At 70.2% G+C, this 56,850-nt stretch carries 49 protein-coding genes (2 of these 49 only partly in view); 24 read left to right on the top strand and 25 right to left on the bottom strand.

The features are described from left to right. Positions 1-175: the final stretch of an alpha/beta fold hydrolase gene (locus tag H565_RS14290; RefSeq protein WP_051363409.1), read on the top strand. It extends 530 nt beyond the left edge of the window; the window shows 175 of its 705 coding nt (coding positions 531-705); its start codon lies beyond the left edge, outside the window; the stop codon is at positions 173-175. Positions 176-248: 73 nt separating this feature from the next. Further along, entirely contained in the window at positions 249-3,344 is a 3,096-nt protein-coding gene (gene carB, locus H565_RS0104190; protein ID WP_027459940.1) for a carbamoyl-phosphate synthase large subunit, read from the top strand. Here the strand turns inward: carB and H565_RS0104185 are convergent. From H565_RS0104185 to H565_RS14285, 4 genes are all read right to left on the bottom strand, one after another. Beyond that, a complete protein-coding gene (locus H565_RS0104185; protein ID WP_034408349.1) occupies positions 3,341-4,309 on the bottom strand; it encodes an LptA/OstA family protein in 969 nt (322 codons plus the stop codon). The genes carB and H565_RS0104185 overlap by 4 nt on opposite strands. Positions 4,310-4,323: 14 nt before the next feature. Then, positions 4,324-5,208: an LptA/OstA family protein gene (locus tag H565_RS0104180; RefSeq protein ID WP_027459938.1), complete on the bottom strand. Its 885-nt coding sequence runs from the start codon at positions 5,206-5,208 to the stop codon at positions 4,324-4,326. Next, positions 5,205-5,822 carry a hypothetical protein gene (locus tag H565_RS0104175; RefSeq protein WP_027459937.1) on the bottom strand — a complete coding sequence of 206 codons (618 nt, stop codon included), beginning with the start codon at positions 5,820-5,822 and terminating at the stop codon, positions 5,205-5,207. Before H565_RS0104175 ends, H565_RS0104180 begins: the two co-directional genes overlap by 4 nt. A 100-nt stretch (positions 5,823-5,922) precedes the next feature. Further along, complete coding sequence (locus H565_RS14285; RefSeq protein ID WP_034408346.1) at positions 5,923-6,714, bottom strand: AIM24 family protein; 792 nt, start codon at positions 6,712-6,714, stop codon at positions 5,923-5,925. 158 nt (positions 6,715-6,872) lie between these two features. Here H565_RS14285 and H565_RS0104165 point away from each other — a divergent pair, with 158 nt between their 5' ends. Continuing rightward, entirely contained in the window at positions 6,873-7,637 is a 765-nt protein-coding gene (locus H565_RS0104165; RefSeq protein ID WP_027459936.1) for a TatD family hydrolase, read from the top strand. A gap of 61 nt (positions 7,638-7,698) precedes the next feature. After that, entirely contained in the window at positions 7,699-8,859 is a 1,161-nt protein-coding gene (locus H565_RS0104160) for an acyl-CoA dehydrogenase family protein (RefSeq protein WP_027459935.1), read from the top strand. A 10-nt stretch (positions 8,860-8,869) separates the two neighbouring features. On the opposite strand, the gene H565_RS0104155 is transcribed toward H565_RS0104160, so the two are convergent. Next, entirely contained in the window at positions 8,870-9,784 is a 915-nt protein-coding gene (locus tag H565_RS0104155) for a magnesium transporter CorA family protein (RefSeq protein WP_027459934.1), read from the bottom strand. Positions 9,785-9,856: 72 nt separating this feature from the next. Here H565_RS0104155 and H565_RS0104150 point away from each other — a divergent pair, with 72 nt between their 5' ends. The 3 genes from H565_RS0104150 to mobA are packed head-to-tail and all read left to right on the top strand — an operon-like array spanning position 9,857 to position 12,080. Then, a complete protein-coding gene (locus H565_RS0104150) occupies positions 9,857-10,225 on the top strand; it encodes a fluoride efflux transporter FluC (RefSeq protein ID WP_034408359.1) in 369 nt (122 codons plus the stop codon). After that, entirely contained in the window at positions 10,222-11,472 is a 1,251-nt protein-coding gene (gene xseA / locus H565_RS14280; RefSeq protein ID WP_051363408.1) for an exodeoxyribonuclease VII large subunit, read from the top strand. Before H565_RS0104150 ends, xseA begins: the two co-directional genes overlap by 4 nt. Continuing rightward, a complete protein-coding gene (mobA, locus tag H565_RS0104140) occupies positions 11,469-12,080 on the top strand; it encodes a molybdenum cofactor guanylyltransferase (protein ID WP_027459932.1) in 612 nt (203 codons plus the stop codon). The genes xseA and mobA overlap by 4 nt, the downstream gene beginning before the upstream one ends. Positions 12,081-12,137: 57 nt before the next feature. On the opposite strand, the gene H565_RS0104135 is transcribed toward mobA, so the two are convergent. From H565_RS0104135 to H565_RS14275, 3 genes are all read right to left on the bottom strand, one after another. After that, positions 12,138-12,635, bottom strand: coding sequence for a DUF4385 domain-containing protein (locus tag H565_RS0104135; protein WP_027459931.1), 498 nt, complete (start codon positions 12,633-12,635; stop codon positions 12,138-12,140). 68 nt (positions 12,636-12,703) lie between these two features. Then, positions 12,704-13,345, bottom strand: a complete 642-nt coding sequence (locus H565_RS0104130; RefSeq protein ID WP_027459930.1) for a Dps family protein — start codon at positions 13,343-13,345, stop codon at positions 12,704-12,706. 48 nt (positions 13,346-13,393) lie between these two features. Beyond that, the gene (locus H565_RS14275; RefSeq protein WP_034408342.1) at positions 13,394-14,293 is read right to left on the bottom strand and encodes an MBL fold metallo-hydrolase; all 900 of its coding nucleotides are present in this window, start codon (positions 14,291-14,293) and stop codon (positions 13,394-13,396) included. A gap of 432 nt (positions 14,294-14,725) precedes the next feature. Between H565_RS14275 and H565_RS0104120 the strand changes: the two genes are divergently transcribed. Together H565_RS0104120 and H565_RS0104115 are read left to right on the top strand one after the other, a co-directional pair. Beyond that, on the top strand, positions 14,726-15,937 hold the full coding sequence (locus H565_RS0104120; protein ID WP_051363407.1) for an MFS transporter: 1,212 nt from the start codon (positions 14,726-14,728) through the stop codon (positions 15,935-15,937). 27 nt (positions 15,938-15,964) lie between these two features. Continuing rightward, a complete protein-coding gene (locus tag H565_RS0104115) occupies positions 15,965-16,357 on the top strand; it encodes a hypothetical protein (protein WP_034408339.1) in 393 nt (130 codons plus the stop codon). A gap of 14 nt (positions 16,358-16,371) precedes the next feature. Here H565_RS0104115 and H565_RS0104110 read toward each other — a convergent pair whose 3' ends face one another. From H565_RS0104110 to H565_RS0104100, 3 genes are all read right to left on the bottom strand, one after another. Next, entirely contained in the window at positions 16,372-17,691 is a 1,320-nt protein-coding gene (locus tag H565_RS0104110) for a S41 family peptidase (protein ID WP_027459927.1), read from the bottom strand. A gap of 136 nt (positions 17,692-17,827) precedes the next feature. After that, on the bottom strand, positions 17,828-18,913 hold the full coding sequence (locus H565_RS0104105) for a M20/M25/M40 family metallo-hydrolase (RefSeq protein ID WP_027459926.1): 1,086 nt from the start codon (positions 18,911-18,913) through the stop codon (positions 17,828-17,830). Positions 18,914-19,038: 125 nt separating this feature from the next. Beyond that, on the bottom strand, positions 19,039-19,464 hold the full coding sequence (locus H565_RS0104100) for a hypothetical protein (RefSeq protein ID WP_027459925.1): 426 nt from the start codon (positions 19,462-19,464) through the stop codon (positions 19,039-19,041). Positions 19,465-19,644: 180 nt separating this feature from the next. On the opposite strand from H565_RS0104100, the gene H565_RS0104095 reads away from it, so the two are divergent. Beyond that, a complete protein-coding gene (locus tag H565_RS0104095) occupies positions 19,645-21,060 on the top strand; it encodes a DR2241 family protein (protein ID WP_027459924.1) in 1,416 nt (471 codons plus the stop codon). Positions 21,061-21,174: 114 nt separating this feature from the next. After that, on the top strand, positions 21,175-21,960 hold the full coding sequence (locus H565_RS0104090) for a VC0807 family protein (RefSeq protein WP_157468869.1): 786 nt from the start codon (positions 21,175-21,177) through the stop codon (positions 21,958-21,960). 67 nt (positions 21,961-22,027) lie between these two features. Here H565_RS0104090 and H565_RS0104085 read toward each other — a convergent pair whose 3' ends face one another. From H565_RS0104085 to priA, 5 genes are all read right to left on the bottom strand, one after another. Continuing rightward, on the bottom strand, positions 22,028-22,762 hold the full coding sequence (locus tag H565_RS0104085; RefSeq protein ID WP_027459922.1) for a metallophosphoesterase family protein: 735 nt from the start codon (positions 22,760-22,762) through the stop codon (positions 22,028-22,030). 112 nt (positions 22,763-22,874) lie between these two features. After that, positions 22,875-23,519, bottom strand: coding sequence for a CsgG/HfaB family protein (locus H565_RS0104080; protein ID WP_027459921.1), 645 nt, complete (start codon positions 23,517-23,519; stop codon positions 22,875-22,877). Between the two features lie 58 nt (positions 23,520-23,577). Continuing rightward, positions 23,578-24,276: a hypothetical protein gene (locus H565_RS0104075; RefSeq protein ID WP_235204224.1), complete on the bottom strand. Its 699-nt coding sequence runs from the start codon at positions 24,274-24,276 to the stop codon at positions 23,578-23,580. Between the two features lie 22 nt (positions 24,277-24,298). Further along, on the bottom strand, positions 24,299-25,417 hold the full coding sequence (locus H565_RS0104070) for a flagellar assembly protein T N-terminal domain-containing protein (protein WP_027459919.1): 1,119 nt from the start codon (positions 25,415-25,417) through the stop codon (positions 24,299-24,301). A 118-nt stretch (positions 25,418-25,535) separates the two neighbouring features. Continuing rightward, positions 25,536-28,049, bottom strand: coding sequence for a replication restart helicase PriA (gene priA / locus H565_RS0104065; protein ID WP_027459918.1), 2,514 nt, complete (start codon positions 28,047-28,049; stop codon positions 25,536-25,538). 101 nt (positions 28,050-28,150) lie between these two features. Between priA and H565_RS0104060 the strand changes: the two genes are divergently transcribed. Beyond that, positions 28,151-29,041, top strand: a complete 891-nt coding sequence (locus H565_RS0104060; protein WP_034408334.1) for a DMT family transporter — start codon at positions 28,151-28,153, stop codon at positions 29,039-29,041. A gap of 22 nt (positions 29,042-29,063) precedes the next feature. After that, a complete protein-coding gene (locus H565_RS0104055; protein WP_027459916.1) occupies positions 29,064-31,418 on the top strand; it encodes a penicillin acylase family protein in 2,355 nt (784 codons plus the stop codon). A 30-nt stretch (positions 31,419-31,448) separates the two neighbouring features. Here the strand turns inward: H565_RS0104055 and H565_RS0104050 are convergent, their stop codons facing one another. Both H565_RS0104050 and H565_RS0104045 read right to left on the bottom strand, forming a co-directional pair. After that, positions 31,449-32,609 carry a nitric oxide synthase oxygenase gene (locus tag H565_RS0104050; RefSeq protein ID WP_051363406.1) on the bottom strand — a complete coding sequence of 387 codons (1,161 nt, stop codon included), beginning with the start codon at positions 32,607-32,609 and terminating at the stop codon, positions 31,449-31,451. A 49-nt stretch (positions 32,610-32,658) separates the two neighbouring features. Continuing rightward, positions 32,659-33,084, bottom strand: coding sequence for a secondary thiamine-phosphate synthase enzyme YjbQ (locus H565_RS0104045; protein WP_027459914.1), 426 nt, complete (start codon positions 33,082-33,084; stop codon positions 32,659-32,661). A 90-nt stretch (positions 33,085-33,174) separates the two neighbouring features. On the opposite strand from H565_RS0104045, the gene H565_RS0104040 reads away from it, so the two are divergent. Next, a complete protein-coding gene (locus H565_RS0104040; RefSeq protein ID WP_027459913.1) occupies positions 33,175-34,560 on the top strand; it encodes a DUF4403 family protein in 1,386 nt (461 codons plus the stop codon). A gap of 66 nt (positions 34,561-34,626) precedes the next feature. Here the strand turns inward: H565_RS0104040 and H565_RS0104035 are convergent, their stop codons facing one another. From H565_RS0104035 to pgeF, 4 genes are all read right to left on the bottom strand, one after another. Then, the gene (locus H565_RS0104035) at positions 34,627-35,832 is read right to left on the bottom strand and encodes a type IV pilus twitching motility protein PilT (protein ID WP_027459912.1); all 1,206 of its coding nucleotides are present in this window, start codon (positions 35,830-35,832) and stop codon (positions 34,627-34,629) included. A gap of 100 nt (positions 35,833-35,932) precedes the next feature. Continuing rightward, a complete protein-coding gene (locus H565_RS0104030; RefSeq protein WP_027459911.1) occupies positions 35,933-38,602 on the bottom strand; it encodes a type II/IV secretion system protein in 2,670 nt (889 codons plus the stop codon). 60 nt (positions 38,603-38,662) lie between these two features. After that, a complete protein-coding gene (locus tag H565_RS0104025; RefSeq protein WP_027459910.1) occupies positions 38,663-39,163 on the bottom strand; it encodes a YqeG family HAD IIIA-type phosphatase in 501 nt (166 codons plus the stop codon). Next, complete coding sequence (pgeF, locus tag H565_RS0104020) at positions 39,160-39,909, bottom strand: peptidoglycan editing factor PgeF (RefSeq protein WP_027459909.1); 750 nt, start codon at positions 39,907-39,909, stop codon at positions 39,160-39,162. The genes H565_RS0104025 and pgeF overlap by 4 nt, the downstream gene beginning before the upstream one ends. 394 nt (positions 39,910-40,303) lie before the next feature. Between pgeF and H565_RS0104015 the strand changes: the two genes are divergently transcribed. The 5 genes from H565_RS0104015 (at position 40,304) to H565_RS0103995 (ending at position 44,466) form a co-directional block, all read left to right on the top strand. Further along, the gene (locus tag H565_RS0104015) at positions 40,304-41,089 is read left to right on the top strand and encodes an enoyl-ACP reductase FabI (RefSeq protein ID WP_027459908.1); all 786 of its coding nucleotides are present in this window, start codon (positions 40,304-40,306) and stop codon (positions 41,087-41,089) included. A 168-nt stretch (positions 41,090-41,257) separates the two neighbouring features. Beyond that, positions 41,258-42,136: an acyltransferase gene (locus H565_RS0104010; protein WP_027459907.1), complete on the top strand. Its 879-nt coding sequence runs from the start codon at positions 41,258-41,260 to the stop codon at positions 42,134-42,136. 10 nt (positions 42,137-42,146) lie between these two features. Continuing rightward, complete coding sequence (locus tag H565_RS0104005; RefSeq protein ID WP_027459906.1) at positions 42,147-42,719, top strand: 5-formyltetrahydrofolate cyclo-ligase; 573 nt, start codon at positions 42,147-42,149, stop codon at positions 42,717-42,719. A 4-nt stretch (positions 42,720-42,723) separates the two neighbouring features. Further along, positions 42,724-43,308: a DinB family protein gene (locus H565_RS0104000; protein ID WP_027459905.1), complete on the top strand. Its 585-nt coding sequence runs from the start codon at positions 42,724-42,726 to the stop codon at positions 43,306-43,308. A gap of 78 nt (positions 43,309-43,386) precedes the next feature. Further along, positions 43,387-44,466 (top strand): type IV pilus twitching motility protein PilT, encoded by a 1,080-nt coding sequence (locus H565_RS0103995; protein ID WP_027459904.1) that lies wholly within the window; start codon positions 43,387-43,389, stop codon positions 44,464-44,466. Positions 44,467-44,527: 61 nt separating this feature from the next. Here the strand turns inward: H565_RS0103995 and H565_RS0103990 are convergent, their stop codons facing one another. Together H565_RS0103990 and dnaE are read right to left on the bottom strand one after the other, a co-directional pair. After that, the gene (locus tag H565_RS0103990) at positions 44,528-45,457 is read right to left on the bottom strand and encodes a hypothetical protein (RefSeq protein ID WP_034408331.1); all 930 of its coding nucleotides are present in this window, start codon (positions 45,455-45,457) and stop codon (positions 44,528-44,530) included. A gap of 66 nt (positions 45,458-45,523) precedes the next feature. Next, a complete protein-coding gene (gene dnaE / locus H565_RS0103985; protein ID WP_027459902.1) occupies positions 45,524-49,504 on the bottom strand; it encodes a DNA polymerase III subunit alpha in 3,981 nt (1,326 codons plus the stop codon). 132 nt (positions 49,505-49,636) lie between these two features. Between dnaE and H565_RS0103980 the strand changes: the two genes are divergently transcribed. After that, positions 49,637-51,412 carry an N-acetylmuramoyl-L-alanine amidase gene (locus H565_RS0103980; RefSeq protein ID WP_034408328.1) on the top strand — a complete coding sequence of 592 codons (1,776 nt, stop codon included), beginning with the start codon at positions 49,637-49,639 and terminating at the stop codon, positions 51,410-51,412. A gap of 79 nt (positions 51,413-51,491) precedes the next feature. Here H565_RS0103980 and rpoZ read toward each other — a convergent pair whose 3' ends face one another. Next, complete coding sequence (gene rpoZ, locus H565_RS0103975) at positions 51,492-51,791, bottom strand: DNA-directed RNA polymerase subunit omega (protein ID WP_027459900.1); 300 nt, start codon at positions 51,789-51,791, stop codon at positions 51,492-51,494. Between the two features lie 268 nt (positions 51,792-52,059). Here rpoZ and H565_RS0103970 point away from each other — a divergent pair, with 268 nt between their 5' ends. The 4 genes from H565_RS0103970 to H565_RS0103955 form a co-directional block, all read left to right on the top strand. Then, the gene (locus H565_RS0103970; RefSeq protein WP_027459899.1) at positions 52,060-53,043 is read left to right on the top strand and encodes a LacI family DNA-binding transcriptional regulator; all 984 of its coding nucleotides are present in this window, start codon (positions 52,060-52,062) and stop codon (positions 53,041-53,043) included. Beyond that, positions 53,040-54,278 (top strand): ABC transporter substrate-binding protein, encoded by a 1,239-nt coding sequence (locus H565_RS0103965; protein WP_027459898.1) that lies wholly within the window; start codon positions 53,040-53,042, stop codon positions 54,276-54,278. Before H565_RS0103970 ends, H565_RS0103965 begins: the two co-directional genes overlap by 4 nt. Before the next feature lie 103 nt (positions 54,279-54,381). Next, complete coding sequence (locus H565_RS0103960; protein ID WP_027459897.1) at positions 54,382-55,482, top strand: carbohydrate ABC transporter permease; 1,101 nt, start codon at positions 54,382-54,384, stop codon at positions 55,480-55,482. Next, on the top strand, positions 55,479-56,850 hold the 5' portion of the coding sequence (locus H565_RS0103955; RefSeq protein WP_027459896.1) for a carbohydrate ABC transporter permease. Its footprint extends 161 nt past the window's final position; the window shows 1,372 of its 1,533 coding nt (coding positions 1-1,372); it begins with the start codon at positions 55,479-55,481; its stop codon lies beyond the right edge, outside the window. The genes H565_RS0103960 and H565_RS0103955 overlap by 4 nt, the downstream gene beginning before the upstream one ends.

Genomic DNA, 56,850 nt, shown 5'->3' with positions numbered 1-56,850 from the left:
CCTGCCCTCCGGCACCCAGCTGGTGACGCTGCCGGGGGCGGTCCACAGCTTCTTCGGGCGCTCCGGCCCCCAGCGGGGCGACGGCCAGCCTGCGGTCTCCCGCGCCGAGGCCGAAGCGCAGATTCTGGAGGCCATGCAGACCTTCTTGCAGGCGCTGCCCCCCCGGCACCGCTGAGGGGACGGGCTGCATAGTCATACAGTCCTTCCCCGGCTTGCCCCGGCCATCCGTGCCATACTCAGGACTCGGAATGCCCAAGCGTACCGACCTCCAGACCATCCTGATTCTCGGCAGCGGCCCCATTCAGATTGGGCAAGCCGCCGAGTTCGACTATTCGGGCACCCAGGCCCTCAAGGCGCTGAAAAAGGAGGGGTACCGCGTCGTCCTGGTGAACTCTAACCCGGCGACCATCATGACCGACCCGGACCTCGCGGACGCCACCTACCTGGAAGCCCTCACGCCGGAGTTTGTCCGCAAGGTTATCGAAAAGGAACGCCCCGACGCCCTGCTGCCCACCCTGGGCGGCCAGACGGCCCTCAACCTGGCGATGGAACTCCACGCCAACGGGACGCTCGCCGAGTTCGGCGTCGAACTCATCGGGGCCAATGCCGAGGCCATCCACAAGGGCGAGGACCGCGAAGCGTTTCAGGCGGCGATGCGGAAAATCGGCGTGGAGACGGCGCGGGGCAAGATGGTCCACTCGCTGGAAGAGGCCGTGGAGTACCAAAAAGAACTGGGCCTCCCGGTCGTCATCCGGCCTTCCTTTACCCTGGGTGGTACGGGCGGCGGCATCGCCCACACCTACGAGGACTTCCTGAGGATTACCGAGGGGGGCCTGCGCGACTCGCCGGTGCATTCGGTCCTGCTCGAAGAGTCCATCCTGGGCTGGAAGGAATACGAGCTGGAGGTCATGCGCGACCACGCCGATACGGTCGTCATCATCACGAGCATCGAAAACTTTGACCCCATGGGCGTGCACACCGGGGACTCCATCACAGTGGCTCCCGCGCAGACCCTCAGCGACGTGGAATACCAGCGGCTGCGCGACCAGTCCCTCGCCATCATCCGCGAGATTGGGGTGGACACGGGCGGCTCCAACATCCAGTTCGCGGTGAACCCCGACAACGGGCGCGTCATCGTCATCGAGATGAATCCGCGGGTCAGCCGCTCTAGCGCGCTCGCGAGCAAGGCGACGGGCTTTCCCATCGCCAAGATTGCCGCCCTCCTCGCGGTCGGCTACCACCTCGACGAGCTGCCGAACGACATCACCCGCGTCACCCCCGCCGCCTTCGAGCCGACCATCGACTACGTGGTCACCAAGATTCCGCGCTTCGCCTTCGAGAAGTTCCCCGGCAGCAGTGACGCGCTGGGCACCCAGATGCGCTCGGTGGGCGAGGTCATGGCGATTGGCCGCACCTTCAAAGAAAGCGTGCAAAAGGCGCTGCGGAGCATTGAGGCGGACGTGCGCGGAGCCTTTGCCGAGATGGGCGTAGAGGAGCTGCGGGGCCTGCTCTACGGCAACCCCCGCCGCATCGAGGCCGTGCTGGAGCTGCTGCGGCGGGGCGAGGGCGTGCAGGCCCTCCACGACGCCACCAAGATTGACCGCTGGTTTCTCTCGCAACTTCAGGAAATCGTGGCCGCCGAGCGGGAACTCCTCGACCTCGGCCCCATCCAGAGCTGGAAATACGAGGTCTGGCGCGAGGTCAAGCGGCTGGGCTTCAGTGATGCCCGCATCGGAGAGCTGGTGGGGCTGAGCGAGCTGGAGGTGCGTGCCCTGCGCAAGGCGGCCAAAGCCACCCCGGTCTACAAGACGGTGGACACCTGCGCCGCCGAGTTCGAGGCCTACACGCCCTACCACTACTCCACCTACGAATGGGAAGACGAGGTCAAAGCCACCGACAAGCCCAAGGTGGTCATCTTGGGCAGTGGCCCCAACCGCATCGGGCAGGGGGTGGAGTTCGACTACGCGACCGTGCACGCGGTCTGGGCGCTTCAGGAGGCGGGCTTTGAAACCATCATGGTCAACTCCAACCCCGAAACCGTCTCCACCGACTACGACACCGCCGACCGCCTGTACTTTGAGCCGCTGACCTTCGAGGACGTCATGAATATCGTCGAGCACGAGAAGCCTGTGGGCGTCATCGTGCAGCTCGGCGGGCAGACCCCCCTCAAGCTGGCAAAAAAGCTGGCGGAGGCGGGGGCACCCATCCTCGGCACGAGTCCGGAGACCATCCACCAGGCCGAAGACCGCGCCTCCTTTAACGCCCTGTGCGAGCGCCTGGGCCTGCCGCAGCCGCGGGGCAAGGTTGCCGAGACGCCCGCGCAGGCCCTCGCCCTCGCCGCCGAACTCGGCTTTCCGCTCATGGCCCGGCCCTCCTACGTGCTGGGGGGCCGCGCCATGCGGACGGTGCACAGCCTCGAAGAGCTGTCGGCTTACCTCAGCGAGGTGTACGCCGCCGTTGAGGGGCAGCCCTCTATCCTGCTCGACCAGTTCCTGGAGGGGGCGCTCGAACTTGACGTGGACCTCCTGTGTGACGGGAAGCGAGCGGTCGTCGCAGGGGTCATGGAGCACGTCGAGGCTGCCGGGGTTCACTCCGGCGACAGCGCCTGCGTGCTGCCCCCGGTGAGCCTCTCGCCCGACCTGCTGGAGCGCGTGAAACGGGACACCGAGCGCCTCGCCCTGGAACTTGGCGTCAAGGGCCTGATGAACGTGCAGTGGGCCGTGAAAGACGGCGTGGCCTACATCCTGGAGGCCAACCCGCGGGCCAGCCGCACCGTGCCCTTCGTCTCCAAGGCCGTGCACCACCCCCTCGCCAAGAGTGCCGCCCGGATTGCCGTCGGGCACACCTTGGAGCAGATTGGCTTCACCGAGACGCCCGCGCCAAATCTGTACGCGGTCAAGGAAGTCCACCTGCCCTTCCTCAAGTTTGCGGGGGTCCTGCCCATTCTTGGCCCGGAGATGAAGAGCACGGGAGAGAGCATGGGCCTCGATACGGACCCGTACCTCGCCTTCTACCGGGCGGCGCTGGGGGCCAAGAGCCACCTGCCGCTGTCGGGGACGGCCCTCCTCCTCGGCGAGGGGTTAGACGAGGTGGCTGCCACACTGGAGGGCGCGGGGCTGCGGGTCCTGCGCGAGCAAGAAGGCGACACGCTGCCCGACCTCCTGGTCGACGTGACTGCCTCGCCCCTCCTGCGCGCCGCCCTGGAACGCGGCGTTCCCATCGTCAGCACCCGCGAAGGCGCGGTGTGGACCGCGAAGGCGATTGCGGCGGCCCAGGGACGCGAGCTGGGGGTCAGGAGCTTGCAAGAATGGCAGCGGGGGGCCGGGGCTGACGCCTCAAGCTAGGGCGTGCGGGGAGGGGCCACCTCCCCCTCCTCGCCGTCCTGAAACTCCCCGGTAATCGTGCCGCCCCGTGGGGCGCGGGCCACCACCTCGTTGCGCTGAAGGTCATACAGCAGCTCTCCAGCCCGCAGCACGTCCCCGCGCAGGGTGCTCTCGGCGGGCTGCTCGGCGGTGCCGATGAGCCGGGCGAGGTTGGCCCGGTCGTCGTACTCCACGCGGGCGGCGCGGCTCACGCGGCCATCGGGACTGTTCAGCACCACCGCGCCGATCAGCACGGTCTTCTCGGTGTCCACCTCCACCTCGATGCGTTCGCTCTGGCCGGTCAGCGGGCCGTCATCGCCAGGGCGGGTAAAGGTGACCGGGCCATCGATGCGGGCGACCCCGTCCGTCTCGTCGTAGACGAGTTTCTGGCCCTTTAGCTCGGTGCGGCCCTGGGTGACGAGCACGGTGCCGGGCGCGGGCTGGGACACGACCTCCACCGCGCAGCGGCTGAGGCGGTCGGTCTTGCCCTCCGGCACCTCGTCCAGAAAGCGGGCGGTCCCGGCGCTGGCCTCGATGCGCCCGTCGCTGCCCTCCCCCTCAGCGGCGGGGCGCTGGGTCACGACCGCGAGGGGCACCTGAATGACGTTCTGGTCGATGGTAATCTGCACGCCCCCCGGCCCCGACTCGGAAAAGACGGCCACGTTGGGCGCGTCTTCCGGCTCGCCTTCCTGCGGGCCGCAAATCGTAAAGATGCCCGTCTCGTCGCTGGTGCCCGTCCGCACGATGCGGATGCGCCGTTCCTGGCCGTCGGCCCCCCGGCGCACGAGTTCGAGGCTGGAGGTTTCGGCTTCAGCCGCGGCGGGGGCGGCATCCTCCTGGCTCTCCTGGGCAGGTGGGGCGGCGGGGGGCGACTCCTGCGCGTACGTGACAGCCGGCAGCGCCGCCCCCAGCAGCAGGGTGAGCGTCAGCAGCAGGGGGCGGGACACGGCGGCCCGCTCCCCTATTCGCCGCGCAGCTCGAACTGCTCGGTGGGAATCTTGTAGGCGGTGTTCAGCGCCCGCACCCGGCCCAGGTCAGTGCGCTGCTCCAGAGCGCCGCTCGCCGGGGCGCGGACGGTCACCTTGGTCTTGGAATCGGTGCTGACCGCGTTGCCGACCACGTAGGCGACGTTCTTTTTGTCGTCGTAGTACACGGCGTTCCCGGTGGTCGTCAGGGTGCCCTGCACGAGCTTCACCCCGCCGCGCACGTACAGCGTCTTCTCGGCGGTGCGGGCGCGGACCTCCTGCCCGGTGATGGTGAGTTCCTTTTGGTTGCCCTTTTCGGCGCGGGTCAGAACCGGATTGCCCGTGAGCTGGGCGAGTTCGCGGTCCTCGTCAAAGACGAGGCGTTCGGCGCGGCCACTCTGGATGCCGTTTTTCAGGGTCACGTTGCCCGTCGAGGTCGAGATATTGTTGTCCACGTCGAGGCTCATCTGCCCAGCGGTGATGGTCACGGTGTCGCCATTCGATTTGTCGTCGGGCACAAAGGTGGCCCGCGCGTTGCCGCTCATCACGCCCTGGCCGCTGGCCTCGCTGTAGGCGAGCTTGTCCCCCCTGGCGGTCAGTCGGCCCCGGCTCACGGTGATGTCGCCTTCGAAGTTGGCGGTGCGCTTGCCCTTGGCGTTCGTCAGGGGAGTCCCGGCGGGCGCGGCCAGGGTCGCTTGCTTGGCCTGGATTTGCAGGCTGCTCACGGTCGCCCTCACCGGACTTCCCGTAAAGGTCAGGGGGCCATTGCGCAGGTCGCCGCGCGGCGCTCCCTGGATGTTGATGATGCGCTTTTCGGCGGCGGTCTGCGCGAGCACGGGCGTGACGGCGAAGGCCAGAATCAGGGCAGTGCGTTTCTTCATGTCGGTTCTCCTTGAGCGGGACGGTGGGATGACAGCGGCACGCGCTGGCCGTTTTCACAGGTTTCAGTGGGGTCGAGGTCTCCGCTAAAGTCGGCGACCCCCGCTTCCAGAATCTCAAAGCCGAAGCTCATGCGCAGGTTGGGGATGCGCGCCCTGAGCACCGGGGAATCCACCTCGGCGAAGGGAGCGCTAAAGCCCGACCCCTGCTCGACGCGCACGGGCTGCTCGCGGGTGCCGCGCAGGTCGATGTCGGCACATTGCTGCACCAGGGTGACCCGCGCCTGACGGGTGAGCAGGTTGTCCTGCGCATCGATGGTGAGGTCCGGGGCCTCCAGCGTGGCGTCCAGCACAGCCGGGCCGCCCCCCGCCGGAAGCAGCCAGCGCCCGCCGTCCGCGAGGCCCGTCAGCCGCGTCTCCCCGCGCAGGGGGTCACTGACCACCCGCTCGGCGGAAAAGCGCCAGACCGCCCCCGCGTCGCGGGCGGGGTAGAGGCTGAGCTGCACCCCGCTCAGGCGAGCACCGGTCTGCGGCCCCGCCCCGGCAGAGGGCACCCGTGAAAACACCAGCGCGAAGAGCGCCAGCGCGAGAAGCGCGTAAACCCCGGTTCTCAGCACGCGGGCACTCTAGCGCTCTCCCCTCATGAGAGTGGTGGCATTCCCCTGACGGGGGTGAGGGAAGGGCGAAAAGCGCGGCTTCCCTGGCCCCCCACCCCGCCTAGCCCGGCAGCACGGAGGGCAGCGCCGGGCGGTGCAGCGGCAGCGTGGGCGCAAGCCAGACCCGCCCGCTGCCCCGGTACACCTGCACGAAGCCCTCGCCCGTGCGCCCGCTGCTCAGCAGGCCCCGGCTGCTGCGCTCGACGCTGAAGGCGAGGCCGCCCGTATAGGCGAGCACGAGGTTGCCGTCCACCTTCAGCGTCTCGTTCCGCAGGTCGAGCACCTGGAACTCGGCGCTCGGCACCGGGCTTTGCAGGGCGAACAGACCCCGGCCCGACAGCTTGGGCTGCACCCGGCCCTCGCCGCTGCCCAGCGCCGCCGCGAGGCCACGGTTGACGTGCTGCCCGACCGTGATGTCGCCCGCGCAGGCCACAAAAGCGCCGTCGTCCACAATCAGGTCTTCGCCCTCCAACTCGCCCAGCAGGAAGTGGAGGGGCGTAGGTTCGGTATAGATGGTCCCCGCTCCCCGGTAGGCCGTCTTGTAAAGGCCCTCGCCGCTCGCCGCCGCCGCCACCGCCCCGCGCAGGAACCCCCCCAGGCCGCCGCCCCCGCTGCGGGTTGCCTCCAGCTCAATCTCGCCACGCAGGTATTGCAGCGCCCCCGGCTCCAGGGTGACCACCCCCGCTCCGTCGGTCTGAATGGCCAGCTGCCGGGTGCGGGCGGGGCGGTTGACCGGCTCGAAATACCCCTCCAGCGGCGGATAGGCGGGCCGCGCCTCGTACTCGATGACCTGAAGCTTCAGGCCGGGGGCGCTGCGCTCCTCAGCCACTTCGGGAAAAAGGCGGTAGTCCATGCCCGCGGGTACGGGGCGGCGGCCTGGGAGGTTCCGGGGGGCGGATGGCTCGTCTCCCCCCTCCCAGCCTCCCCCACAAGGGGGGAGGAGTGAAAAGCGTACGTCTCTATCGGCTCCCCCACCTTCCCCACTTCCCACTTCCCACTACCCTCTTCTCCATGTTCGACACCCACTGCCACCTCGACTACCTCGGCGACCCCGCCTCGGCGCGGGGCGAACTCGGCCTCACCGGGATGGTCTGTATCGGCGCGGGGCCTCAGCACGCCCGGAACGCCGTGGCCCTCGCGGAGCAGTTCCCCGACGTGTGGGCGACCGTGGGCCTGCACCCGACGAGTACGGGGGACGACTCGCCGGGCACCCGCGCCGACCTCGAAGCCCTGGCCCCCCATCCCCGCGTGGTGGGCATCGGCGAGAGCGGCCTGGACGACTACTGGGACGACACGCGGCGGGGGCCGCAGCTCGCCGCCTTCGAGTGGCAGCTTGACCTCGCGGCGCGGGTGGGCAAGCCGCTCGTCATCCACGTGCGGGACAGGGCCGGGCAGGACTCGGCCCACCGGGGGGTGATGGACGTGCTCGCGGCGTGGCCAGAGGTGCCCGTCATCCTGCACTGCTTTTCGGGGCATCCCGGCCTCCTGGCCTTTGGGCTGGAGCGCGGGGCGCACTTCGGCTTTGCGGGCAACGTGACCTACAAGAACGCCCGCGAGATTCAGGAGGCCGCCCGCACGGTGCCGCTGGAGCGCCTCCTGCTGGAGACGGACGCCCCCTTCCTCGCCCCGGTCCCGAAGCGCGGGAAGCCCAACCGCCCCGGCTACGTGCGGCACACCCTGGAGTTCGTCGCGGGGCTGCGCGGAATGGACGCGGGCGAACTGGAGCGCGTGACCGACGAGAACGCCCGCCGCATCTACCGCCTGCCGGGCGCGTAAACTCGGCCCATTCCCCTCCTCCACCCGCCACCCGCCACGAGCCACACGCCTGGAGCCTTCCATGATTGACGAGTTCGCCGTCTTCGACCTCCTCTCCCCCGACGAAAAGCTCATTCGCGAAAGCGTGCGGGCCTTTGCCGAGGCCGAGCTGCTGCCGCACGTGGCCGAGTGGTGGGACGCGGGCACCCTGCCCGTGCGCGACGTGATGCGCCGCTTTGGGGCCATGGGCCTGCTGGGGCCGACCACCCCGGAGGCCTACGGCGGTGCGGGTACGTCCTACAGCGCGTACGGCGCGATGATGTACGAGCTAGAACGGGTGGACAGCGGCCTCAGGAGCGCGGCGAGCGTGCAGGGCAGCCTCGTCATGTTTCCCATCCATGAATACGGCTCCGAGGAGCAGAAGCGGCGGTACCTGCCTGGCCTCGCCTCCGGCGAGCTGGTCGGCTGCTTCGGCCTCACCGAACCCGACGGCGGCTCTGATCCCGGCGCGATGCGGACCCGCGCCCGGCGGGACGGGTCCGAGTACGTGCTGAGCGGCAGCAAGATGTGGATCACCAACTCGCCCGCCGCCGACCTCGCGGTCGTGTGGGCCAAGAACGAGGAGGGGGTGATTCGCGGCTTCATCGTGCCCACCGACGCGCCGGGCTTCCGCGCCCCCGAAATCGGGCGGAAGATGAGCCTGCGGGCCTCGGTGACGGGCGAAATCGTGCTGGAGGATTGCCGGATTCCGGCAGGGAACCTGCTGCCCGGCTCCGGGGGACTCAAGTCGCCGCTCTCCTGCCTGACCTCGGCCCGCTTCGGCATCGCGTGGGGGGCGATGGGGGCGCTGGAGGCGGTGCTGCGGGCGGCGCTGGACTATGCGGGGAGCCGCACGACCTTCGGCAAGCCCATCGCGGGGCGTCAGCTCGTGCAGGACAAGCTCGTGCGGATGGCGACCGACCACTCGGCGGGGCTGCTGCTGGCCTGGCGGCTGGGCACCCTCAAGGACGCGGGCCGCATGAACTACGCGCAGGTCAGCCTTGCCAAGCGGAACAACGTGCGGGTGGCATTGACGGGCGCACGGCTGGCCCGCGAGGTGCTGGGCGGCAACGGCATCACGACCGAGTATCCGGTCATCCGCCACATGCTCAACCTCGAAACGGTGGACACCTACGAGGGCACCCACGACATCCACACCCTGATTGTGGGGCGGCACCTGACCGGAGTGGGGGCGCTGGAGTGAGCCGCTGGGGTCACCACCACCCCCGCCGCTTGAAGTAGGCGGCGAGCAGCCCGCCGATGAGGAGGAAACTGCCCCAGGCCAGCGGGTAACCCCAGCGCTGGGGCAGCTCCGGCATGTGCTCGAAGTTCATGCCCCACACCCCCGCCAGGAAGGTCAGTGGCAAGAAGATGACGCTCACGGCGGTCAGGGTCCGCATGACCTCGTTCATGCGCTGGCTCTGGAGGTTGAGGTGCAGGTCGAGCAGGGTGGTGAGCTGCTCGCGCAGGGCGTCGAAGCGGCCCGTCGCCCGCGAGAACGAGTCCTGCGCGTCGCGGAAGCGCACCAGGTCGGCGGGGGGGCCGTCCGTGTGCCGGGCGAGCAGCGCCGCCGCGTCCCTGGCATCCCCGGCGAGGCGGCGGGCCTGCGCGAGCAAGTGCTTGAGGTCAAAGACGTCCTCCACCGGATTCTCGCGCACGTCGCGGAAGACGCGTTCCTCCAGCGCATCGGCCCGCGTCTCCAGCGTCTCGGCCAGCCTGAAGAAAGTGTCGGCGGTGTGGTCGAGGAGTTCGTAGGCGACCTCGGCGGGGGTGTTCACGCTCTCGCGGCCCACGAGCGCCCAGACCTGCTCCAGGGCGCGGGTGGGGCCGTGGCCCATCGTGAGCACCGCCTCCGGGAAGAGAAAGACGCTGACCCGCTCGGTGAACTCGTCGGCTTCCTCCGGGCGGGCGTAGGAACGCACGGTGAGAAAGGCATGTTCGGGGTACACCTCGGCGCGGCTCCAGTGCCCGCGTTCCAGCACGTCCTCGACCGCGAGGGGGTTGAGCGAGAAGGCCGAGCGCAGCCGCGCCAGCTCCTCCGGGGTCACCCCCTGGGCGTCCACCCACACGCCCCGCGTCTGGCCCCGCCAGTCCATCACGTCGCCCCGCAGCGTCTTGGCCCGAATCATTGCCGGTCAGCTTACGCCCCCAGCCTGCGGGGAAAGGCGTACCCTGCGGGCGTGAACGCGTGGCTCTTGGTGATGGCAGGCGGAGCGGTGGGGGCAGCGGCACGCTACGGGGTGACCCTGTGGCTGGCCCCACTCGTGGCGCGGGAGGGGTATCCCTTCGTGGGGGCGCTGCTGCCGCTGCTGCTCATCAACGTGGTGGGGTCTTTGCTGTTGGGCTTGACCCTGGGACTGGTGGGACGGGGAGTCTGGCCGGAAGCGGCGCGGCTGGCTTTTGGAACCGGCGTGTTGGGAGGCTTTACCACCTTTTCCACCTTCAGCGTGGAACTCGACAGCTTGCTCACCCGCGGCAGTGTGGGCGGGGCCATGACCTACGCCGCCCTCAGCGTGGGGCTGGGGGTGGGGGCGGCCATGCTGGGGCGCGTGCTCGCCGGGCGGCTGTGACGGGCGGGCGCAGAAAGGGGAAGGGGACCGCCCGCCCACCCGAACAGTTCCTCGACCTCGCGGACGTGCTGAGCTACGTCGAGCAGGTCATCGCGCGGGGGGTGCCGGGGGCGGTGTGGGTGCGGGCGGAAATCGCCTCGCTCACCGACCGCCGCCACCTCTACCTCGACCTCGTGCAACTGGAGGGCGGCGCGGAGGTCGCCAAGTGCCGGGCAACCGTGTGGGCACGCGAGCGCTTCGCGCTGGAGGGCAAGTTCCGCCGGGCGACGGGGAGCGGGGGCCTCACGGCGGGCCTCAAGGTGCTGCTGTTTTGCACCGCCGAGTTCCACCCGCAGTACGGCTTTTCCCTCAACGTGCTGGACGTGGCCCCCGAATACACCGTGGGGGACGCGGCCCTGCGGCAAGACGCCCTGCGCGAGACGCTGGTGCGCGAGGGCGTCTACGGCCTGAACCGCAGCCTGCCCGCGCCGACCGACTTCGCGCGAGTGGCGGTGGTCAGCCCGCGTGAGGCGGCGGGCCTGGGCGACTTCCGGCGCGAGGTGGACCCCCTGGAGGCGGCGGGCGCGGTGGACTTCGTGTACCTGGAAGCGACCTTTCAGGGGGCGGCGGCCTCGGAGAGCCTGACGGCGGCGATTGCTCAGGCCCGCGCCGCGCACGAGAGGGAGCCGCTGGACGCGCTCGTCGTGATTCGCGGGGGCGGGGCGGTCACCGACCTCGCGTGGCTCAATGACCTCGCGGTGGCCCGCGCCCTGGCGACCTTTCCGGTCCCGGTGGTCACGGGTTTGGGCCACGCCCGCGACGACACCCTCCTCGACGAGGTCGCCCACACCCGCACCGACACCCCCAGCAAGGCCGCCGCCCTCATCGTGCGAACGGTGGCCGCCGCCGCCGCGCAGGCCGCCGAGGACGCCCGCCGCATCCGCACCTGCGCCCGCGACCTGCTGAGGAGCGCCGGGGCCGATACCCGCCACGCCCGCGACCGCCTCCTGGCCGCCGCCCGCCGCCAGGCCGAGGCCGCCCGCCTGGAAACCGACGCCCTGATGCGGCAAGCGCTGGGGCTGACCCCAGAGCGCACCCTGGCCCGCGGCTACGCCCTCGTGCGGGACGAGGCGGGGCGGCCCGTCACGCGGGCGGCGGGGGTGGGGCCGGGGCAGCGGCTGACGCTGGCGTTCGCGGACGGCGAGGTTCGCGTGCGGCGGGCGGAGGAGGGGGCTGGGCCATCCCGCCCCCCCGCCCCAGGGCAATGACGGCAACCGAGCGGCCCGCTGGCGACCTCGTCGCGGCGCTCACCGCCGGGGGCCGCTCGCGCCGCTTCGGGTCAGACAAGGCACTGGCCCGGTTGGAGGGCCGGACCCTGCTTTCGCACGTCGCCGCGAGCCTCGCGGGGTGCCTGCTGCGGCTGCTCGTCGCCCCGCCCGGACGCTACGCCCTCCCCGGCTGGCTCCCGGCGCCCGACACCCGCCCCGGCGAAGGGCCGCTGGGGGCGCTGGAAGCCGCCCTCCTCGCCGCCGAACGGCACGCGGGGCCGGGCTGGGTCGCCTTCACGGGGGTGGACCTCCCCCGCCTGACCCCGGCGTACTGGGCGCTGCTGGCTGGGGCGCGGGCACCGGGGGTGCGGTCGGTCCTCGCGCTCGACGCGGCGGGGCGGGCGCAACCGCTGGGGGCGCTCTATCACACGGCCCTGCGGCCCCACGTCACCGCTCTGCTGGACACGGGCGAACGCCGCTTGCGCCTCGCCGCGCACGACGCCGTGACGGTCCCCTGGGAGGCCGTCGCGCAGGTCAGCCCGCAGGCCCTCTTCAACGTGAACACCCCCGCCGACCTCGCGGCGCTGGAGATGGGAAGCAGTCAATAAAAAAAGCCGCCTCTTCGGGCGGTGATAGAAACAAGATAGCGCGGTATGCGGTATTCGTCAATCGTACCGTTCCCGGTGCTCGCGCTTGAGGCGGGCATACTGCTCGTTGGCCTCGGCTTGGTCCCACTTCGCCTTGAAGATGCGGGCGGACTCAGCCTTGACCGGGTCTTCGGGCTGGCGGGGGAGTTCGCGGCGGCCATGGGCACCGGACTGGCCCTTTTTGTCTGCGGGAACGGGACCGTCGTATTTCTTGCCGCCCTGGTGGTTGGCATAGCGCCGGGCGCGGGTAAAGCCCATCTGGAGGAACTTGCGGGCCATGTCCGCCCCCACGAAGTCCCCGGCCCGCAGGTATTCCAGAAACATCGCGTAGATGGTCTCACTGCTCTTGTGGGCCGCTTCCGGGGTCGCAAAGCGCCAGTGCGGCAGCAGCTCGGACTTGTAGGGCTGCACCAACAGCACTCCCTGCTCGCCCACCCCCACCCGGTACAGCTCTGGGTGCGCCCGCAGGTCGAGGTGAGCGTAATCCAACGAGTAATCGAACTTGGGGCGGGGCATAGGACCTCCGGGGAGCGGACAAGGCCAGGGGCCGCTGGGACGTGCCCGGCAGCCCCCAGACCCCGGCCTCAGTTCATCCGGTCGTCGTCCATCATCGCCTGGAGCATCCAGCGAATCTTGTCGGTGGTGGCGGCGTACCCGTTGTACATGTCGGCGGTGGCGGGGTCGTTGGCGTCGTCAACCGTCTGCGAGTCATCGCGGTAACCCCGCGAGACGCGGGTGAGGTCGTTCACGAGGTCCGCGACCTGGGTGCGGGCGTCGCGCACCGTCTCCTGGGGCACCTGCACCAGGCTGAAGCGGGCGATGTCTTCGGGCGCGGCGAGAGGGCTACCCCCCAGCGCGACGAGGCGCTCGGCCTGCTCGTCGATGGCGGGAAAGATTTCCTCGATGAACTCGTCGTAGGCGAGGTGCAGGTCGCGGAAAAAGCGGCCCCGGATGTCCCAGTGGTACTTCTTGAACTTGAGATAGAGGCTGATGGTGGTGGCGAGGTTGCGCTGCAAGGTCTCGGCGACGGTCGAGAACTCCTCTTCGGAGAGGTAGCTGTGGTCGACGAGCTGGTTGTGCACGGTGTCGAGGTGCGCGGCGTCGGCCTTGGCCTCGCCCTGCGGCATGACCCCGGCGGTCTCTCGCCCCGCCTTGCGGCCCTTGTTGCCCTTGCTGCCCTTGGTGTCTGCCCCGGCGTCCCGGTTGCCCGCGTTCTTCTTGGTCATGGAGTCACGCTACGCCCCCGGAGCCATCAGCGCCTATACAGGCTCTCTTCACGCTTGACGCCCCCGCAGGCCTTCCCGCCCCACCTCCAGCGCCGCCTCCCCGCGTTCCAGCAGTTCGGTGAGGTGGGCGCTCAGCACCGCCCGGTTGAGCGCCCACCCGCTGGGGGTGGTGGCGACCGCCCCCAGGGCCTCCCCCACCCGCACGAGCAGCTCGTCTATGGCGGCTGGCCCCCGCGCCAGGGCCGCCGCCACCGCGTCCGTCGTCCGGGCATAGGCGGCGAGATTGGCCGCCACCAACCCGGCGAGGTCGGGGGTAGGGTCCCCGTGGCCGGGCAGGACCACCCGCACGCCCTTCAGCTCTCCCAACGCCCCCGCCGACGCCTTTTGCTGGGCCGAATCCGCGCAGAAGGTCAGCGGGTGCTTCTCCAGCGCCTCCGGCCCAAAGAGGGCGTCGGCGGCGTAGAGCACCTCCCCCACCCGCAGCGCGTACATCTCGGCGGCGTGGCCGGGCACGGGCAGCAGCTCGACCTCGGTGCCGCCCAGAGTTTGCTTGCCGGGGCCGACCCCCTGCGCGGGGCTGGGGGGGGCCAGCAGGAACTTCGTCCGCAGTTCGGCGGGCGGCGCGGCCCCCCACAGCGAAAGCGGCTCCAGCAGTGGATGCCGGATGACCGCGGCCTCCAGCGGCGGCGCATAGACGGGCAACTCCGGAAAGCGGCTCAGGAGAAAGGCATTGCCCCCGTGGTGGTCGGCGTGGCTGTGGGTGTTCAGAATCGCGCTCGGCGTCAGGCCCGCCCCCGCCAGCGCCCGCAGCAGCCGCCGGGCATGGGATTCGTCCAGCCCCGTATCCACAAGCAGGGCGTTCCCCCCTGGCCCCGCTATGGCGACGCTGTTCACCGCGCCGGGGAGGAAGAAGACGCCGGGGCCGAGGGGCTGAAGCGAGGAGGGCATGGGAGACAGGGTAAGGGGCGGAGAACGCAAAACCCCCACCTCAAGGCGGGGGCGTCCAGAGGGTCGCGGTGACGCGCTGGGCAGGCGCCCAGAGGCTTTTAGGTCAGGGCAGGAGCTTTCCTAGAGACTGGATCAGCTCTGCAAGGGCAGTGACCACGGCCGCTACAGCGAGCAAAAACGCTGTCCATGCCGCCAGGAGTTTCACCCGGCGCTGGAGTTGAATTTGCCCACTTTCGCGGTCAGTGGTATGCTTCTTGTGGCCCAGAACTATCACCACCTTTCGGTAGCCCCCACGTGTTGACGCACGTAGGGGTTGCTCCTTTCTGGAGCGGTGACCTCTGACCTACCCGACTTGTCATGCAACGCGCCCGCCTGGACGCCAGGATTCTACACCCCCTTCCCCGCCCCACCTTCAGGCGTACACTCGCCCGCGTGACTCGGCCCGCCCCTGCCCTTCCCTTTCGGCCCTCCGGGGCGCAGCTCGGCCTCATCGGCGCCAACTTCCTGATGTGGGGCGGCTTTTTCGCGGTGATTCCGCTGGTCACGGTGCATTTCGTGGAGGAGCTGGGGTGGGCGGCGGCGAGCGTGGGGCTGGTGCTGGGGCTGCGGCAGCTCACCCAGCAGGGGCTGACGGTGTTCGGGGGGGCCTGGGCCGACCGGGTGGGGCCAAAGCCGCTGATTCTAGCGGGGTGCCTGATTCGCACACTGGGCTTTACGTGGATGGGCTTCGCGGGGAGCTTGCCCGTGCTGCTGGCGGCCTCGGTGCTCGCGGGGCTGGGCGGCGGGCTGTTCGACGCGCCCAAGAACGCGGCCATCGCCGCCGTCACCCGGCCCGAACACCGCACCCGGATGTTCAGCCTGACAAGCATCGCGGGCAACCTCGGCATGGTAACCGGGCCGCTTATCGGTGCCGCCCTCCTGGGGCTGGGCTTTCGCACGGCAGCGCTCGCGGCGGCCAGCGTGTACCTCGTGGCCGCCGCCGTGCTCGCCGCCACGCTGCCGCACCTGAAGCCGGAGGGGGCTGTGGCCGGGGGCCTCGCGGGGCTGAGGGTGGCCGCACGGGACCGCCGCTTCCGGCGCTTCACGCTGGTGCTCGTGGGGTATTTCTTGCTCAGCACCCAGCTCAATGTGGCGGTCACGCTCAAGGCCGTGGCCCTCGCGGGGCCGGGGGCGACCGGGCCGCTGTATGGCCTCTCGGCGGGGTTGGCGGTGGTGCTGCAGTACCCCCTGCTGCGCTTCGTGGAGCGGCGGGTGCGGACGCGGGTCGCGCTCGTCGCGGCGGTGCTCGCGGTGGCGACCAGCCTGGGGCTGATGGGGTTCGTGACAACTTTTGGACAACTGCTCGCTTGTGTCGCCCTCTACAGCCTGGGCACCATGCTGGTCTACCCCACCCAGCAGACCCTGACCGCGCGGCTGGCCCCCGCCGGGCTGACGGGGAGCTACTTCGGCTTTTCCGCCATCAGCTTGGGATTGGGCGGCGCGGTGGGCAACGTGGTGGGCGGGACGCTGATTGACCTCGGCACCCGCGCCAGCCTGCCGCTGCTGCCCTGGCTCACGCTGATGGGGGTGGGGCTGCTGACTGCGCTGGGATTGCGCTGGGCGCTGCGCGAGGTACCCACCCGCGAGCAGGCGGCGGGGGAATGATGGCCCCCTGCGCAGTACACTGCCCCCATGCTCTGGGTCCACGTGGGGATGCTGCTGCTCGTCGCCGTGCTGCTGGGCTGGATTCCGGTGCTGGGGCCGCTGCTGCTGGGCTTTCTGGCGGGGCGGGCGGTGCCGGGGCCGGGGGCCGTGTTGGTGCTGCTCCCGGCCCTCGCCCTGCAAACGCTGGGGCTGCTGGGCGTGCGGTGGCTGCAAAACGCGGTCGAGGCGCGTGGGCTAGAGGGCACCCTCTGGACCGCCCTGGCCTGGCTGGGCAGCCCGGTCAATGTGGCGCTGGGCCGCCCCTTGGGCAACATGATTGGCAACAGCGACCTGCTGGGCTTCCTGCTGCTGTTTAGCCTCCCCGCCGTGGTCGGCTTGGGGCTGGGCTGGGCGACGGGCCGCCCCAAGCGGCGGCTGTAACGGCCCCCCGCGCCTCAGCGGGCGGGCGGCTGGGCGTCCAGGGTCAGCGGCGGGGCGGTCAGCAGGGCCTGCACCCCGGCGGCGAGCAGGGTGTCTTGGCCGCGCGTGAGCAGGCGCAGGTCTTCTTCGGTCTGCTCGCGGGGGAGGTCGGGGCGCACCCGGTCGGGGTAGGGAGCGCCGCCGGGCTTGGCGTAGTTCAGGACGGTGAGTTGCAGGGCGGCATCTTCGCCCACCGGAAAGATACGGGTGGCGGTGTTGCCCACGCCCGCCGTCGTCTCGCCAATCACTGGGCCACGGGCGGCATACTGAATCTCAAATGCGAAGAACTCGCTGCAAGACGCGCTGCCCCGGTCGACGAGCACCGCGAGCGGCCCGGTCCAGAGCTGGGGGTTGCGGACGCCGCCCGCATTGCGGCCATTTTCCAGGCGGGTGCCCCGGCTGACGACCGTGCGGCTCTCGCCCGCCGCACCCCGCGCCACCCGCGCGAAGGTGGGCACAAAAGCGCTCACGGCGCTGTCGCACTCCGCGAGGCTGCCGCCGGGGTTGCCGCGCAGGTCCACAATCATGCCCATAGCCCCCTGCGCGCGGGCTTCGCCAACCAGGTCATGCACCCGCTGCGCGATGCCGCCCCCCGCCAGGAAAGTGGGAATCCGCAGCACGGCCACGTTGTTGGCAGCCCCCGCGAAGCTCAGCCGGGGCAGGTCGCGGGTGCTGCTCTCGCGAGACTGGAGGGTGAGGGTCAGGGGCCGCCCCGCCCGCTCGACGCCCAGCCGAATCTCGCGGCCCTCGCGCCGGGCCTGCTGGAGGGCCGCGTAGGTGTAGGGCCTGCCGTCGAGCGTCCGCAGCAGGTCGCCGCGCTGCAACCCCGCCTCCTCAGCAGCGCTCTGGGGCACCACCTCCAGCACCACCCGGTTCTCGCCGTCCAGCCGGGCCAGCTTGACCCCGAACTGGAGGCGGTTGCCGCCCGTCGCACTCGCCAGAAAGTCCCGGAAGTCCTCCGGGGTCTGGAAAAAGCTGTGCTCGTCGCCCAGGGCTGTGAGCTGCGCCTCAATCACCGGGTAGGCCTTTTCCACCGGGCAGTTCAGGGGCGTCGGCGCACATACCGCGTCGAGCCGGGCTTGGTACTCGCGGCCCAGCGCTGCCCGGTCGACCTTGGACAGGCCGCCGTACTCTTCGAGAAGCAGGCGGTTGACCTTGTTAAAGACCTCCTGCGCGGGCGACAGGGGCGCCGTCTGCGCGAGGGCGACCGTTCCCGGCAGCGCGGGCGCGGCAACGAGGGCCATCACCAGGGTGAGGGCGCGGAGGGCCGGAGCGCGGCGCGTAGAGGCGTTCATGGGTCCCCCCATTGTGCGCCGGGCAGATGGGAAGTTGGTGGGGGAGAAATGCCGTTTGAGTCACAAAAAAAGCGGTCCGAAGCCGACGGCTAAGAGCTGAATGCTGATGGCTAACAGCTCAAAGCTGCCAGCTTCCTCACGCCACCGGACGCCGCTGATAGAGGGCCACCACCCGCGCGAGGAAGCGCAGGCCCGGTCCCAGGCTGCTGACCTGAACCCACTCGTCCTCGCGGTGGGCGTTGCCGCCACGGTAAACGCCCAGGGCGATGGCCGGGAGGGTGTGGGGGGCGGCAGCGTTGGCGTCGGTGCTGCTCGACGCGAGGCGCAGGTCAGTGCGGCCCTCGCGGGCGGCCTCGCGGGCGAGGTCGAGGAGGGGTGCCGCCCCCAGGTCGCCGCCGGGACGGTCGCCCACCCGCTCCAGCCGCAGCCCGACGCCCACCGCGCGGGCGGCCCCGTGCAAGGCTGCCTGTGCCCGGCGGTCGAGGTCGTCCAGCAACTCCGGGTCGAGCGAGCGCAGGTCGAGGAGCAGCTCGGCGCTGCTGGCGATGGTGTTCACGCTGGTACCGCCCGACGCCAGCCCCACATTGAGGGTAGTGCGCGGCGAGGCGGGGCGGCGCAGGGCGTACAGGTCGTGAATCGCCGTACCCAGGGCGTGCAGGGCGCTGGGGGCCTGGTCGCCCCAGGAATGCCCCCCTGGTCCCAGGAAGGTGGCCCGGTAGCGCCGCACCCCCACCGCGCGGGTGACGGCGACCCCCAAATAGCCATCCACCGCGATGAAGGCCCCCAGCCGCTCGCGGTGCGTGGCGATGAGGTGCTTGGCCCCGCGCAGGTCGCCTAAGCCCTCCTCCGCGACGTTGGCGGCCACCCACAGCGGGCGACGCAGCTCCCCCTCGCGGCCCCGCAGGTCACGCAGCAGGGCCGTCAGCACCGCGAGGCTGGCGCTGTTGTCGCCCACGCCGGGGCCAATGAGCTTGCCGCCCTCCTCACGCACGGTCACGTCCGTGCCGCGGGGAAACACCGTGTCAAGGTGCGCGGCCAGCAGGAGCGCGGGCCGACCCTCGGTGCCGGGAGGCGTCAGCCGGGTGAGGACATTGCCCACCTCGTCGCGTTCGGTGGCGTACCCCAACTCTTCCCACAGCGCGGCCATCAGGTCGGCCCGCTCTGCCTCATCGAAGGTGGGGGCGGGGGTTTGCGCGATGCGCGTGAGGTACGCGAGGGGCATTGCGGGCGATTGTAGCGGGTGGAGCGGGGGGGCTGACCTCCCGGTCACCTTCATGAAGGGCCGCCCAGCCCAGCAAAACGCCCCCGGCACAACGGGGGCCAGGGGCGCAGCGGGCTGGTCCGGAATCAGCGGCGCAGCATCTTGGAGCCAATCATCGCCGCGAGGCCCACCAGCCCCGCCTTGACCATCGGGTTGCTCAGCGCCCCGCCCTGCCCGAAAGCCTGTTCCAGGGGGCTGCGGCCATCTTGCAGGGGAGCCTGCGCGGTGCGGGTGTAGGCATCCGCGAGGTCGTCGGGGTCGTCGTAGCGCACGGTCTGCACCGGGCTATAGGGGCTTTGCACCATCGCGTCGCCAAGCTGCTGGCGCTCCTGCGGACTCATCTGCGAGAAGTACTCGCGCATGATTTGCTGGCGCTCTTCCGGGGAGGCATGTTGCAGGTAGTCCTGGATGTAAGCCGCCGCTTCCTGCGGGCTGACCACGCCGTCCATGTTGGTGTCGCGGGGGTCAAAGCGGGCCATACGCTCGTGCCGGTCACGTTGCTGGAAAAACATCGGGGGACCTCCTGGGGAATGGGGGGCGGGGGAAAATGCGGGCTTCAGCGTCTACCCTAAGCGGCCCAAGAGAGGCGAGCGTGAGGGCAGCTTGCGGAAAAGGTTCATGCGGGGGCCGCCCCGCGAACTTGAGCCAGGGGGACAATCGCGCCGGGGGAGCGCTGCTAGAGTGCCCGCCGTATGCGTTCGCTCGTCCTCATCGGCCACGGGTCGCACCTCAACGGCGAGTCTGCCGGAGCCGTCTACCGCTACGCGGAACTGCTGCGGGAGCGCGGCCTCTATGACGAGGTCGTCGAGGGGTACTGGAAGGAAGAGCCTTCGCTGCGGCAGGTGCTCCGGACCGTCCGCAGCACCGATGTGACCGTGATTCCGATGTTCATCTCGGAGGGTTACTTCACCGAGACGGTGATTCCGCGCGAGCTGGGGCTGGGCCACCAGGGGCCAGTGCCGCCGGAGGGCATCGCCCGCGTGCTGGGCGGCAAGACGGTGCGCTATACGCTGCCCTACGGGGTCCATCCCCGCATGAGCGAGGTGATTCTGGCCCGCGCCCGCGAGGTGCTGCCCGACCTCAGCCCCGCCGATACCGCCCTCATCGTGCTGGGGCACGGCACCACCCGCAACCAGAACTCCAACCGGGTGATTTACGAGAACGCCGACCGCCTGCGCGAGTCCGGGCACTTCGCCGAGGTGCACGCCCTCTTCCTGGACGAGGACCCCAAGGTGGGCACCTGGCCGGAGCTGGTGAAGGCCCCCCGCGTGGTCGTGGTGCCCTTCTTCGCCTCCGAGGGCTGGCACACCCTGGAGACGATTCCGGAGGACATGGGCCTGACCGGGACAGTCACCGAGTTCACGGACACGCCGCACGCCCCGCAGACCGTCTCTTACGCCGCTCCCGTGGGCACCCACCCCGCCGTGGCGGAGGTCGTCTTGCAGCTCGCTCAGGAAGCGCGGGGGGCGTCGGGCGCGGGCGGCGACGAGGACCACGGCCACGCGGAAGCCTGGAACGCTTTCCTCGCGCTCGCCCGCCGGGGCACCCGCATCGGCGAGGCGATGGTGACCCCGCAGGCGGGGATGTACGAGCTGCGGCACGCCCTCGACGAGGGCCGCCCCGCTGCCGACCTTCAGACGCTGGTGACGGTCGAAGGCCTGCGCGACCACATCCGCCGCGACGAGGGCGGGCACCACCGCCCGGTTCACACCCTGCGCAACCTCCCGCGGGGCTGGCGGGCCATCCTGACCGAAGCCGAGCTGCCCCGCGCCGTCCACAACCTCTACCCCGCCGTCGTCGAGGAGAGCTACGCCCACCACACCCACAATCTGCGGGCGACCCCCTGGCCCACGACCGCCCGCCGTCAAACCGGCATCTACACCAAGGTCACCCGCGCCACCCCCGAACAGGTGGAGGAGGTCGCCAAGGACGTGTGCAGCAAATGCCTCAAGACCCGCCTGTGGGCCGGCGAGCGCCTGAGCAGCACCCTCTTTAGCGGCGTTCCCGGCGCGATTCCTTGCCCGGAGGCCTGCACCCTCTTCGTGGCCGAGGTGCGCGAGGAGGTCAGCGGGAAGCGGGGGCAGGGGGAGCATGGGCACGACCACTGAGGGCCTGTGGCTCGTGGCTTGTGGCTTGTGGAGGCGCGGAGAGCCTCAGCTCATGCTCAGGGGTCCAGGGGCCACACGCGACACGCCACAGGCCAGGGTGAGACAATGGCCCCCATGACCGCCTCCTCCCCCGCCGCTCGCCCCCGCAATGGGGTTCCCAAGACCGTCTGGGACCTCGTCTTTACGCTCGTCATCCCCATCCTGATTCTCAGCCCCAACATCCTGGGCAGCGGCATCAGCGTGGCGGACCTGCTCGGCGGGGACACCGCCGGGAATATCCGGGCCTACGTGGTCGCGGCGCTGATTCCGGTCGCCTACGTGCTGTGGGACCTCGTGGCCAACCGCAACGTCAGCCCGGTTGCCCTCATCGGCGGGGCGGGGGCCATTTTCAGCGGGGCGCTCGCCTTCTGGTATGTGGACGGCTTCTGGTACGCCATCAAGGACAGCGCCCGGTCGTACCTCGTCGGCCTCTTTTTTCTGATCAGCGCGGGAACAAAGGTGCCCCTCTTCCGGGTGTTTCTGGATGCCGCGAGCCTCGGCGAAAAGCCGGAGGAGCGGGCGGCCACCCAGCAGGCAATGCGCGACCCCGCAGTCCACCGCGGGCTGGTCGCGGGGACGGTCGCCTTTGCGGTGGTGGACCTCATCGGTGGGGTGGTCAACAGCGCCGTGAACTACGCCCGCGTAACGGCCAAGTTTGGCACCGACGCCTTCAACGCGCAGGTGGCCGAGGTCAACGCCCTCATGCGGGTGCCGGGGCTGGCCATTAGCCTCGTCGGGGTGGCGCTGGCGCTGTGGCTGGTGCAGAGCGCCGTGAAGCACCGCTACGGCGCGGGCGCGAGCCTGCTGGAGCCGACCAAGCTGCGGGAAGCAATGCGGGAGCGGGGAGAGCTGCGGGCCTGAGCTGAACCGGCACATTCAGGCCACCGGAACCCCCGCCGCGTGCGGGGGATATTTTTCTCAGTTCCGCCTACTCCCCCGTCCGCGCCCGCCGCTTCTGGTAGGCCCCCGTCAGCAGCTCCGCGACATATTCACGGGTAAAGGGCATGCCGCTCGCCTCTGCCACCGCTATCTCGGCGTCGCGGTTGTAGGTCAGGCGCACGAAAGTGGCGCTGTGGGCGGGGCCATGCGGGTCAAACTCCAGGATGAGGTAGCTGGGCAGCGTGCTGTCGAGGGGGTTGCCCACCGACCCGGTGTTCAGCAGGGGGCGGCCCTCCACATCGAGCATCAACGTCTCGTGGACATCGGCGTAAACGAGGGCGTCGGCGTGCGCCCGCAGGCCCAACTGCGGGTTGGGCAGGTAGGCGTCGAGCTGCTCGGCGAGGCTGGAGTGCGGGTACAGGCGGTGAAAGAGGCCCTTGCTGGAGGCGTGGACAAAGCGCCACCACGCGCCGCCAAACTGCTCCTCGATGCCGTAGGGCAGCCCGGCGAGATAGGCGAGCTGCCCCGGCGTGAGCCGGGAGCGCGGCCAGAGGTCCTGGGGGCGGTTGGTGGCCCCGGCGACGCGGGCGTCCCAGTTGCCCTGGATGACGCGGGTGGCGTAGGCCTGGGTCCACTCGACGACCTCGCGGGGGCGCGGCCCCTTGCCCACCAGGTCGCCGAGCACCCACAGTTCGCTCAGGCCGCGCCGCTGCACGTCGGCGTGCACGGCCAGCGTCGCCTCCAGGTTGGCGTGCAGGTCCGCGAGCACGGCGAGGCGAATCATGGCGGGCAGTCTAGCCCAGCGGGACAGCGGGGCCGGGAAAAGTTCAAGAAAAGGGTCAGGCCGGGGGGGAGGGGAGGCTGCCGCCCCTCGTCCCGGCCTGACGACCTCCGGCTCAGTTGCGGTAGTAGCTGGCGGGAATCTTGAGCAGAAGCTGCTGCACGGCGTCGTTCAGCATCGCGCTGATGGCGGCTTCAATCTGCGGGCTGGACTTCGCGCCGATGTTCATCGGAAGCAGGCCGCTGAGATTGAAGCTGTTGCCCTGCGCCTCACCTTTCACCTGGGTGCCTCCGATGGTGCGGCGAGTCTTCACGTCCACAATCCGCAGGTCCATGGCGATGGTGCTCTTCTTCTGGCCCAGGGACACTCCCATGAAGCTGATGCCACCCGCAGCAGCTTCGGGTTCATACTGGGTGATGGAGCCGAAAATCAGCAGGTCGGCGCCCTCAAATGCGGTACCCCCGCTCAGGAACGCCTCCTCGGTGAGTTGCCCGGCGTTCTCGCGCTCATAGACGGCAAACTTGCCGGTATTGAGCAGGGCAGTTGTCAGGGCGTCCGAGATACCGTCCCCAAGCTCGGAGGAGCATTTGGACGCTTTGCAGCGCAGCGTTCCCACAGCCACGTTGACCTGTCCCTGCGGCAGGGCGGGGGCAGCAGTGACTGGGGCGGGCGTGGCCGGAGCCGCTGGGGTGGCCGTGGTCTGAGCGGCGGCGGGCGCGGCGAGGGCGAGGGTCAGGGCGAGCAGGCGCAGGTGGGTCATAAAAAGCTCCTTGGAAAAGAGGAAACGAGAACGTGCAAAGAGGCGAGGAAAGGGAGGGTCAGAAGTCACCGCTGGTGCCGGGCGGGGGCAGGGGGAAACCCGACCGTCCGGGCACCGCACCCCCCGGCAGAGCCGCGCCGCGCGGCGCGGGTGCCGGGGCAGCCGCGGAGCGTTGGTCCAGCGGCAGTTCGTAGCGGGCCACCACACACAGCCCCTGATTGCCCAGGCTGACGAGGCGGTGCCCGGTGACTCGCCCGCCGCGCAGCACGGCCTGGGCACCCGTCCGAACGCTCTCACGCACCGTTTCCACGGCGAGGTTAGAGAGCTTCAGGTCGCCGCCGTCCACGACGCTGGCGGTGGTGTCTTGAGTGTCCAGGCTCCGCACGACTGCCGTCCGCAAGCCCCCGAAGAATTCGGCAGCGGCGCCATTGGCCCGCAGCTCTGCTTTTTGCATGGCGGGAGCGAGGGCCGTGACGCCCCGCGCTTGATAGACCTGCGCGGGCACGATGCCGAAGCCGTAAACCCGCAGGGTGTCATTGCGTCCGTCACGGTTGGTGTCGACGAGGGAGGCCCCCGACAGGGTGCACTGCCGCATCAGCGCGAGGGCATCGACCGGGCTGAGCTGGTCACCCCGCACGGTGTAGGCGGCCTGCACGCCCTCGGTGTTGACGAACTGCTGGGCTGTGACGGGCGCGTCGGCAGCCTGGGCCAGCGCAGCCCCCGCGCACAGGGCGGCGGTCATCAGGAACTTTTGCATGGATTCTCCTTGGGGTGGGGGGTCAGCGGTAAGAAACGGTGATTTCGCCTGCGCTGAGGCCGGTGACGGTCAGACCGAGGTCTTCTAGGAGGCCAGCGAGGTCCTCAGGGGAACCGCTGTACTCGACCTCCACTTGGGCACCCGCCGCGTCGAAGTGTCGGCTCAGGGCCGCCGCCACCCCCGCCGCAGCCCGCAACGACGCCAGCGTATCGTTGAGGGCGCGGAAGCTGGGCACCCCCACCAGCCGCACGCTGAAGGTGCGCCCGGCGGCTTTGCCGCTGCCACTGAGCCAGCCCAGCAGGGCACCCGGCAGAGCGGGCACCGCCGTTTTGGCAACGTTTTGCAGCGCGGCCTTGCCCGCTACCGCATCGGTGGGGGCCGTACCCGTTCCCGTAAAGGCGTCGCTGAAGATGATTTGTCCGGTAGCGAGGTCCACGATTTTGAGTTCGAGGCGAGCGGTATAGGCCCGCTGCGAGAGCACGGTGCCGTACTCCTCCGCAAAGGCTTCTCCGGTAATCAGCAGGTCGGCCTTGAACCGGGTTGCGAGGTCGCTGAGCGCTTGACTGCTGAGGCTGCCGCCGCGCAGCACGTCGCGCAGGGCATTTTGCTCGGTCTGCTTGAGGTCGACTACCCGGTACCCGGCGGCGATGAGCGCCCGCTGCACCTCGGTCTCGGCGGCGGGGTCGGGGACGGTGCGGCGCAAAATCACCTCAGGAATCGCCACGATGATGCGGGGGTCGCCCTTTTGCGCGAGAAAGGCCTTGAGTTCCTGTTCGAGGCTGGGGCGGGCCACCACCACCCGCACCGTCACGGTGTAGAAGCTGCCCTGCTGCCCCTCGGACAACACCTGCGTCACGCGCCCGAAGCCGTCCGAGCGCTTCATCAGGCGCTGCTGAAACTGCTCGAACTCGTCGGTGCTGCGCAGGGTGCTTGACGTGCTGATGTAGGCGCCGAGCACCTGCTCGATGGCAGCCCGCACCGCGTCATTGATGGCCGCCTGCCGCGCCGCCGCGACGTTCCCCGCGAATGGAGCCTGCCCCTGCACCTGCACCGTCTGCTCCTGCTGGGTCGCCGCCAGCGCCACCGAACTGAAAGGCAGCGGCGGCAACGCGGAGAGAGCCAGCGCCAGCGTCAGCAACACTGGGTGCCAGGAGCCTCTTTGTAGGCTTTTTAATCTCACATCAGCAGTGTCTCAGGTTCTGCTCAACCTCGCGACGCAAATGAGGACCCCCCCTGATGGGGGGACAGGGCTGGCTGGCCTACAGCCCCCCCCGCGGGTTGACGTCCACCCGCACCCGCGCTCGCCAGGGGCGGTCCAGGACGGCGAGCAGTTCGGAGAGGCGGCGGTCGTTTCGCGCCCGCAGCAGCAGGTGATAGGGGTAGACCCCGCGCAGCCGGGCGACCGGGCTGGGGGCCGGACCCAGGACCTCCCCTTCCGCCGCCCCCGCCCCGTGCAGGGCGTCAAAGACCTCGGCGGCAACCTCGCGGGCGCGGCGGGCTTCGCGGGCGGCCACCTCCACCTGCGCGAGGCGGGCGTGGGGGGGGTAGCCCAAAGCTCTGCGGGCACGCTCCTCGGCGGTGGGGTAGGCCAGGGCGTCTTTGCCCTCGACGAGAACGCGCAGGGCCGGATGCTCGGCCTGAAAGGTCTGCACGACCAGCAGGGGCGGGCGCGAGACGTGCCACTCGCCGAGCTGCCGCAGCAGGCGGTGATAGCGCTCGGAGGCGCGGAAGTCCGAGACGTTCAGCCAGGTATCCGCCAGCGTCACCCCCAACAGGGCGAGGTTCGGCGGGGCTTCCCCGGAGAGCAGCAGTTGGGTGCCCACGACCACCCCGCTCTCCCCGGCGTGCAGGGGAGAAAGGTCGTCCTGACGGTCCTTGTCGCAGCGGTAGACGGGCAGGCCGGGCACCAGCCGGGCGACCTCGGCGGCAATCCACTCGGTGCCGGGGCCACGGGCCTTCCACATCGGCTCGCCGCACTCGTCGCAGCGGTCGGGCACGGGTTCGTGATAGCCGCACTGGTGGCAGGTGAGCTGCCGGGTGCCCTGGTGAAAGCGCAGCGGCACGTCACAGTGGCGGCAGCCCGGCGTGTGGTCACACGAGGGGCAGCGCAGCAGGGCCGAGTACCCCCGCCGGGGGGCGAGCAGCGCGGCCTGCCGGCCCCGCTCCTGCACCTGCCGCAAGAGCCGCACGAGGTCATGGCTGAGGGGATAGCCCAGGTCGCCGGGGGTGAGGTGCACCGAGGAGAGCGGCCCCAGCTCCGGCTGCTGCGGCGGGTGGGCGTAATCCACGACGTGCAGCCGCAGCCGGGGCGGGGGCAAGACTGCGCCGGGCAGGGGCACGCTCTCGGCGGCGGGGACCGCCCCCACGAGCGCGAGGGCCGCGTCGTGGGCGCTCGCCACCCGCGCGGCCACGTCGGGAATAAAGGCCCGCGACCCCGACTGGAGCTTGTAGGCGTCGCTGCCCTCCTCCAGCACGACGATGAGGGCGGGGTCCTCCAGCGGGGTCACGAGGGCGAGGTAACTCCCAATCACCAGCCGGGCGGCCCCCGTGCGGATGAGGTGCCAGGTGTGCTCGCGTTCCTCCGGGCCGAGCGCCCCGCTGACCTGCACCGCCCGCGTGCCCGCCGCCCCCGCCAGCCCGGAGAGGCCCTCCCAGGCGCGGCGCAGGGTGGCGTGGTCGGGCGCGAGGACGAGCACCCCGCGCCCCTGCGCCAGCAGCCGGGCGAGGCGGGGGGCCAGCGCGAGGAAGCGGGACGCCGGACGCCCGCCGTGTAGCCGCCAGGCGGGGGCTTCGGGGAGGCGGTCGGGGTGGGTGGGCACCCCGGCGGGGGCGGGGGCGAGCAGAGCGGGGGGCGGCGCGACCTCCTGCACGGTGTCTGCCCAGCCGCGCAGGGCCAGGGTGCCCGCCGCCGTGGGGGTCAGCCCCACCCCGTCCGCCGAGGCGCGGGCCGCCCACGCACTCAGCGAGTCGGCGGGGCCGTGCTCGTGCAGCCACTGCCAGGCGGGGGGCGGGGGGGCTTCCTCCCGGACCCAGGCCGCCCCGCCCGCGTTCAGCACCCCATTCACCACCCCGCCCCCCACCCCGGCCCCCCGCGCCCAGGCCGACAGGGTGGGCTGGGGGCCGTGCTCCGCGAGCCAAGCCCAGGCTGCGCGGCCCTTCGCGGTCAGGGTGGGGGGCGGCTCGGCGGCGGCCCGCAGCACGGTCCGCGTGCGGGCGGCGGCGGGGACCTCCTCCAGGGGCCGTGCCCGCACCACCCCGCGCCACCGGGGGCGGGGCCGAAAGGCTTCCTCCAGCAGCCCCTGCTCGCGGATGGCGTCGAGGAGGGGGGGCGAGTAGTCGGCGGCGTCGGTCCAGGTCGGCCCCGGCACGTGCGACCCGAAGGCCCCCAGGTCCGCGTCGGGCACCGCCCGCACCCGGTGCTCCAGCCGCACCTCCCACCCCACGCCCAGGAGGTCACTCCAGACCAGCCCGGCGGGCAGCCGCGCCTCCCGCGCCCAGGCGGTGACCGCCTCCACGGTGGCGGGGGGCACCCAGGGACCGTCCTCGTCGTCGAGGAGGTGCACAGCCTCGCGCAGGCGGGAGCTGCCGACCCCGCCCTCGCCCGCGCCCACCACCAGCCCCACCGACAGCCCGCCGCGCCAGGGCACCAGCACCCGGCACCCCAACGGCACCGCACCCCCGAAGCCGTGTGGAGCGGCAAAATCGAGCGTCGGAATGGGAAGGGGAAGCGCCACCCGCCAGGGCACTGGGGGGAGGCTGGGGGCGGGCGGCATCACGGGGCCGACGCTAGCGCACCGGGCCGGATGGGGGAGGTGGGGCGGGTCGCAGACAAGCCGGGGCCGAGGTGCCCCCGCGAGGGCCTACGCTGAGGTCCATGCCCTCCCCCGCCCGCTCTGGCCTCTTTCTCGCCCTGCTCGCCGCCCTGAGTTTCGCCACGCTGGGGGTCTGGGGCAAGCTCGCGGGCGAGGTGGGGCTGGGCACCTCCGAGGTCCTCACCTGGCGCTTTGGGCTGGTCGCCGCCCTGCTCCTCCCGCTCGCGGGCCGGGGGCTGACGCTGCGGGAGCGGGGGCCGCTGCTGGGGGCCGGGGTAGTCTACGTGCTGGCGACCTGCTGTTACTTCGGGGCCTTGGGGCGCATCACGGCGGGGGCGACGGGCTTGTTGCTCTATCTCGCGCCCGCCTTCGTGATTCTGTTCGGGTGGCTGGCGGGGCGGCGGCCCGGCGCAGCCCGGCTGGGGGCAGTGGCGCTCGCCGCGCTGGGGCTGGGCCTCGTCGTGGGGCTGCCGGGGGCGGGCGACCGGGACCCCGTGGGGCTGGCGCTGGGGGCCGGGGCCGGGGCCATGTACGCCGCCTACCTGCTGACCTCCGAGCGCTGGCTGCGGGAGGTTCCGCCGCTCGCGGCCACCGGGCACCTCGCGCTCGTGGGGGCGGTCGCCTTCGGGGGCCTGGCCGGGGCGCGGGGGGAACTGGGCGTGCCAGGCACCGCCGCGCAATGGGGCGTGGTGCTGGGCATCGCCGCGTTGCCCACCCTGGTCGCCGTGCCCGCCCTGTACGGGGCCGTCGCCCGGCTGGGGGCGGCGCGGGCCAGCCTGCTGGGGACGCTGGAGCCGCTGTTCACGGTGGGCCTGGCCTTTCTGGTGCTGGGAGAACCCCTGCGGCCCGCCATGCTGCTGGGCGGGGCGCTGATTCTGGCGGGGGCGACGCTGGCGCAGAAGCCGGAGGGGGCTGCCCCCGTTCCCGCCGCAGCCCCCTCTCCCCTATCCTGAGGGCCTCAACAAAGGAGGCAGGATGCGCGTGATGGGACGGGTGGGCCGGGGCCTGCTGTGGGTGGTGTTGGTCGTGCTGCTGCTCGCGCTGGCAGCGGTGCTGTGGGTGCGGGGCACGTCGCGGCCTCAGGTGTCGGGCGAGGTGCGGCTTTCCGGGCTGTCGGGGCCGGTCACGGTCACCCGCGACGCCTGGGGGGTGCCGCACATCCGCGCCGAGGCTTCGGACGAGGACGCCGTCTTTGCACTGGGCTTCACCCACTGGCAGGACCGGGCCTGGCAGATGGACTTTCAGCGCCGGGTGACCCAGGGGCGGCTCTCGGAGGTGCTGGGCGCGGCGGCCCTCCCCCAAGACCGCTTCCTGCGAACCTGGGGCTTTTACCGGGCGGCAAAGGAGGCCCTCCCCGCCCTCTCGGAGCGTTCGCGGCGGCTGGTGCGGGCGTACACGGCGGGCGTGAACGCGGCGATGCGGCAGGGGAAAGTCGCCCCGGAGTTCCGCATTCTGGGGTATGCGCCCGAACCCTGGACCGAGGTGGATTCCATCGCCTGGAGCAAGCTGATGGCCTACGACCTCGGCGGCAACTGGGAAGAGGAGCTGCTGGGAGCGCGGGTGCGGGAGCGCCTGGGCGCGGGCCGCCTCGGAGAGGTGATGCCGCCCTACCCCCAGGGTGCCCCCACCATCCTGAGCGCGGATGAGGTGGGCGAGGAGAACCCGGCCCCCTCCGCCGGGGCGGGCGTGCCCCTGCCGGACGCCACCCTCGCCGCCCTGCGAACCCACCTGGCGGCGGCCCGCTCGCTGGGGCTGGAGGGGGTGCCCGGCAAGGGGAGCAACAACTGGGTGATTGCAGGGAGCCGCACCGCGACCGGCAAGCCCATCCTGGCCGACGACCCGCACCTCGCCCTCACCAGCCCGATGCTGTGGTACCTCGCGGACCTGCGCGGGCCGACCCTGCGGGTGATTGGGGCGACCATTCCGGGCCTCCCCAGCGTGGTCATCGGGCGCAATGACCGCGTCGCCTGGGGTGTGACGAACGTGAACCCCGACGTGCAGGACCTCTACGTCGAGCCGGACTCCGCCCGCCTGACCGAGCGCACCGAGGTCATCCGGGTCAAGGGCGGGGAGGACGTGCGCCTCGTCGTGCGCGAGAGTGAGCACGGCCCCATCATCTCGGACGTGGGCGCGGGGGCGCTGGGGCCGCGGGTGGCGCTGAAGTGGACCGCCCTGCAACCCGGCGACACCACCCTCGACGCCTTTGTGGGCCTGAACTACGCGCAGAACTGGCAGGACTTCCGGGAGGCGCTGCGCGCCTACGTGGCCCCCAGCCAGAGCTTCGTGTATGCCGATGTAGACGGCAACGTGGGCTATACGGCTCCGGGGCGGGTGCCCGTGCGCCGGGGCTGGGACGGCTCGCTGCCCGTGCCCGGCGACGGCTCGCGCGAGTGGCAGGGCTTCATTCCTTACGAGGAGCTGCCGATGACCCTCAACCCGCAAGACGGCCTCGTCGTGACCGCCAACAACAAGGTGCTGCCGGGCGGGGCGGACAGGCTCGGCAACCTCCGCAACTGGGCCGAGCCGTACCGCGCCGAGCGCATCACGGCGCTGCTGACGCAACAGCCGCGGGGCCTCACGCTGGAGGACGTCAGGGCCGTGCAGCTCGACACCGTCAGTCTGGTGTGGCGCGACCTGCGGCCCCTGCTGCTCGCCACCCAGCCGGAAGGGGACCTCAGCCGGGCGGCGCTGGAGCGGCTGCGGGGCTGGGACGGCAACCAGACCGTGGGCAGCGTGCCCAGCACGATTTATGAGGCGTGGCTGGCCGAGTTGCAGGCGATGGCAGAAGACGAGCTGGGCGACGACACCCGCCTGAACGCGCTCGCGGTGCGCGAGCAACTGCGCGGGGGCGGCGAGCTGTGCCGCTCGCTCGCCGAGCAGGTGCAGACGTGCGCCGACCTGCTGCGGGTCAGCCTGAAGCGGGCGGTGAATGGCCTCGCCGCCCGGCTGGGGAACGACGTGGGCGGCTGGAGCTATGGCCGGGTCCACACGGTTGCCAGCGACCACCGGGCCTTTGGCCAGGTGGGGGCGCTCGCCTGGCTCTTTAACCACTCGGCCCCCACCCCCGGCGGCACGAACACGGTCAATGTGGCCCGCCCCGACCCCGACACCCTGCGCCAGACGCACGGGCCGAGCTACCGCCACATCATCGACCTCGCGGAGATGAACCGCAGCCTCTACATCGGCAGCCTGGGGCAGGGGGGCAATCCGCTGGGCGAACACGTCAGCGACCAGCAGGGCAAGTGGGCGGCGGGCGAGTACCTCCCCATGAGCACCGACGAGCGCGACTGGGGCCGCACGAGGACGCTGACGCTGACGCCGGGCGAGTAACACACCCACGAGGGGCGACGGACTGGAGCGTCAGTCCGCTGCCGCCCCGGATTGCCGCCCCGTGAAGGGACAGGCCGCCTCCCCCCGCCCCGCCTCCCAGGGGGGCGGCTGGTGCACGAAGCGTGGGGGCAGCTCGCCGCCCCGGTAGCGGCGGTGCCATACCGGGGTGGTCGCGGGCGAGACGGGCGGAATCAGCCACGACCAGCGGCCCCGGACCTCCCGCCCGGCGCGGGCTTCGGCTTCCTCGAAGCGCACGAACTGCCGGGTGACGGCGTGATGGTCGGTGATGCGGACCCCCGCCCGGTCAAAGGAGTGCAGCACCGCCACATTCAGCTCGACGAGCGCCCGGTCGCGCCACAGGGTCCGCTCGCGGGACGTGTCCAGCCCCAGGGCGCGGGCCACCCCCGGCAGGGCGTCGTAGCGGTCCTCGTCCGCGAGGTTGCGGGCGGCGATTTCGGTCTGGACGTACCAGCCGTTAAAGGGCGCGGCGGGAAAGCTCAGCCCCCCCACCTCCAGGGTCATGCGGCCCAGGACCGGGAGGGCAAACCAGCGCAGGCCCAGCTCGCCCAGCGCCGGAATGTCCGGGTGGGTGATGGGCACCTGACAGGTCGCGTCCTCCGGCAGGGGGTAAAGCCGCACCCCACCCCGGCCCTCCACGGCGAGCGGGAGCACGTCCCAGGGGGTGCCGGGACCGCCCGCCCACCCCAGGCGGCGCAGGTGCCGGGTCAGGGCCACGTTCTGCGGGTCGCCCACGACCGTGCCGCCGGGCTGGCGGTAGCCCGCATAGCGCAGGAGCTGGTCATTGTGCAGGCGGACGCCGGGGCCAAAGACGCTCAGCAGGGGCCGGATGCGCCCGCCGTTCAGGGCGTCATGCAGGTGCGAGACGAGATAGGCGAACACGTCGTCGGGGTGGGTGACGTGCCGCAGGTCGCGCACCTCCAGCGAGCGCCAGGGCAGGCGGCCCACGCAGCGGGTGCTGCCCCGCCACGCCACCCGCGCCCCGTGCGCGAGTTCCTCGGTGCGCAGGGTATATGACCCCGTGCGGGCCACTTCCGCCCGCACCTCGGCCAGCCGCGCCTCCCGCTCGCGGGGGCTGTGGCCGTGTTCGTCGGCGTACAGGCGCAAGAAGCGCTCGGCCTCAGCCAGCAGCGCGTCAGGCGCGGGGAGGGGCAGGGCGGTCGCGACAGACACGCCCCATGCTGCGGCCCTCCGCCCCCGCCGAATGTCCCTGGCCAGCCCGTTAGCCTTCCTCCCCGTGCAAGGTCAGCACCAGCCGCCGCGCCCCGCCCCGGTCACGGTGCTCGCACAGGTAAATCCCCTGCCAGGTCCCCAGCGCGAGCCGCCCCCCGCGCACGGGGAGGGTCAGCGACGGCCCCAGCAGGCTGGCCTTGATGTGGGCGGGCATGTCGTCGGCCCCCTCCAGGGTGTGCTCAAAGCCCGGCCACCCGTCGGGCACGAGGTGGGAGAAGTACCGCTCGAAGTCCCGCCGCACGTCGGGGCTGGCGTTCTCGTTCAGGGCGAGGCTGGCCGAGGTGTGCGCGAGAAAGACATGCAAGAGGCCCACCCGCACCCGCGCGAGTTCGGGGACCCCCGCGACGACCTCGCGGGTGACCAGGTGAAAGCCGCGGGGCAAGGGGCGCAGGCGCAGGTCGTGTTGGGTCCACATGGAAAAGAGGGTAGTGGGAAGTGGGAGTGGGAAGAAGGAGGGGGGCGGGAAGGGCGACTCATCTGGGCCGCGTAGCCTGGGGGCCAGCCCATGCGACGTCTTCTCATCCCGCTGCTGTCCACTGCCCTGATGACCGCTCCCGCCGAAGCCCAGAGCGTGCCCCCCCGCTCTTCCTCGCCGTCCTCGCTGACCCTGCCCGTCACCGTGCCGCTCGCCGGGGTGCAGCAGGCCGCGAACGCCCGCGTGCCCACCGAGCTGGCGCGGCTCGATGAGACCCAGACCCTCGCGGGGGGGCTGCTCACGGTGCGGCTGACGGGGACGGTGGCCCGCACCGGGCACGTGCGGGTCGGGGCCGCGCCGGAGGGGGACGCCCTGCTCGTGCGGGTGCCGCTGCGGGCCGCCTTCCGCGCCGAGGGCCAGGGGCTGGGGCGCGACTTCGGCGGCGAGGCGACCGTGAGCCTGCGCCTGACGCCTACCCTGGGAGCCGACTGGCAGGCTGGGGTGAGGGTCGCGGGAACGGTGGAGTGGACTGACCCCCTGCGGGTCGAGCTGCTGCCCGGCGTGCGGGTGAGCGTGCAGGCGCTGGCCGAGCGGCAGGTTCGCGCCGCCCTGGACCGCGTGACCGCCGACATCGAGCGGGCGGTGCGCGAGGGGGCCGACCTGCGGGACCGCGCGTCGGCGCTGTGGGCGCGGGCGGCCCAGCCCTGGACCCTGCCCGCGCCGGAACCCGCCTATGCCCGCGTGACCCCGCGCACCCTGACGGTCAGCCCCTTTCGCTTTGCGGGAGACGCCCTGAAGCTCACCCTGGGCGCGACCTTTGACCTCGCGGCGGGGCTGGGCCGCGCTCCGGCGCAGGCGGCCCCGCCCCTGCCCCCGCTGCGGGTGGCCGAGCCGCCCTCGCCGGGGGTGGCCCTCACTCTGCCCGTGCGCCTGCCCTACCCGGAGCTGTCGCAGGCCGCGACCCGCGCCGCCGCCGCCCGCCCGGTCACCCTGCCGCTGCCCCTCTCGCCCACCCTGCGGGTCGAGCGGGTCGTGGTGACGGGCCGGGGGCCGCGCCTGAATGCCGCTGTCACCGTGCGCGTCTCCGGGCCGCTGGGCCTCAGCGTGCGGGCCACCGCCGACGTGTCGGGGGTGCCCACGCTGGACGCCTCCGGGCGGGTCGTGACCCTCCGTGACCCTGCCGTCGTCACCCGCCGCGAGGGGCTGACCGGGCGGGTACTGGGCTGGCTGGCGGACGCCCGCGCCCAGGCCTACCTGCGGGGGGCGGCCCGCTTCGACCTCGGCCCACAGCTCACGCGGGTGCGGGGGCAGGTGCAATCGCGGCTCCCCTTCACGCCCGCCCCCGGCGTCACCCTGACCGGGCGGGTGGGCGAGCTGCGCCTGACTGGACTCAGCGTGACCCCGGACGCCCTCCTTGTGACGGCCTCCGCCGGGGGGCAACTCGCGGCGACGGTGGATGCGGCCAAAGTGCGCTAGGGGAGCGGCCAGCGACCAGCCGCCAGCATCCAGCGGGAGGCCGCAGCTTCTCCGCTGGCCGCTCCCCTAGCGCCGCCCAAACTGCGTGCCCCCCGTCCCCGTTCCCGTGCGGCCCAGCCCGGTGCCGGTCGCCGAGGCCGGGGCGGGGGCGGCGGGCGCGGCGGGGGGCGTATAGGTCGCGCCGCCCACCCCCGCATTGGGGTCGTTGGCGAGGCGGGCGAACTCCTTGGGGTCTACGGCCCGTGAGACGCCCGTCTCGTAGGAAATCACCCGGCGGCGGTAGAGGTTGGCGAGGAAGGCGTCCATCGTGACCATGCCCTCGCGTGCCCCGGTTTGCATAGTGGAGACAATCTGGTAGGTCTTCCCCTCGCGGATGAGCGCCCGCACCGCCGGGTTGGCGATGAGAAGTTCGTAGGCGAGCACCCGCCCCGGCCCGTCCGCGCGGGGCAGGAGCTGCTGGGTCATCACGGCGACGAGGTTGTTGGCAAGCTGCACCCGAATCTGTTCCTGCTGCTCTTCGGGAAAGACGTCCACGATGCGGTCAATGGATTCGGGGGCCGAGTTGGTGTGCAGGGTGCCCATCACGAGGTGCCCGGTTTCGGCGGCGGTCACGGCGGCGCGAATGGTCTCGTAGTCGCGCATCTCGCCCACCAGAATCACGTCGGGGGCCTGGCGGAGAGAAGCCCGCAGCGCGTCCGCGAAGCTCATGGTGTCGGACCCAATCTCGCGCTGGTTCACGATGCTCTGCTTGTGCGGATGCATGAACTCGATGGGGTCCTCGATGGTCACGATGTGCAGCTTTTTCGTCGTGTTGATGTGGTCAATCATCGCGGCGAGGGTGGTGCTCTTGCCGCTGCCCGTCGGCCCGGTCACCAGGACGAGACCCCGCGGCGAGTTCGCGATGTCGGTGATGTGGGGCGGCAATCCCATCTCGGCGGCGCTGCGAATGGTCGTGGGAATCAGGCGCAGCACCCCACCCACAAAGCCGCGCTGCATAAAGGCGTTCACCCGGAAACGGGCCTTTTCCCCCAGCGCAAAGGAGAAGTCCAGCTCGCGCTTTTCCTCAAAGGTGCGCTGCTGGCGCTCGTTCATCATCGAGTACATCAGTTTGCGCGTCTCGGTCGCGGCGAGGGGTGCCATCCCCTGCTGGACCTCATAGACTCCGCTGAGCTTGAACTGCGGTGGCAAGCCCACCGTCAGGATGATGTCGGACGCGCCCTTTTCGGCGGCGAAACGCAGGATGTCGGTGATGTCGGGGGCAGTTAGGGTCATGGGTACCTCGGCGGGTGGAGGGTGGCCTGTGGCTTGTAGCGTGTGGCGTGTAGAGGTCAGTGGGCTGTGGGAGCTGGCGGCTGGCCGCTGGCAACGCTCCTTAGCCCGCCGTCACCGCGAGGACTTCTTCGAGGGTGGTCAGGCCCGCGAGCGCTTTTTCGATGCCGTCTTGGCGCAGCGTCTTCATGCCGCTCTCGCGCAGGGCCACGTCACGCAGCTCGGAGGCGGTCTGGCCGGCCCCGATGGCGCGGCGCAGGGGGTCGTCAATCACCATCAGTTCATGAATGCCCATGCGGCCCTTGTAGCCGGTGCCGCCGCAGCGGGGGCAGCCCGCCCCGCGCATCAGTGAGGCCCCGCGCACCTCTTCTTCGGTCAGCCCCAGGCGGCGCAGCACGTCGGGGTCGGCGTTGGTGGGCTGCTTGCACTCGGTGCATACCCGGCGCACCAGCCGCTGCGCGAGCACCCCAATCACGGAGGCCGAGATGTTAAAGGGTTCGACGCCCATCTCGTCGAGGCGGGTAATCGCCCCCGGCGCGTCGTTCGTGTGCAGGGTGGCAAGCACCAGGTGCCCGGTCAAGGCCGCTTCGGTGGCGATTTTGGCCGTTTCGGTGTCGCGGATTTCCCCCACGAAGATGATGTCGGGGTCCTGGCGCAAAAAGGCCCGCAGGGCGCGGGCAAAGGTCATGCCCGCCGTCGTGTTCACCTGCGACTGCACGATGCCCGGAATCTCGTACTCGATGGGGTCCTCGATGGTCGTGGTGTTCTTTTCAGGCCGGGCGATGCGCTTGAGGGTGGAAAAACTGGTAAAGGACTTGCCCGACCCCGTCGGCCCGGTGACCAGAAAGATGCCGTTGGGCTTTTCGATGACGTCGAGGTAGCGCTGGAAGTTGTGGGCGGAAAAACCGAGCTGCTCGACTTCGGGGATGTTCTCGGCCTTTTGCAGGAGGCGCAGCACGGCCTTTTCGCCGTACACGGTGGGCAGGGTCGAGAGCCGCAGGTCGATGTCGATGCTGCCCTTTTTGAAGCGCACCCGTCCGTCTTGGGGCAGCCGCCGCTCGGAGATGTCGAGGTTCCCCATGATTTTGATGCGGGCGAGGATGCTCTGGGCGCTGCCCCGCGGCAGCTCCGGCTGTTCGCGCAGCACCCCGTCGATGCGGTAGCGGACCCGCAGGGCCGTCTGGGTCGGCTCAATGTGAATGTCGGAGGCCTCTTGCAGGGCAGCCTCACGGATGATTTGGTCGACCACCCGCACGACCGCGTTGTCATCGAGGCCCGCCGTGAGGTCCAGGTCTTCTTGCTTGGCCTCCCGCGCCCGGCTCTCGGCAGCGAGCTTCTGGTTGAGGGCCGCCATGTCCTTGTTGCCGTGGTAGCGCTCGATGAGGCGGGTGATGTCTTTTTCCGCCATCACCGCCGGAACGATGTCGCGGCCCGTGATGAGCTTGAGGTCGTCGAGCGCAAAGACGTTGCGCGGGTCCTTCATCGCCACGATGAGGGCCTCGCCCTGGAGCCGCACCGGAACCACCCCGTAGCGCCGAGCGGTCGCTTCCGGAATCAGGAGGGCGACGGCGGGGTCGGGCGGGTTCTGGCCGGGGTCGAGGTACTCGTAGCCGAGCTGCGCGGCCAGCGAGCGGGCCAGCATCTCCGGGCTGAGCTTGCCCGACTGCACGAGCGTGTCTTCGAGCCGCCCACCCCCCGCGTTTTGCTTTTGCAGCGCCGCGTCGATGTCGCCGGGGGTCGCAAAGCCCAGCTCGACAATCACCTCGCCCAGCGGCTTGACCTTGCCGCCGCGGGCCTGGACCTGGAGGGCCTCGCGCAACTGCGCCCGCGAGAGTGTGCCCTGCTGCACCATCTGCTCGCCCAGGCGGGTGCGCTGGGGGTAACAGCGCTCGATAAGGGCCTCGACGTCGCGGGGTCGGGCGAGCACCAGGTTCACCGGGCGGCCCACCAGGGCAGCAAGTTCCTCGCGGCGGCGGGGGTCACTCGTCAGGACGACCACGGCGGCGGGCGTTTCCTCAATCGGCACCGCCGAGAGCCGCAGGGCGTCCGCGCGCAGCAGCGCTCCCAGGACTTCCTCCGGGGGCTGAAGGCCCCGCGTGTCGGGCAGGTAGGGCGTGCCCGCCTGCTCGGCGAGCACCTCGTAGAGGCGGTCTTCGGTGAGGGCACCCTGCGCGACCAGCGTGGCCCCCAGCGACTCGCCGGTCTGCTGCTGGGCATCGAGGGCCACCTGAAGCTGCGCATCGGTCACCAGGCCGCGGGAGACGAGCAGCCGTCCCAGTTGGCCGCCCTGCACGTCGCCGCCCGCCTCGCCGGGCAGGGGCACGTTCAGCCCCAGTTCGGGGTAGTAGGTGGCAATCGCCCAGTGCACCTGGTCGCGCAGGGCCTGGTACGGCTCGATGCTGAGGCCCGAATCGTCCTCCAGCGCCTCGATGGCGAGGCTGGAGAGGGGGTCCACAAATGCCACCCGCAGGACGTCGCCCTCCCGCGCAAAGGGAAAGGCCGCCACCCGCTGCGCGGTCTGTGCCCGCACCGCCGCGAGCGCCGCCGTGTCCGGCGTGACCACCAGCAGGTTGACGAGGGGAATCCCCAGCGCTTCTTCAATCGCCCGCGCAATGCGCTTTTCGCCGACCTGCCCAGAATCAATCAGGATGTCGGCCAGCCGCCCGCCGACCTCGGCGTGCCGGACCAGCGCCTTTTGCAGTTCGGTGTCGCTGACGTACCCCTGCTCCAGCAGAATCGCTCCGAGCCTCCGGTCGCCGATGGAAAGTGCCACTGTGCCTCCTCCTCTTTGTTTCTGTTCCTGGATTCTTGTTCCTGGATGCTGGGGGCGGGGCTAGGCCCGCCAGTCGTGTCCGTAGCGTTTCAGCACCGCCCGCTCCAGCCGCCGGGCGGCGCGGGTGTGCGGCAGGGCATTGCCCTCTAGGGGATGCACGAGGATGGTGTGCATCCCCGCGAGGTTGCCCCCCAGCACGTCGGTAAAGAGCTGGTCGCCCACCATGCCGACCTGCTGGGGGGGCAAGCCAAGCTGCGCGAGCGCTTGCCGAAAGGCGCGGGGGTTGGGCTTGCCCGCCATCCCGACCCCCTCGAAGCCGAGCTTGTCGAGCCAGAAGCGGGCACGCTTGCCGGTCGCGTTGCTCAGCAGGTACAGCCGGATGCCTGCCCGCCGCAGCCCCGCGACCCAGGCCATCACGTCGGCCCGTTCCTCGTAGCTGCCGTAGGGAATCAGGGTGTTGTCGAGGTCAAGCAGCAGCCCGCGCAGCCCCCGCGCCGCCAGAAACTCTGGGGTGATGTCGTGGACGTGCCCAATCACGTCACGGGGCCGCAGCAGGCTCACGCGCCCGCCCCCGGCAGCCCGATGACCGCCCACATCCGCCCGGTGCGGCCCGCGTCCCGGCGGTAGGAGTAAAACTCGCTTTCGGTCGAGCAGCGCCCACTCAGCCAGAGGTGTTCCGGCTTTAGCCCCGCCCCCAGCAGCACCGCTCGGTTCGCCCCGGCGAGGTCGAGGTGCGGGCCGCCCTCCCGCTCCAGCACACTGTCCCCCAGCCCCGCTTCCCGGAACTGCCGGGCCACGTCCACGCCGACCGCATACCGCTCGCCGCAGATGCCGGGGCCGACGGCGGCGCGGATGCGGGCGGGACTCGCCCCCCGCGCCACCATCGCTTCCACCGTGCGGGCGGCGATGCGCCCCAGCGTGCCGCGCCAGCCCGCGTGCGCGGCCCCGACCACCCCGGCCCCCTCGTCCGCGAGGAGGATGGGGTAACAGTCGGCGGTCCCGACCGCGAGGAGCAGCCCCGGCTCGGTGCTTACGAGCGCGTCGCCCTCCTGCACGCCGGGCCGCGCTTCTCGCACGTCGGTGCCGTGCACCTGATGGAGCCGGGCCACCCGGTCCGCGCCGAAGCCCAGCGCCTCCGCCACCCGGCGGCGATTCTCGGCGACCGCCCGCGGGTCGTCCTCGCGGTCGTCGAGGTTGAGGCCTGCGTAGGCCCCCAGCGACACGCCGCCCACCCGCGTGGTAAACGCGTGGGGCAGGCCGAGCAGGGGCGAGCGCAACAGCATCAGAGAGTCAGTATGAAAGCGCATGTCTCACCGAAGTCTGACGGGTCTACCCCCGGTGGGGGTGTGGGAGAGGTGGGAGGGGGCGGTCAGCTCTCAGCCGTTAGCTGTCAGCCGTCAGCTCTCAGCGGGCAGCGGGGGGAAGCTGCGCTGGCACCGCAGGCTTTTCTCTTGACTCGGCTTGTGACTCGGCTTGAATCCTGTCCAAGCGAAACAGGCGGCTTCTGTTCATCAGCAACGGAGGGCCTGTCATGCTGAGCCGCAGGGCGAAGCATCTCCTCGTCGGGTGACTGGGACCCTTCGCTCCCCTCAGCGTGAAGGCTGCATCCCCCGCACTGGATGGAGAAGAAAGCCTGGCCCACACCCCCTTTTCTTGCACCCGCTCCAACCCTGGCCCCGCCGCGTTGCTACAGTCGCCCCCATGAGCGTGACGATTGACCTTTCCGGCAAGACGGCCCTGGTGATGGGCGTGGCGAATGCCCGCAGCTTGGGCTGGGCCATCGCGGAGCCGCTGCTGCAAGCGGGGTGCCGGGTGGGCTTTTCCTACCAGGGCGAGCGGCTGCGGGGCGAACTGGAGAAGCTGACCGCCGGGCGAGAGGGCACTTGGATTCAGCAGGCCGACGCGACGAGCGAAGAGGACCTGACGGCGCTCTTTGCCCGCGTGCGGGAGGAGTTCGGGCACCTTGACTACCTCGTGCACTCCATCGCCTACGCGCCGCGGGCCGCGATGGAAGGCCGCTTTATCGCGACCACCCCAGAAGACTGGAACACCGCCCTGAACGTCAGCGCCTACACGCTGGTGAGCACGGCCCGGCACGCCGAACCCCTGCTGCGCCCCGGTGGCAGCATCGTCAGCCTGACCTACCACGCCTCGCAGCAGGTCGTGCCCAAGTACAACGTGATGGGCGTGGCGAAGGCGGCGCTGGAGGCCGCCACCCGCTACCTCGCCGCCGACCTGGGCAAGGCGGACGTGCGCGTCAACACCATCAGTGCCGGGGCGATGCGGACGGTCGCGGCCCGCTCTATCCCCGGCTTTAGCGGCCTGTACGACGAGGCCGGACGCCGCGCCGCCCTGGGCCGCCACGCCACCCCGGAAGAGGTGGGCAAGCTCGCCCTCTTCCTGCTCTCAGACCTGGGCAGCGGCGTGACCGGGCAGACGGTCTACGTGGACGCGGGGGCCAACATCATGACGATGCCGCTGGAATAGGGTCTTTGGGCAGTGGGGAGTAGGGAGTGGGGAGTGGAACCGGAGGGCTTCGGCTCTGGCAAAAGCTTTCCCTCTCCACTGACCACTTCCCACTGACCACCGCCCACTTCCCTCAACCCTGCTTTACTTCCCACAGTGGGCCGCCTCCCACGCGCTACAGTGGCAGGCGTGACGTGGCTGAAGCCGGTACAAATCGACGCAGACGCGCAGGCCGCGTATAACGAGTTTCTGCGGGACTTAGAAGCCCGGCTCGCGGACCCCGCAACCGACCGCAACGTCCTGGCCCGCGAGGTGCTCGCGCAAGCGATGTACGGACGCGAGTACGGGCAACTCCTCGCGGACGCGCCCCTCGCGGCCCTCAACCTCGATGCGCGGAACGTGACCTTTGAGGCCGAGTACTACCTGGCGACGGACGCCGAGCGCTTTGCCCGCGTCAAGCCGCTGCTGTGGCTGTGGAAGAACCTCGACCTCACCCCGGTCGGCCAAAACCCGGTCACTGGGATTCCAACGCGCCGCCTGCTCGCCGGGCACATCTTCCGGCGGGTGGGGCGCGACTTCAAATGTTGGCAGAACGTCGAGTTTTCGGTAGGCTACAACATGGAGGTCGGCGACAACGTGGTCGTTCACCGCCACGTGCTTCTCGACGACATCGGCGGCATAGAGCTGCACGACTACGCCTCGCTCAGCGACTACGTCAACGTCTACAGCCACACGCACTCGGTCCTCGACGGCCCAGATGTGACCCTGCGCAAAACCGTGATTGGGCGCGGTGCCCGCATCACCTATCACTCCACCGTTCTGGCGGGCAGCGTGGTCAGCGACGACGCGATGCTCGCCACCCACGCCCTGCTGCGCGGCGACATCCCGCCCCACGGCATCGCGATGGGACTCCCCGCCCGCGTGACCCGCTTCAAGGACCGACCCCGGCCAGAGGCTTACGTCGTCGACTCACGCACCTACCCCCATGACGCGGGGCGTAAGGCCAACCCCGCCTTCCCCGACCCCACCCCCAACCAAAGCCGCCTGCCGGGCGAGGGTGACCTCTAACTCCCCTGCCATGACCCTGCCGGGGACGTGGCGCGAAACCGTCTGGACGCGGCTGCTGCGCGAGCGGGCCTGCGGGTACCCGCTGCCGCCGCACGGGCACCATCCCAACTTTGTCGGGGCGGCGCAGGCGGCGCGGGCGCTCCTCTCTCATCCGCAGGTGACCCGGCACCGCACCCTGGTCGTGGGGGGGGACCGGGTGCTGTATCCCCTGCGCAAGCTCGCGCTGGAGGCGGGGGTGGCCATCTATGTGCCGCACCAGACGCGGGAAGGGTGGTACTGGTGCCTCAGCGACCCGGCGGGGGCGCAGCTCCGGGCAATGCCCCGCGTGGGCGAGCCGCGGCTGCACCCGGAGGGAGCACAGGCCGCCGTCCTCGCCTGCGTTGCCGCTGACCGCCAGGGTGGGCGACTAGGCAAGGGCTTTGGTTGGGGGGCGCGGGGCCTTAGCCTCGGCGTGCCCGAATACACGCTGGCGCACCCGCTGATGCTCGTGGACGTGCTGCCCTGCCCGCCAGATTCGCAGGTGCGGCTCATCGGCCTGCCGGGAGAGGTCGTGGCTCCCGCCCCCCCACAAACCTTAGACTGAATTCATGACCAAGCGCCGCAAGTTGTTTGTGCCCACCGTCGTCACCGTGGCGACCGTTGGGGTGGCCGCCGGGGCCGCCTATGTCGCCCGCTACCGCAAGGAAGACGTCAAAGAACTGTTTGTCGCGCAGGCGCTGGAGCGCCCCGCCGCCCGCCAGAGCTACGCCGAACTTGCCCAGGGGCTGGAGCGGGCCGGAGTCGCCCTCTTTCAGCGGGCGGGCCGCGCCGCCAACACGCCGGCCAACCGGGGGGTGCTGACGCACATTATCGGCATCGAGCGCTGGGGCCAGGAGCGGCTGCGAGTGGCGCTGGGCGAGCGCGAGTTCGTGCGCGACGAGCACCACCCCTACAAGCCCGGCGCGGGCGTCTCGCTGCGCGAGTTGCAAGAGCTGCTCTCGCAGACCCGCTCGCGGACGGTGGACCTCGCCCGCCGCCTGAACGCCTCGCCGCCCGCCGAGGGGCTGACCGTCGAGCACAACGGTCTGGGACCGCTGACCCCCAAGGGCTGGCTGCGCTACCTCACCCAGCACGCGGACCTGGAGAGCCGCAAGCTGCGCGGCGAGAAGGAAGCCAAGGCCCTGGGTGAGTGACCCCGCGCCCGCTGCCCCGTCCCGGCGAGCGGGCGCGCAGAAAGCTGTAAGACCCCGTTCGCTAGCCTGCGGGGCGAGATGAGCGTGCTGCAAGCCCTGTTGGGCGTCATCGTGAAGGCCGGGGCCAGCGATATCCACCTGCGGGCCGGGAGCGCGCCCGCCGCACGGGTGAACGGCGAGATTGTGCGCTTTGGCGAAGACCGCTTGCTGCCCGAACACATCGAGGCCTTTGCCCGCGAGATGATGGGGCGGCCCGGCCTGTGGGAAGAGTTCCTGGCCCGACGTGACAGCGACTTCGCCTACGGGGTGCCCGGCGTGGCCCGCTTCCGGGTCAATGCCTACTACCAGCGCGGCACGGTGGGCCTCATCATGCGCGTGATTGAGGACAAACCCATCCCCAGCTTTGCCGAGCTGGGCTTGCCGGTGGCCACCTTTGAGGAACTCGCCGCCCACGAACGCGGTCTGGTGCTCGTGACCGGGCCGACCGGGTCGGGCAAGACGACCACGCTGGCCTCGCTGATTGACCACATCAATGCCACCCAGCCCGTCAACATCGTCACCCTCGAAGACCCCATCGAGGTGCTGCACCGCGACAAGCGGGCGCTCATCTCGCAGCGCGAACTCGGCACCGACACCCTGAGTTTTGCGGCGGGCCTGCGGGCAGCGATGCGCCAGGACCCCGACGTCATCCTCATCGGCGAGATGCGCGACAAGGAGACGGTCGAGGCCGCGCTCTCGGCAGCGCAGACCGGGCACCTCGTCTTTTCCACCCTGCACACCCAAGACGCCCTGCGCACGGTCAACCGCATCATCGATTTCTTTGCCCCCCACGAGCGCGACCAGATTCGGCTGGGCCTCTCCGAGAGCCTCGTCGGGGTGGTCAGTCAGCGCCTCTTGCCGCGCCAGGGCGGCGGTCGGGTGCTGGGCATGGAGATTTTGCTGGGCACGCCCACCGTCCGCGAGTGCATCAAGGACCCGGAGCGCACCGACGAAATCAAGCAGGCCCTCTTGGAGGGCGGAGCGCGGGGCATGCACACCTTTGACCAGCACCTCGCCCGGCTCGTGAGCGAGGGGCTGATGACCGAGGAAGACGCGATGCAGGCCGCGACCAGCCCGCACGAACTCAAAATCATGCTGATGAAAGCGCAGTTTGCCTGAGCCTGCGCACAGAAACCCGGCACGCTCACCGTCAGGACGTGCCGGGGGTTTTCTTGGGGGGTCAGTACGGCGGGCGCAGGGCACCCCGCAGCGCCTCGGCGGGGCTGACCCGGCCCCGCTCGACGGGCGGCGTCTCCTGGCGCTCCAGCAGCTCGGAGACAGCGCTGCGCTGGGGGTCAAGGACGGAGCAGACCTGCCGCGTCAGCGAACGCCACAGCAGCAGCGTGAACCCAGTAGTGAGCAGCAGCCCCACCACCACCGAGAGGAGGGGTTGCAGCTGCCCAGCGAGCACCCCGTCAAAGTCGGTGATGTGGTACGCCGAGGTGGTCACTTCCATCAGCGTCGCGGGCGACATCCACAGGCCCAGGCCCAGCAGCAAGGCGGCGGCGTACTTCAGGGGCGAGTTCGCGTCCCGCAGGGCACGGTGCAGCGCTCCTGACGGTGCGGGGTGCTGTTGCCACGGCCCCACCCGCCGTGCCCAGCGCGACAGCCCTCCGAAGCCCAGCCACAGCAACCCCAGCAGCGGCCCGGTCAGCCCGGTGACCAGCACCACCGTGAGAAAGGCGTACAACCCAGCGGGCAGCAGTTGCATGGTGGGCTGCGGTTGCCCCATTGCCCACAGCCGCAGCCCCACGAAGGTCAGCACGCCCAGCCCCAGCGCCCAGCGAAAGCCCTGCGTCGCCGCGACAAAGGCCCGCCGCGCTGCCCGGTCGTCCCGGTGTGGCAACCCCGCCGCCCACGCCCGGAAGCCCAGCAAGGCCGCCCCCAGCAGCCCCGTGAGCAGGCCCAGCGTCCCCTCCAGCACGAGGTGCGGCAGCACGCGGGCCAGCGGCAGGGCAGGAATGCCGAGTTCCCGCGTATCCTCTGGCATCCCCGCCCACGCCCGCAGCAGGAAAAAGACCAGGGCCGCGCACACCCCGAACAGGGCGAGGGCAGCAGCGGCCAGCCCTCGCAGGGCCAGGTCCTGGCGCGGCGTCAGCAGGGGTGTCATGGTGGGGAGAGGGTAACACCGGTCGGGGGGGATGAGCAAGGCCGCTGAGCGCCCAGCGCCCCCTGCCTAAGCCTGCATCCCCCTCCCCCCCTGCTTGGTCATCCACGCGGGGGGCTTGGGCGCAAAGCGGCTCAGGATGGTGCCTTGGTCGTAGGCGAGGTAGGCCTCGGCCCAGGGGAAGGTCTGGTTGAGCACCCGAACCGCCTCCGGACTGCCCATGCCGTGGTCGAGCTGGTAGAGCACGAACTGTTCGGGGGTCTCCAGCCGCAGGTAGGTCGGCATCGTCCCGGCGTGTTCGTCCAGCACGCTCTGGAACTCGCCCAAGGCGTCGGGGGTGGCCGTCTCCAGGTCGATGGTCACGTACATGACCTTGGGCACCTCGGCGAGCTGCTCGACGCTGACCACCTCCTCGGCGATGGCCCGCAGGCCGCCGTCTTCAGACTCCAGCTCGACGATGACCAGGGCGGGCGTGTCGTTCACCAGCTTTTCCTGAATGCGGTCGTAGGCGCGGGAAAAGGCCACCAGCTCGGTCTGACCTGACTCGTCCGCGAGGATGAAGCGGGCCATCATGCCGCCCGACTTGGTGGGCTTTTTGACCACGTTTTCAATCATGCCCGCGAGCACCGCCTTGACCCGCTTGCCCGGCGCGACGTTCTGGGCGGTAAACCAGGCGTCGAGGTCCGAGATGCGGCAGCTTGCGGCCTCGCGCAGGCCCTCGTGCTGCTCCAGCGGGTGCCCGGAGATGTACAGGCCCAGAGCTTCTTTCTCGACGGCGAGGCGCTGAAGGTCGGTGTACGGCTCGACCCCCGCCCTCAGCCGCGGCTCCGGCGCGGTTTCCGCCATGCCGAAGAGGGCGTCCATGCCGCTTTGAGCCATCGCCGCCGCGCCCTGCGCCCAAGCCATCGCTTCTTCGAGGCTCTCCAGCAGCTGGCGGCGCTCGCCGAACTGGTCAAAGGCCCCCGATTTGATGAGGGCTTCCATCGCCTTGCGGTTGCAGACCTTGTTGCCCAGGCGCGAGCAGAAGTCGGCGAGGGACCGGTAAGCGCCGCCCCGCTCGCGCTCCTCCAGAATCTTTTGCACGGCGGCCTCGCCCAGCCCCTTGATGGCGTACAGGCCAAACAGAATCTCCTCGCCCACAACCGCGAAGTCGGGGGCCGAGCGGTTGATGTCCGGCGGCAGCACCCGCACGTCCATCTTGCGGGCATCACTGACGTACTCGGCCACCTTGTCCGAGTCGCGCCGCTCGACAGTGAGGAGGGCCGCCATAAACTCGACGGGGTAGTTGGCCTTGAGCCAGGCGGTTTGATAGGTAATCACACCGTAAGCCGCACTGTGACTCTTGTTGAAGCCATAGTTCGCAAAAGCGTCCAGCAAGTCAAAGAGGCGGTTGCCTTCTTCTGGCGGCACCCCATTCTTTTCGGCCCCCTCCACAAAAATCTGCCGCTGGCGTTTCATCTCCTCGGCGTCTTTTTTGCCCATCGCCCGGCGCAAGAGGTCGGCCCCGCCCAAGCTGAAGCCCGCGACCTCGGAGGCGATTTGCATAATCTGTTCCTGATAGACAGGGATACCGTAGGTTTCCGCCAGGATTTTTTCCAGCCATTTCGCGCTGTGGGGAAAGCCGTCCTTGACGTAATCGACCTCTTCGACCCCGTGGTGACGGCGGACGTAGGTGGGGATGTTCTCCATCGGGCCGGGGCGGTAGAGGGCCGAGAGGGCGATGATGTCGGCCAATCGCCGGGGCTTGAGGCGGCGGGAGGCGTCCGCGATGCCCGCTCCTTCGAGCTGAAAGACACCCTTGGTGTCCCCGCGGGACAGCAGCTCAAACGTCTTCTCGTCGTCGAAGGGAATGGCGTCGAAGTCGATGTCGATGCCCCTGGACTCGCGCATGATGCGCCTCGCCTCGTCGAGGAAAGACAGGGTGCGTAGGCCCAGAAAGTCCATCTTGATGAGGCCGATGTCCTCCACGGCCTTCATGTCGTACTGGCAGACCATGCCCTCGCCGGACGTGTCGCGCATCACGGGCACGAGGTCGGTGAGCTGCGTCTTGCCAATCACCACTCCCGCCGCGTGGACCGAGGCGTGGCGGGTCAGGCCTTCGAGCTTTTGCGCGAACTCGTAGGCTTCCCGCAGCTGCGCGTCTTCGGCAAGCATCTGCTGGATGTCGGGCACGGCTTCGCGGGCCTGCTCCAGCGAGTAGGACTTGCCGAACTTGATGGGGATGAGCTTGGAGACCTTGTCGACCTTGGCGTATTCCAGGCCCATCACGCGGGCCACGTCCTTGAGACATGCTTTGGACGCCATCGTTCCGAAGGTGGCGATTTGCGCGACCTTGTCGTCGCCGTACTTCTGCTGCACGTACCCGATGACCTCTCCCCGGCGAGCATCGTTGAAGTCGATGTCGAAGTCGGGCATGGAGATGCGGTCGGGGTTGAGGAAGCGCTCGAACAGCAGCTCGAACTCCAGGGGGTCGAGGTTCGTGATGCGGATGGCGTAGGCGACAAGGGACCCCGCCCCTGACCCACGCCCCGGCCCCACGCTGATGCCCTGGTCCTTGGCCCAGCCGATGTAGTCCGCGACAATCAGGAAGTAGTCGGGAAAGCCCATGTTGTTGATGACCGACAGTTCGTACTCGGCCCGGCGCAGGATGGTCAGGGCGTGCGCGTGGTGGGCCTTGGTGGTCTCCTCCGTGTCCGCCGCCGGGTCAAGGGCGATGGCCGTGTCGCTGTCCCCCTGGCGGGCCTCGCGGCAGTCCTCGTGGGCGTAGGGGGGCAGCTTCCCGGCTGCCGCTTCCGCTTCCATGACCTCCAGCGCCGGGTAAGGCGTGTACTTCTCGCCCGCTGCCTTTCCACGCGCCTCCCATTCGCTGCCCATGAAAGCGAGCAGGGTGAACAGGGGTTCGAGGTCGCAGGTGGCGGGGTCGGCCCCCCCCACGCGGGCGAGAACCTTCGCCCGGTCCTCCGCGCCCAGCGCCGCCAGCGAGCGCCCGGCATAGTCGCGCAGCAGCCCGGCGGTGAGGTGGGCCGGGTAGCGCCGCATCGCCCCCCGGTAGGTCTGCACCCGCAGTTCCTCGGCCATCGTGCGGCCCTCCGGAATGGGGAGGGCGGGCATCTGATAGACGCGCTTCTTGCCGACCGGCAGGTCGACGTTGCACAGAGAGGCGATGTGAGCGGTGTTGTCAAAGGGCTCCTCGCCCCACTCAGAGACGGGGAGGGCCGCCTGCATCTCGCCGAGGCCCTTGACGTAGAACTCGTCGCAGGGGAACTTGAAGCGGTGTTCGTCGGCCAGGGTCGCCTTGGTCTGGATGGCGAGCAGGGCTTCGTGAGCGGTGGCGTCGGTCTTTTTGACGTAGTGGCCGTCGTTGGTGGCGACCAACCCGATGCCGAGTTCCTGCGCCCAGGCTTTCAGAATGGGATTGTTGCGCTTCTGCTCCGGCAGGCCGTGGTCCTGAATCTCGATGAAGTAGTTCTCGCCGAAGAGGTCGCGGTACCACAGGAGTCTCTCTTTGGCCTCGTCCTCACGCCCCTGGAGCAGAAGCTGCTGCACCTCGGACCCCAGGCAGCCCGAAAAGGCGATGACGCCCCGGTGGTGCTCCTGCAAGAGTTCATGGTCGATGCGGGGCTTGTAGTAGTAGCCCTCGGTGTAGCCGCGGCTGCTCAGGCGGCAGAGGTTCTGGTAGCCCTCAAAGTCGCGGGCGAGCAGCGTCAGGTGAAAGATGCCCTTTTCACCGCTCACGCCGGGCTTCTTGTCGCGCCGGGTGCCGAAACCGGGCACCACATACGCTTCGTAGCCCAAAATCGGCTTCACGCCCATCTGGGAGGCGTAGTTGTAAAAGTGCACCGCCCCGTGCATGTTGCCGTGGTCGGTCATCGCGCAGGCGGGGTCGTGCGGGGTGACCTCTTTGACCCACTTCAGCAGGTCCTTGAGTTTGGCCGCGCCGTCGAGCAGCGAGTACTGGGTGTGCTGGTGCAGGTGCGCGAACTTCTTGGGCGCGCAGCAGGAGCCGTCCGGCAGATGGAGATGCGGTGAAGCAGGGTCGGCGGCGGTCATGGCCAGAGTGTAGGCCGGACCTCTCCTGCGGGTCAGTGTCGCCCGGCCTTGACGCGCCGGATGAGCCGAGCGGCCTCATCATGAGCAGAGGGGTCGCGCTTCTCACTCTTTAGGATTACAGTGGGCGCACACATGAAGCCGCATACCATCTTCCTCTCATCCGTCTTGTGGTGCGGTGCGGTGGGGTGCTGGGCGGGGGCGCAGGCGGACCCCTTTCAGCGGACGGCCCCGGCGCAGGCGCTGCCCAGCCTGCGGGGCGGCACCCCTTCCGCGCCAGCGGCGACGACGCCCCCCCCGGCAGCTCCCGCTCCGGCCCCCGCCAAAGCAGAAGCGACCTTCGGCAACCCGCGCACGAGCAGCGACGGCTCGCAGACGCGGGTTGTCTTTGACCTCACGCCGGGGGTGTCGTATACGCTCAACCCCACCTTTGGGGGGCTGCGGCTGGACGTGAAGGGCGCCCGCGTGGTGCCCGCCGTGACCCTCCGGCTGGGGGCGAGCGTGAGCGAATACCGGGCTGGAAACGGCTCGGTGACGCTGTTTACCCCCTTTCCGCTGTCGCTGACGGACGGCTGGCGGGCATCCGAGGCGACCCTGGCATCGGGGGGGCGGGTGCTCATCTTGGAGTTTGGGCCAACCCTGTCGGGGGGGGCAAGCGCGTCCCTCAAGGCACTGGTCCGCACGGCGACCACACCCGCGCCCCCCACGCTGGCGCTCACGGCCACCCCGCCCATCCCTAAGGCGCTGGCCGACCAACTGCCGCCCGGCGACGCGATTGCCCCCGCAGACCGGGCGGCTCTCCCGTCGCCCCCCGCTCTGCCCGGTCACAACCCCAACAAGCCCAGCGCGCTGGCGGGCCAGGTCAGCCCTGGGCCGGGAGCGGGCGCGGCGCTCTCGGCCCCCCGCGTCGGCAAGAATCCGGGCCTGACCCGCATCGTGCTGGACCTCCCGCCGGGCACGACCTACCGCCTGATTCCCGGCGGCGTGGGGATGCGGGTCGAGCTGACCGGGGTGACGGCAGCGGCCCTCTCGGCCCAGAACATCAGCCCAGAGGTGCGCGCCTGGCGCTACGAGCCGAGCCGGGACGGGGTCACCGTGACGCTGCTGACGGGCACGCCCCTCACCGAGCGCAGCGGCTGGCGCGCCTTGCTGGTGCCGCCGCTGGAAGGCAGCACGCTCTCGCGCCTCGCGATTGACCTCTCGCCTGCCCTGGCCGACCTCACCCCCCTCTCGCCCCAGGAAAAGATGCTCGCCGCCGTGCCCCCCACCCCGGTGAGCCGGGGCACGGCGCTGCTGGCCCTGGCGGCGAGCTTCGCCAAGCCGCGGGTGGTCCTGGACGCTGGGCACGGGGGCAAAGACCCCGGTGCGGTCGGCTCTATCGTCGAAAAAGAAGTGACCTTGGACGTGGCCCTGCGCGTTCGGGACTTTCTGCAAGCGGCGGGGGTGGACGTGGTGCTCACCCGCGACAGCGACCGCCACCTGCACCCCGACAAAGTGACCGACCTCTCGCTGCGCGCCGGGATGGGCAAGGCACCAGGGACCGAGCTGTTTGTCAGCATTCACGTCAACGCGATGGACGCGGGAGCCGCCCTGCGCGGCTACGGCATCGAGACCTGGTGGAATCCCAACCACCCGCTGTCGAGTTCGCTGGCGGGCCTCCTGCAACAGCATCTGGTGGAAACCACCGGAGCCTATTCGCGGGGCCTGCGCAGTAACCGCTCGCTCGCCGTGCTGCGCGAGAGCCGGATTCCCGCCGCCCTGGTGGAAATCGGGTTTGCCAGCCACCCGGTCGACGGCCTCAACCTCAAAGACACCCACTACCTCGACCGCGTGGCCCTCGGTATCGCCCGGGGCATTCGGGCGGCGCTGGTGGAAGGCGTTACAGCGAGCGGCCCGGTGAGCGGCAACTAGCCTCCTCCCCCCTCTACCCCCAAGCCAAGGCCCCCGCCGATGCTGCGGGGGCCTTGGCTTGGTGCAATCGACGTCCGGCTCAGTCGCGTTCGCGCTCGCGTTCAGCGTTGAGCTGCGCTTGCAGTTGCGCCTGGCGCTGGCGCACGTAATCTTGATGAAAACGGGCCTCGTCCATCAAGTTGGTACCCACCGTGAGCTTGCCCGTGGCAAGTTCGCGCATCGCCTGGGTGACGAGGTTGCGGGTGCGTACCCGCTGCTCGACGGGCAACACGCTGGGCGCACCGGAGCGCAGTTGCAACGCCCGCTTGGCGGTCACGACCGAAAGGCGGTACTTGCTGTCGGTCAGGGAAAGAAGCTTGTCAATATCTCGCTCGGCCATATTGGGGTCCCTCCGGGGTATGGGCGCTCCGGCCAGGGGCGGCGCGGGCGCGTTCAGCCGCTCAGTCTAGCCCACCGGGGCGGGGGGGGTCCCTGCTCCAGGGTGCTCCGGCATTGAGTCGCCCCCCACTTGACAACCCCCCCGAAAAGCCCACAATAGCGTCGTAACCGCTTACAAACTGTCTAGGCCAGTCGAGACGGGTCAGTCTCTTGTCGATTGGAACCGGTTACAGACGGAGGTGAGGCTGCCTACGGTGAATCCTGTTTCCATGTCCCGCCCTCCCACCATCGACGACATCGCCCGCGCCGCCGGCGTCAGCAAGGGCACGGTCAGCCGCGTGATTAACGGACATGCGGCGGTCGCGGCGCCGACCCGCTTGCGGGTGCAGGAGGTCATGACCCGGCTGGGGTACGCGCCCGACCCGGCGGCCCGGCACCTGAGCTGGCGCACCGGGCGCACGCTGGGGCTGTCCTTTGCGCCGGGTGACCCCCTGCTCAGCCCCTACCACGTGCTGTTTCGGCAGGCGCTGGAAGAGCACACGGCCCTGCTGGGGGTGCAGCTCGTGAACCTGCGGGCGGACCTCTCTCAGCTCACGCGGCTGCCGGGGGCCGTGCTGGTCATGCACGCGACCGACGGTGACCCGCGCCTGACCGTGCTGCGGGAACGGGGCGTTCCGGCGGTCCTCATCGGGCACCAGCCGGGCGAGTTCTGGGTGGCTCCCGACGACGAGGGGGGCGCGGCCCTGGCGACCGCCGCACTGCTGCGGGCCGGGCACCGCGAGCTGGCCTACCTCGGCGCGGGGGAAAGCCAGGTGGCCCAGGACCGCGAGCGCGGCTTTCGGCGGGCGGCGGCGGCGGCGGGAGCCAGCGTGCAGACCCTCGCGTCGGACTTCACCGTGCTGGGCGGTTACCGCGCGGTGCGCCGCGCCTGGGAGGAGGGGCGGCGCTGGACGGGCCTCTTTGCCCAGAGTGACGAGAGCGCGGCGGGGGCCATCGCCGCCCTGCAAGACCTCGGCGTGCGGGTGCCGGAGGATGTATCCGTCGTGGGCTTTGACGGCCTGCCCGAACTGCCGCTGCCGCTGCGCCTCACCACCGTCGCCCAGGACATCGGGCGCATCGCCCGCACCGCCCTTTCGCTGATGCAGGAGGCCATGGCGGGGCAGCCCCCCCGCGGAGAGTTCGTGCCCGTCCAGCTCATTCCCGGCGCGACGGTCGCGCCGCCGCCCGCCCCTTCCTTCGGAGGAACCCCATGAAACGAGTGCTCTTTTTGTCTCTCGGTCTCGCCCTCCTCACCCCCTTCGCCGCCGCGCAGACCGCGACCCGCACGATCAAAATCAACGGCTACGGCGGCACCGACCAGGCGCTCGTCAATGACCTTATCAACCGCTTCGTGCGCCCGGTGATGGCCCGCGAGGGCGTGACGGTGACGTACCAGCCCCTCCAGGGCGACTACAACCAGGCCCTGACCACCCTGCTCGCGGCGGGCAACGCCGGGGACGTGATGTACCTCCCCGCCGAAACCCTCGATGGGTTCGTAGCGACCGGCAAGATTCTGCCGCTCAACGGGGTCGTGAACACCAGCCCCTTTATCCGGAGCCTGAATACCGCTTTTACCCGCAATGGCAGGCTCTACGCCATCGCCAAGGACTTCAACACCCTGACCCTGGTGTACAACCGCGACCTCTTTGACGAGGCCAAGGTCGCCTATCCCAACAACAACGACACCTGGAGCAGCCTGGCGACCAAGCTGCGGACCCTGAAGCAGCGGCTGGGCAATGAGTATTACGGCATCTGCCTCGCGCCCAACTGGGACCGCTTCGGGGCCTTTGCCTACGCGACCGGGTGGCAGCAGTTCGACTCGCGGGGCCGCACGAACCTCGCCGACCCGCGCTTTGCCGAAGCCTTTACGTGGTACACCGGGCTGGCGCGGGACAAGGTGGGCGTGACCCCCAGCGAACTCTCGGCGGGCTGGGGCGGCGACTGCCTGAAGACGGGCCGGGTTGCGGTCGCCATCGAGGGCGGCTGGATTGTGAACTTCCTGCGCGACAACGCCCCTAACCTGAAATACGGCACCGCCCTGCTGCCCAAAAACGACAAGACCGGCAAGCGCGGCAACTTCCTGTACACCGTGGGCTGGGCGATCAACGCGAACACCAAGAACCGCGCCGCCGCCGTCAAGGTCCTCAACCTGCTGACAAGCGCCCCAGCCCAGCAGTATGTCCTTGAGCAGGGCTTGGCGATTCCCAGCCGTTCGGCGCTGCAAAACAACGCCTACTTCAAGAAGACCGACCCCGGTGCCCAGAATGCCCGCCTCGTCTTTGCCGGGGCCGACGACGGCAATGTCCGCGCCTTTACCTTCGGCCCGCAGGGTCCCGACTGGGCCAAGCCCATCAATGAAGCGCTGGCCTCGGTCCTCAGCGGGCAGCGCAGCGCCGCCGACGCCCTGAAAAAGGCGCAGGCCGACATGACCACCTTCCAGCGCCGCTAAGCGCAGCCTCCCCCGCCCCCGGAAGCCGCGGGAGCGCCCCAGCCGCGGGCGGGCGCTTCCCCGGTTTCCCCTGCCCTTTCTCCCCCGGAAGGAGGCGCCTGCCATGTTCCGACGAGGCCAAGAGACGGCGACCGCCTACCTCTTTTTGCTCCCCTTTTTGGTCACCAGCGCCGTCTTTTTCTTCTACGCCTTCGGGCGGGCGGTCTATTACTCGTTCACCGACTTCAACCTGTTCAATACGCCGCAGTTCATCGGGCCGCAGCCCTACGCGCAGGTGCTCGCCGACCCCTCCTTTCGGCGGGCGCTCGCCAACAGCCTGGTGTTTGCGGTTGTCACGACCACCCTGCAAACAGTCTTTGCCCTGCTCATGGCGGTCGCGCTGAACAACCGCATTCGGGGCATGGCCTTTTTCCGCTCAGCGTGGTACATGCCCTCCATCACCAGCAGCGTGGTGATTACCCTCATCTTCCTGTGGCTCTTTCAGCGCCGGGGGGTCGCCAACTACTTGATTGCCCAGCTTCAGGCGTACGGGCCGCTGCTGCTGACCTTCCTGACCGGGCTGGTGCTCGCGCAGGTCCTTCAGGTCTGGCTGGAGCGCCGCGCCGGGCGGCCCGCCGGGTGGTTTGACCCCGCGCTGGCGGTCGTGAGTGCGCTGGGGGCAGGGGCGGTCACGGCGGCCCTGGCGTTCCTGGGGGTGGTGGGCGTGCGCGAGGTTCTCCCCTTTGACTACCAGTACTTCGCGGACAAGTGGGTCACCGTGGGCGGCGTGCAGGTCCTGAGCATTCCGCTGCTGGTGGTGATCATCCAAAACACCTTCACGACGGTGCCCACCCTGATGCTGTTTTTCCTGGCGGGCCTGCAAAACATCCCCGGAGCGCTGTACGAGGCCGCCGACATCGACGGGGCAACGCCCTGGCAGAAGCTCGTGCACGTTACGGTGCCTAACCTGCGCCCGGTGACCTTTTACGTCATCACCGTGGGCCTCATCGGGACCATGCAGATGTTCGACCAGGTCGCCGTCATCGGGAGCGCGGCCCCGCGCGACACGCTGATTACGCTGGCCTACTACGTCTATGCCAACACCTTCCGGGCGGGCGCGGCCCCGGTGAACATGGCGGCGGCGGGGGCCATCATCCTCGCCCTCATCATCCTGGCGATGGTGTTCGTGCAGCGCCGCTTCTTTCCCTCCGAGGTGCGCCCATGACGGTCCTTCCGGCGGCGGGCCGCGCAGCCCCGACCTCCCCCGACGAGCGCTGGCTGGCGCGGCGGCGCTGGGCGCGGGCGGGGTGGCTGTACGCCTTTATGTTGCTGATGAGCCTCTTTTTTCTGGGGCCTTTTTTGATGGGGGTCCTGAGCAGCTTCAAGGACAATCCCAACGAGTACCCGCCCCGGCTGCTGATTCCGCAGCTCAGCGCCCGATATATCGGCGCGGCATACAACCTCGGCGTGCAGGGCGGCGGCGGGGGCTGGCGGGGGGGGCTGCACCCTGGCCGCACGGTCACCTTTGACGTGCAGGTGCGCTCGCCCGCGGGCACGCCGCCCGCACCGCCCACCGTGAGCCTGTTTCCGTACCAACCCGTCAGTCTGGTGAGCATCACCCGCTTCGCGCAGGCCCGCGACTTCGCGCAGGTCTCTTTGACCCCGGCGGGGACGCGGGGCGAGGTGCGTTCCTACCGGGTGACCGTGCGTTACCCCGCCCTGACCCGGCAGACCGGGCGGGTGCTCAGCGCCCAAATCGGTGCCCCCGGCGACCGCCTCACGGCGACGCTGCCGGACGGACGCACGGTGCCCCTCACCCTGGACACCCCGGAAGCCCAGGCGGTGCAGTACACCCTCGCCCAGTACCAGCCCGTCGAGCTGGTCGAGCGCGGCGGCACCTACTTCCTGCGCGGCCCGATTTTCGAGCGCACGCCCCTCCAGGTGGACATCCAGCGCGGGCAGACGCTGGCGGGGGGCACCCTGCCGCCCTCCGACCAGCAGAACTTCGGGCGCTCGCTGGCCTACCGCAACATCACGCCGGGGGTGCTGGGCTACACCTTCAACAACTACCGCCGCGCTTTCAACGAAACCACCAATCCCGCGACCGGGCGCAGCCTCTTTTTCACCTGGATGACGAATACCTTTCTCTATGCCTTTTTGCGGGTGGCGGCGGCGGTGGTGCTGTGCTCGCTGGCGGGATACGCGCTGGCCCGGCTGAACTTTCCCGGCAAGACGCTGATTTTCCTGGGCTTCGTGCTGTTCGCGCAGATGGTGCCCAGTCAGGTCAACCTGATCAGCAACTACGTCCTGCTCAAGGACCTGGGGCTGCTCAACCTCTGGGGCCTGTGGCTGAACGGGCTGGTGGCGGCGGGGGGCGTCTTCCTGATGAAGCAGTTTTTCGAGGGGATACCCCGCGAGCTGGAGGAATCCGCCGCCATCGACGGGGCCGGTCCCTTCACGACCTTCTGGCGGGTGATGCTGCCGCAGGCGGGTCCGGCTCTGGTCGCGCTGGCGATCACCCAGTTTCAGGGGGCCTGGAACGACTTCTTCTGGCCGCTCATCCTCCTGCGCGAGAACACCAACTTCACCCTGA

It is taken from the genome of Deinococcus murrayi DSM 11303, assembly GCF_000482805.1.
GTDB classification, from domain to species: domain Bacteria; phylum Deinococcota; class Deinococci; order Deinococcales; family Deinococcaceae; genus Deinococcus; species Deinococcus murrayi.
This window is presented reverse-complemented; position numbering and strand designations above follow the sequence as displayed.

Excerpts from the sequence above, each read along its gene's own strand:
- carB (WP_027459940.1), top strand. The coding sequence starts at position 249 with ATGCCCAAGCGTACCGACCTCCAGACCATCCTGATTCTCGGCAGCGGC.
- H565_RS0104180 (WP_027459938.1), bottom strand. The coding sequence starts at position 5,208 with ATGAAGAAACGCACTGCCCTGATTCTGGCCTTCGCCGTCACGCCCGTG.
- H565_RS14285 (WP_034408346.1), bottom strand. The coding sequence starts at position 6,714 with ATGGACTACCGCCTTTTTCCCGAAGTGGCTGAGGAGCGCAGCGCCCCC.
- H565_RS0104165 (WP_027459936.1), top strand. The coding sequence starts at position 6,873 with ATGTTCGACACCCACTGCCACCTCGACTACCTCGGCGACCCCGCCTCG.
- H565_RS0104160 (WP_027459935.1), top strand. The coding sequence starts at position 7,699 with ATGATTGACGAGTTCGCCGTCTTCGACCTCCTCTCCCCCGACGAAAAG.
- H565_RS0104155 (WP_027459934.1), bottom strand. The coding sequence starts at position 9,784 with ATGATTCGGGCCAAGACGCTGCGGGGCGACGTGATGGACTGGCGGGGC.
- H565_RS0104150 (WP_034408359.1), top strand. The coding sequence starts at position 9,857 with ATGGCAGGCGGAGCGGTGGGGGCAGCGGCACGCTACGGGGTGACCCTG.
- mobA (WP_027459932.1), top strand. The coding sequence starts at position 11,469 with ATGACGGCAACCGAGCGGCCCGCTGGCGACCTCGTCGCGGCGCTCACC.
- H565_RS0104135 (WP_027459931.1), bottom strand. The coding sequence starts at position 12,635 with ATGCCCCGCCCCAAGTTCGATTACTCGTTGGATTACGCTCACCTCGAC.
- H565_RS0104130 (WP_027459930.1), bottom strand. The coding sequence starts at position 13,345 with ATGACCAAGAAGAACGCGGGCAACCGGGACGCCGGGGCAGACACCAAG.
- H565_RS14275 (WP_034408342.1), bottom strand. The coding sequence starts at position 14,293 with ATGCCCTCCTCGCTTCAGCCCCTCGGCCCCGGCGTCTTCTTCCTCCCC.
- H565_RS0104115 (WP_034408339.1), top strand. The coding sequence starts at position 15,965 with ATGCTCTGGGTCCACGTGGGGATGCTGCTGCTCGTCGCCGTGCTGCTG.
- H565_RS0104110 (WP_027459927.1), bottom strand. The coding sequence starts at position 17,691 with ATGAACGCCTCTACGCGCCGCGCTCCGGCCCTCCGCGCCCTCACCCTG.
- H565_RS0104105 (WP_027459926.1), bottom strand. The coding sequence starts at position 18,913 with ATGCCCCTCGCGTACCTCACGCGCATCGCGCAAACCCCCGCCCCCACC.
- H565_RS0104100 (WP_027459925.1), bottom strand. The coding sequence starts at position 19,464 with ATGTTTTTCCAGCAACGTGACCGGCACGAGCGTATGGCCCGCTTTGAC.
- H565_RS0104095 (WP_027459924.1), top strand. The coding sequence starts at position 19,645 with ATGCGTTCGCTCGTCCTCATCGGCCACGGGTCGCACCTCAACGGCGAG.
- H565_RS0104090 (WP_157468869.1), top strand. The coding sequence starts at position 21,175 with ATGACCGCCTCCTCCCCCGCCGCTCGCCCCCGCAATGGGGTTCCCAAG.
- H565_RS0104085 (WP_027459922.1), bottom strand. The coding sequence starts at position 22,762 with ATGATTCGCCTCGCCGTGCTCGCGGACCTGCACGCCAACCTGGAGGCG.
- H565_RS0104080 (WP_027459921.1), bottom strand. The coding sequence starts at position 23,519 with ATGACCCACCTGCGCCTGCTCGCCCTGACCCTCGCCCTCGCCGCGCCC.
- H565_RS0104075 (WP_235204224.1), bottom strand. The coding sequence starts at position 24,276 with ATGCAAAAGTTCCTGATGACCGCCGCCCTGTGCGCGGGGGCTGCGCTG.
- priA (WP_027459918.1), bottom strand. The coding sequence starts at position 28,049 with ATGCCGCCCGCCCCCAGCCTCCCCCCAGTGCCCTGGCGGGTGGCGCTT.
- H565_RS0104060 (WP_034408334.1), top strand. The coding sequence starts at position 28,151 with ATGCCCTCCCCCGCCCGCTCTGGCCTCTTTCTCGCCCTGCTCGCCGCC.
- H565_RS0104055 (WP_027459916.1), top strand. The coding sequence starts at position 29,064 with ATGCGCGTGATGGGACGGGTGGGCCGGGGCCTGCTGTGGGTGGTGTTG.
- H565_RS0104045 (WP_027459914.1), bottom strand. The coding sequence starts at position 33,084 with ATGTGGACCCAACACGACCTGCGCCTGCGCCCCTTGCCCCGCGGCTTT.
- H565_RS0104040 (WP_027459913.1), top strand. The coding sequence starts at position 33,175 with ATGCGACGTCTTCTCATCCCGCTGCTGTCCACTGCCCTGATGACCGCT.
- H565_RS0104035 (WP_027459912.1), bottom strand. The coding sequence starts at position 35,832 with ATGACCCTAACTGCCCCCGACATCACCGACATCCTGCGTTTCGCCGCC.
- pgeF (WP_027459909.1), bottom strand. The coding sequence starts at position 39,909 with ATGCGCTTTCATACTGACTCTCTGATGCTGTTGCGCTCGCCCCTGCTC.
- H565_RS0104015 (WP_027459908.1), top strand. The coding sequence starts at position 40,304 with ATGAGCGTGACGATTGACCTTTCCGGCAAGACGGCCCTGGTGATGGGC.
- H565_RS0104005 (WP_027459906.1), top strand. The coding sequence starts at position 42,147 with ATGACCCTGCCGGGGACGTGGCGCGAAACCGTCTGGACGCGGCTGCTG.
- H565_RS0104000 (WP_027459905.1), top strand. The coding sequence starts at position 42,724 with ATGACCAAGCGCCGCAAGTTGTTTGTGCCCACCGTCGTCACCGTGGCG.
- H565_RS0103995 (WP_027459904.1), top strand. The coding sequence starts at position 43,387 with ATGAGCGTGCTGCAAGCCCTGTTGGGCGTCATCGTGAAGGCCGGGGCC.
- H565_RS0103990 (WP_034408331.1), bottom strand. The coding sequence starts at position 45,457 with ATGACACCCCTGCTGACGCCGCGCCAGGACCTGGCCCTGCGAGGGCTG.
- dnaE (WP_027459902.1), bottom strand. The coding sequence starts at position 49,504 with ATGACCGCCGCCGACCCTGCTTCACCGCATCTCCATCTGCCGGACGGC.
- H565_RS0103980 (WP_034408328.1), top strand. The coding sequence starts at position 49,637 with ATGAAGCCGCATACCATCTTCCTCTCATCCGTCTTGTGGTGCGGTGCG.
- rpoZ (WP_027459900.1), bottom strand. The coding sequence starts at position 51,791 with ATGGCCGAGCGAGATATTGACAAGCTTCTTTCCCTGACCGACAGCAAG.
- H565_RS0103970 (WP_027459899.1), top strand. The coding sequence starts at position 52,060 with ATGTCCCGCCCTCCCACCATCGACGACATCGCCCGCGCCGCCGGCGTC.
- H565_RS0103965 (WP_027459898.1), top strand. The coding sequence starts at position 53,040 with ATGAAACGAGTGCTCTTTTTGTCTCTCGGTCTCGCCCTCCTCACCCCC.
- H565_RS0103960 (WP_027459897.1), top strand. The coding sequence starts at position 54,382 with ATGTTCCGACGAGGCCAAGAGACGGCGACCGCCTACCTCTTTTTGCTC.